The organism is Streptomyces sp. NPDC048417, from assembly GCF_040651615.1.
Classification (GTDB): domain Bacteria; phylum Actinomycetota; class Actinomycetes; order Streptomycetales; family Streptomycetaceae; genus Streptomyces.
The window spans coordinates 283,604-328,733 of sequence record NZ_JBEZKI010000008.1; the positions used below are offsets into that span (position 1 = coordinate 283,604).

Below are 45,130 nucleotides of genomic sequence, written 5' to 3' on the forward strand. Positions count from 1 at the left end.
GCTGGCTCAGCCGGAACTGCATGCACAGCATGTCGGTGATGTCCGCGAGCATCCGGGAGAGCCGGTACTGGATGAGCTGGAACGCGGCCAGCGGCATCCCGAACTGCTTGCGCTGCTTTGCGTAGGCCAGTGCCGTCTCGTAGCCGGCGACAGCGGCGCCGATCGACTCCCAGGCGACGCAGAAGCGCGAGGCCAGCAGGACCTTCTCGGTGTCACGGAAGGTGTTGACGTTCGCCAGCCGGTTCGCGGCCGGCACCCGGACGTCGGTGAGGGAGATCTGCGCGTTCTGGACACAGCGCAACGCCGTCTTGCCCTTGATGACCTGGGCGTCGAACCCGGGCGTGCCCTTCTCGACCACATAGCCGCCCACATGCCCGTCGTCGCCGCGGGCCCAGATGATCGAGTAGTCGGCGAAGGTCGCGTTGCCGATCCACCTCTTGTGGCCGTTGATGACATAGGAGTCGCCGTCCTGGTGTGCGGTCGTCTCCAGCTTGACCACGTCCGAGCCGTGCGTGGGCTCGGTCAGGCCGAAGGCGCCGAGCTTCTCCATGCGGGCCATCGGCGGCAGGAAGCGCTGCTTCTGCTCCTCGGAGCCCAGCAGTGCGATCGACATCATCGCCAGGGCCGAGTGGACGCCCATCATGGTCGACATGCTCAGATCGCCCCGGGCCAGTTCGAGGATCACCAGGCCGGCCGTCACGTTGCTCATCCCCGGGCAGCCGTAACCGGAGATCTGGAAGCCCGCGATGTCCAGCTGCCCCAGCTTGGGGACCAGCTCGAAGGGGAACTCCGCACGTTCCCAGTAGGGGTTGATGACCGGGATGACCTCCTGGTCCATGAACTCGCGGACCTTCTTCTTGAGAGCCCGCTGTTCGTCCGTGAGCAGGTTGTCGAGAAGGAAGTAGTCGGAGTACTCCGGTCCGCCCAACACCGGCGGCTCGACCCCGGACGAGTTTCCGTTGGGGCTCGGGAGAGCCTGGCCCTGGCCGACCGGTGCGCCGTGTGTCGCCTTCATCTGCCGTTCCTTCCGATCGGGGGTCCGATGGAGTCAGTGCGAACGACGCTAGGAGGGAACGCGGGCACAGCCACTGGGCGCGGAACACCACGTTGCCCGCCGATTTGGTGTCCGGGTACCAACGCGGAACACGCCCTGTGCCGCGGTACCAAGGAAGCGTCGGAATCCTGGGCGCGCGGCCCGATGTGCCGGCCCTCCCGGCGGCCGAGGGTTGCCCCATGCACACCGCACCCTCCTCGGACCGTCAGGAGCAGTGATCACTCATGGCAACGCACAGGCCCGTCCACCGTGTGGCGATCGTCGGGACCGGGACGATAGGCGCCAGCTGGGCGACGCACTATCTCGTCCGCGGTTTCGACGTCACGGCGACCGACCCGGCCCCGACCGCTGAGGCGGCCCTGCGGTCGTACGTGGAAGGCGCGTGGGACACGGCCGCCTCGATCGGACTCGCGCCCGGCGCCTCGCCCGAACGCCTCGGTTTCACCACTGACATGCGCCAGGCCGTCGCGGACGCCGACTTCGTGCAGGAGAACGCCCCCGAACGCCCGGAGCTCAAGGTCAAGCTGTTCGCGGATATCGACGATGCCGCACCGTCGGACGCCGTCATCGCGTCGAGTTCGTCGACGATCACGATGAGCGTCATGCAGGCCGAGTGCCGGCATCCGGAACGGACCGTCATCGGTCACCCCTTCAACCCCCCGCACGTCGTGCCGCTGGTCGAGGTCGTCGGCGGCACGAGGACCGCTCCGGAGACGGTCCGGGACGCCATGGAGTTCTACGCCTCGATCGGCAAGAAACCGATCCATCTGAAGAAGGAGTTGCCCGGGCACGTCGCCAACCGCATCCAGGCCGCGCTGTACCGCGAGGTCGTGTACCTGGTCCAGGAGGGTGTGCTCGATGTGGCGGACTCCGACGACGCGGTGTCCTGGGGGCCGGGGCTGCGCTGGGGTGTCATGGGTCCCCATCTGCTGTGGCACCTCGGCGGTGGAGAGGGCGGCATCCAGCACTTCATGGACACCCTCATGCCGGTCATGGTCGAGTCCTGGAAGAAGTTGGGCACCCCCGAGTTCACGCCCGAACTCGAGGAGGCCGTCGTGAGCGGTGTCCTCAAGGAGGCTGACGGCCACTCGGTCGACGACCTGGCCGCCCGGCGTGACGCCATGCTCTCGGCGCTGCTGGCCGTGCGCGCGCAGCACGACCCGTCCGGCCCGACCGGCACGGCGACCGCTCCGGACGCGAAGGAGGGAAAGTGATGGGCGGGAACGTGACAGGCGCGAACGTGAGGGGCGACCGGGAAAGGCTGTTCGTGCTGGAGGCGAGCGGCGGCGGCCGGCTGTTCTCCGTGAACCCCGACGGCTCCGACAAGGAGGTTCTCGTCACCGGGTGCCGGATCCCCGACGGTGTGGCCGTCGACATGTCGGCCGGGCACATCTACTGGACGAACATGGGTGTGCCGTCGGAGAACGACGGCTCGATCGAGCGCGTGGACCTGGACGGCGGCAACCGGACGACGATCGTCCCCGAGGGCGCCACGCACACGCCGAAGCAGCTCCATCTGGAGGCCGCGGACCGGAAGCTGTACTGGGGTGACCGCGAGGGCATGCGGGTGATGCGCTGCGATCTCGACGGCTCGAACATCGAGACCCTCGTCCAGACCGGGCAGGGCGAGGAGGACCGCCACGACGAGACCAAGTGGTGCGTGGGCGTGGCCGTCGATCCCGCCGGCGGAAACCTCTACTGGTCCCAGAAGGGTCCCAGCGACGCGGGACTCGGCAGGATCCTGCGGGCCGGGCTCGCCGTGCCCGTCGGTGAGACGGCGGCCCGGCGCACCGACATCGAGGTGCTGTTCGAGGAGCTGCCCGAACCGATCGACCTCGAAGTCGACCTCAATGAGCGGACGTTGTACTGGACGGACCGCGGGGACCCGCCGAAGGGCAACACCGTCAACCGTTCCCCGCTCGATCCGCCGGACGGTCGGTGGACGTCCGAGATCCTTCTGACCCACCTCATGGAAGGCATCGGCATCGCCCTCGACCCGGACGGTGACCACATGTATGTGACCGACCTGGCCGGGAGCGTCTACGCGGCCGGTCTCGACGGATCGGACCGGAAGGAGATCCTCGCCGCACAGGGCAACCTCACGGGCATCGCCCGCGCCGTGCTGCACACGTAGCGCCGGGGACCGTCAGGACGCGAACGGCACCTGCGCCGACGGGGCGTCGCTCCTCCCGAAAGGATGCCGCCACAGGCCCTCCGCGGCCAGGCGGGGCAGCACGCCTTCCCCGAACCAGTACGCCTCCTCCAGGTGCGGATACCCGGACAGCACGAACTCCTCGATCCCGAGGGCCGCGTACTCCTTGATGCGCGCGGCGACCTCCTCGTGCGAGCCGACCAGGGCGGTGCCCGCGCCGCCGCGCACCAGCCCGATGCCCGCCCAGAGATTGGGATGGATCTCCAGCGCGTCCCGTCGGCCGCCGTGCAGCGCCAACATCCGCTGCTGCCCCGCGGACTCGCTGCGGGCGAGTCCGGTCTGCACCGACCGCACGGTCTCCGGGTCGAACCCGTCGAGCAGCCGGTTCGCCTCGGCCCAGGCCTGCTCCGAGGTGTCCCGGGTGATGACGTGCAGCCGGATCCCGAACCGCAGGGTGCGCCCCTGCTCGGCCGCCAGCTTGCGGATCCAGGCGACCTTCTCGGCGACCTGCGCCGGCGGCTCCCCCCAGGTCAGGTACACGTCCACGTACCGGGCCGCGACCTCTCCGGCGACCGGCGAGGACCCCCCGAAGTACACCTCGGGAACCGGATCCGGCACCCGGGCCAGCTTCGCGTCCTCGACCCGAAGGTGCTCGCCTGCCAGATCGACGGTCTTGCCCTCCCACAACTGCCGTACCACGTCGAGGAACTCGCCGGTACGGCGGTACCGCGCGTCCTTGTCGAGGAAGTCGCCGTAGGCCCGCTGCTCGTGGCTCTCGCCCCCGGTCACCACATTGAGCAGCAGCCGTCCCCCGGTCTGCCGCTGGAACGTGGACGCCATCTGCGCGGCGAGCGTGGGCGAGACGAACCCCGGCCGGAAGGCGACCAGGAACTTCAGCCGTTCGGTGTGCTGGCTGACCATGGCCGTGGTCAGCCAGGCGTCCTCGCACCAGGCGCCGGTGGGGGTGAGCGCCCCCACGAAGCCGAGGTCCTCCGCCGCCTTGGCGATCTGGCTCAGGTAGGCGACCGTCGGCGGCCGGTCCCGGCCGGAGGCGGTCGCCGGGGTGCCGTGGCCGCCGCCGACGACGTGGCGGCTGTCCCCGTTGGTGGGCAGGAACCAGTGAAAGGTGAGGGACACGAGGGGATTCTCCGATCGAGAGGGACCTGAGGGCGTCACAGCAGGCCGTGGCGGGGCGGCAGGGTGCCGCTGAGCACATACCGGCCGATGTGCTGGATCTTCCAGCGGGTCGGATCATGCAGGGTGTGGGTACGGGCGTCCCGCCAATACCGGTGGAGATTCAGGGAGTTGAGCGCGGAGCGGGTCCCGGACACCTCGAAGAGCGCCCCGGCGACCGCCACGGCCGCCTCGGCCGCCCGCACCTTCGCGGCGGCCACGGCGATGGACGCCTCGGCGGCCGACTCGTCGGTGAGCCGGGCGCCCGCCGCGTCGACCGTGCGGCCTCCCTCCCGCAGCAGCGCCTCGGACGCCCTTACCTGGAGGGCGAGTTCACCGAACCGCTGGATCAGCAACGGGTCCTCGGTGGCGGTCTCCGCCCCGCTCTCGAACCACGGCCGGCTCTTCGTGCGCACGAACTCCGCCGCCTCGGCCAGCGCCGCCCCGGCGATCCCCACGTCGATGGCGGCGTGCAGCAACTGTGCCACCGCGCCGTGGAGTTGCGGCCCCTGGAAGGTCAGGTGGTGGGGCAGCACCCGGTCGGCGGGCACGGACACGCCGTCCAGCCGGACCGTCCCGCTGGCCGTCGTACGCTGCCCCATGCCGTCCCAGTCGTCGACGACGGTCAGACCGGGCGCGTCCCGGGGGACGTAGGCGACGTGCAGGTTGTCGTCCTCGGCACGGGCGAGGACGGGGATCCAGTCGGCGAAGAGGGCGCCGGTGGAGTAGTGCTTGACGCCCCGCAGCACATAGGAGCCGTCCGCCGTGCGTTCCAGCCGGGTCCGGATGTCCTGGACGTGCTTGGTCCCCGCCTCGGACTGCGCGTTCCCGAGCCGGCCGCCCGCGAGCAGCTCGGCGAAGAAGAACTTCCGCTGCTCTTCGGTTCCCTGACGTCGTATCACATTGACGTACACGAAGTGGCTCTGTGGAATCTGGGCGAGGCTCGCGTCGGCCGAGCCGAGCAGCCGGAAGATCTCGGCGAGGGTCAGCGCGCCGACGTCCGCTCCCCCGTACTCGGCGGGGACGGTCGCGGCCAGCAGGCCCGAGGCCGACAGCCGGTCCAGCTCGGCGCGGGGCAGCCGGCGTTCGGCGTCCCGCTCGGCCGCCCCGGCCCGGAACTCCTCGGCCAGGGCCGCCGCCACGGCGAGGGCCTCCGCCTCGTCGGTGATGACATGTGCGGTCATCGGTTCAGCCCGCCGCGGCGAGGACGGGCCGGCGGCCGAGCGCGGCCGAGAACTGGTCCACGATCGGGTGGAGCACCTCGGTGACGGCCGGTGCGAGGGCGAGCGTGCCGTCCTCGCGTACGGTGATGTCCTTGTCGAGGGTGAACCAGCCCTGGACTATGTGGGCGGCGCCCATGGAGCTCAGCACCGGGCGGAGCGCGTAGTCGATGGCGAGGACATGCGCCGTCGACCCCCCGGTGGCCAGCGGCAGCACGGTCTTGCCGGTGAGCGCGTACTGCGGGAGCAGGTCGAGCAGGGCCTTGAGCACACCGGAGTACGACGCCTTGTAGACGGGGGTGCCGACGACGACCCCGTCGGCGCGGGCGAACAGTTCGGTCGCCTCGACGATCGCCGGGTGCCGGAAGTCGGCGCCGAGCAGCGCCTCGGCGGGGACGGTACGTACGTCGAGGGGGATCACCTCGTGTCCGTGGGCGATCAGCCGCTGGTCCAGATGGCGCAGCAGCCGGGCGGTACGCGAGGAGGCGGAGGGGCTGCCGGAGACGGAGAGGACGGTGGCCATGGGTGCCTCTTTCTGGGAGCCCGGGTACCCGTGCGGGACGGGCGCCCGGCGGGGGGACGGTCAGGCGTGGGCCGGGGCGGACTCGGGCGCGCGGTCCGGGAGCCCCGCCTCCAGTTCGCGGACCAGGGGCAGCACCCGCTTGCCGAAGTACTCGACCTCCTCGTGGTAGTGCAGGAAGCCGAGCAGAAAGAGGTCGACGCCGAGCTGCTTGTAGGCGACGATGCGCTCGGCGATCTGTTCGGGGGTGCCGATCAGCCCGGTGCGGAACCCGTCGTTGTACTGGACGAGGTCCTCGAAGGTGGAGTCCTGCCACATGCCCTTGCCGTCGGCGCTGGAGGGGCCGGCCTGTTTCACGGCCGCGCCGAAGCCCTCGACGGCCTCGCTGTCGGCCTTGGCGATGATCTCACGGAGGGTGTCACGGGCCTCGGCCTCGGTGTCGCGGGCGATGAGGAAGCCGTTGAGACCGAACTTCGGCGCCGTACGGCCGGCTTCGGCGGCGGACCTGCGGACGTCGTTGATCTGCTCGATCACTCCGTCGAAGTCCTTGCCGTTGGAGAAGTACCAGTCGGAGACCCGGCCGGCCATGGCGCGCGCGGCGGTGGAGTTGCCGCCCTGGAAGATCTCGGGGTGCGGGCGCTCGGGGGTGTTGAGCGGCTTGGGCTTGAGAGAGAAGTCCCGCAACCGGTAGAAGTCGCCGGCGAGTTCGGTGTGGTCCTCGGTCCAGATCTGGCGCAGGGCGCGGATGAACTCCTCGGCCCGGCGGTAGCGTTCGTCGTGCTCCAGCCAGGGCTCGCCGAGCGCGGTGAACTCCCCCTTGAACCAGCCCGACACGACGTTCACGGCGAACCGGCCGTTCGAGAGGTGATCGGCGGTGGCACCGAACTTGGCGAGCACGCCCGGATGCCACAGACCGGGGTGGACCGCGGCGATCACCTTCAGGCGCTCGGTGGCGAGCAGCAGCGCGAGGCTGAAGCCGGTCGACTCGTGCTGGTACTCGGCGCCGTAACTGGCCATGTAGCGGACCTGGCTGAGCGCGTACTCGAAACCGTTGTTCTCGGCGAGCACGGCGAGTTCTCGGTTGTAGTCGTACCCCCAGTCGGTGCGCTGCTCGATCTTGCTGGTGACGAGTCCTCCGCTGACATTGGGGACCCAGTAGGCGAATTGCAAGGGCGCGGCGGGCATGCGGAACTCCTGTCGCGAGTCTTTTCAGGCACGCCGGAATTCAAGAGGCGCACACAATGCGATCAATACGATCGGTGCGCGGGAACAGTGAATTCAGGCGGGGAGAGAGGGCGGGCGCGGCGGATCGTGGGCCGGTGATCAGGCCGCGGCGCAACAGGAGGCGCTGGAGACGCGCGCGAGGTCGACGTGGCGTCGCCGCGTGAGGTCCAGTCGCATCTTCATGCCGTCGATGGTGGCAGCCGGCGCCGAGAGCAGTCAAGGAAAACCCGACCGGTCTCGTATCGCGGACCATTGAATTTCACGAACGTGTGACAGGGAAACCCTTGAACACCTGCCGAATGGCGACGCATTCTGCCGGGGTGCGGACCGAACAGCTGGAATACATAGCGGCCGTGACCCGGCTCGGCTCACTGCGCCGGGCGGCCGACGAACTGCGCCTGTCGCAGCCCGCGTTGAGCGAGACCGTCCGGAATCTGGAGCGGGAGCTGGGCGTCGACCTGCTGGAGCGCAAGCGCACCGGGGCGACCATGAGCGCGGCCGGGCAGGAGCTGCTGCCGCGCATCGTCGAGGTGCTGGAGGCGGTGGACCGGCTGCGGGTGGCGGCGGGCGAGCAGCACCGCATCAGCCGTATGGTGCGCGTCGGCACGGTCAACGCGGCGACCGTGCCGCTGCTCATCCCGGTGCTGCGGGACTTCCGGGCCGCGCATCCGGTCACCCAGGTCGAGGTGGTGGGCGCGCAGCAGACGGAGATCCACCGGGGCCTCGCGGAGGGCGGTTTCGACCTGGGGCTGGTGAACCACCTCGACGGCGACGACGTGCCCGCCGGCTTCGAGGCCACCGAACTGCTGCGCGGACGCCCCGTCGTGTGCGTACGGCCGGACAGCCCGCTCGCCGGCCGGACCGAGGTGTCGGTCGACGACCTGCTCACCGTGCCGCTGATCGCCATGCGCACGGGCTATGTGATGCACCGCTATGTGCACCGGCTGCTGGCGGACCGCACCCCCGTCTTCTCGTACTCGACCGACGGTGCCGAGATGGGGAAGCTGATGGTCGCGGAGGGGCTCGGGGCGACGGTGCTGCCGGACTTCAGCGTGGTCGGGGACCCGCTGGAACGCGCCGGGACGATCGTGCACCGACCCTTGGCCGGAGACGCCACCGGGGTGGTGCTGACCCTCCAGCGCCGACGGGCCGAGGCGGTGCCGCAGGCGGCGCGGGACCTACTGGAGACGTTCGTGCACCGGGCCCGCGAGTTGGGCGGGACGGTTGCGCGGCGGCCCTGACCTGCGGGTAGGCGCGCGCCTCCATACGACCTGCGGGCTTGATGACACCTACCCGCCATCGTCACTCACCTCCCCAGAGCACGTGCCGCAGCTCACCGGCCCGATCCGCATCGGCGACAGCGCCGTCCACACCGACCCCACCCTGCGCATCCCATGGGACGGCGAGGCCGGACGGAGCTGTCCTTTGCGCCCCCCTCCGGACACTGGGGCCCTCCCGGCCGGACGCTGGTGCCCTCCCGGCCGCTCCCGGAAAAGAGGTCACATCACGGCGTCGGTCTGGAGCGGGCCCGCGGTGATGCGGAGCGCCCGGACGCGCACCGGCTCTTCCTGGTCGAGGTAGAAGATGTGCATGAACGGGGCGCGCACCACCTGGTCCGGCTCGCTCTTCTTGGCCATGGTCGCCTCGCCACGAAGCAGGCGGACGCCGTCGCCGGCCGCCCAGTACTCCAGGACCTCATGGGTGATGTCCAGCGGTGCGTCGATCTTGACGAAGAACTCCTTGATGGCCTCGGCACCGTGAATGTGTGCGGTGCCGAAGTACATGTCGGTGCCCTCGGTCAGTGGCGCGAAGCCCTCGTCGAAGTCCAGGGTGTCGATGGCGTCCATGAACCTCAGGATCCAGTCGGGTACGGGGGCCGCGTGTGCGGTGTCTGTCATGGTGGTGGTCTCCTGGTCAGGCCGCGGCGGGCAGGGCGGCGAGGAACCCGTCGATTTCGGCGTTGACGGCCTCGGGATTCTCACGGGCGGCGAGGTGGGCCGTGTGCGGCAACACACGGAAGGTGCTGCCCTTGATGGCGTCGGCCATCTTCCGCACCACGTGCACGGGGAACTGGCTGTCCTCCTCGCCGGCGATGATCAGGACGGGCACGTTCTCGATGGTGTTCAGGCGGCGGTGCTCGTCCTTACGGCCGATGAGGATGCTGCGCAGCGCCCAGGCGACCGACTTCGGGTCGTCCCGCAGGACGAAGTCGGTGAAGTCGGTGAAGTCGAGGAATTCGGGGTCGGTGGCCTCGGCGGTGGGGCCGGCGAACGCGCCGCGCGCGGCCGCAGTCCCTCCCTGATAGCGTATGACTACTAGTATCGAGATGCAACCAGTTGCTGGCTCCTGCGTCACGTCGAGGTGATCAGCGAGGCCCGTCCTCGGGGGGTACCGGCCGCAGGGCAGAGGCCTCGACCGGCCGATGGCAGCTGCTGCACGCGAGGTACGGGTCGGTGGGATTCCCGCACTCCGTGTGCACCAACAGGTGGTGCGCGGTGCCGCCGTCCGCCGCGTTGGCCTCGGCCCATCGCGTGATGGTCACGATGGCGGGGACGACGAGTTCGCGGGCGCTGTCGGTGAGCTGGTACTCGTACCACGGCTTGTCCGGCCGGTAGGCGTGCTTGGTGAGCAGACCCAGCTCGGTGAGGCTGTTGAGCCTCGCGGTGAGGATGTTCGCCGAGATACCGAGGGCCCGCTTGAGTTCACCGAACCGGCCGACGCCGAAGAACACCTCCCGCAGGATCTGGTAGTTCCAGCGCTCGGAGATCGCGGCCAGGAACTCCTGCCCGTGCCGAAAGGTGACGTGACTCGTGCGTTCGGACACGGCTTCCCCTCGTCGACTACCCGGTTGTAGTATTGACTTGCAAGTAGTTCTCCAATGTTACTAGTTGGCAGCCTTCCGACAGCAGGAGAGGTCCTGGAAACCGCCGTCCCGGAACTGCGACGCTTCGACGGCTCGGCCGTCCGCCAGGCGCGGGCAGGTGTGCGCCGCGGCCGGGTCGAGGAGTGGGCGGCGGCCTGGCCAGGGGCCGACTCTCAGGTTTGCGCGGTCGGCGAGGACTGGTTCGGGCCGCCAGTGACGCGGAAGGTTCCATGACTCAGCACATGTCCACGCACTTTGCCCGCGATCACGCCCGGCAGCGGTACCAGGCGCGCTTCAACCGGCGCACCACTTGAGGTGTCGGGTCCGATGCGCCCGGCGCCGCCCCGCAGGCCACCTTCGACGGCGTCTTCCCGGCCGTCGACGCAACGCCATCCGGCGTGATCCGCCGGTCCGCGAGCAGCACGCCGGTCACGAAGCCGAACCGCTACGGGCACACCGCGCCCGCCTCACCGATCCGCGACCCGCACCATACGGATCCGTTTTCAGGAATCGCCATCGACGTTCGCGGATGCAGTCCGGGCGAGGGTGTCCGCCACCGTTGTGCAGGCGAGCCGGGCCACGGAGCGCAGCTCGGCGTCCGAGGTGCCGACCCGGCTCAGTACGGCCAGCGACTGGTTGACGGCGACGACGAACGTGGCGAGCTCGTCGAGCGTTCGACCGTCGGCCGAGGAGTCCGCCAGGGCCGCGCGTATCCGTCGGCGCTGCATGTCGAGCAGGCCACGCACCTGCACGCCGTTCTCCTCCGTCAGCGTCAGCGACTGCGCGGCCGACTGGGCGATGAGGCACCCCACGGGGACCGACGGGTCGGCGATACGGCCCAGGACGACGTCGAAGAACGCCTCGACCGCGCGCACCGGATCACCGGGATGCGCCGCGAGCGCCTGCTCGTACCGCGCGCCGTAGATCGACGAGTAGCGGTCGAGGCACTTGCCGAAGAGCGCTTCCTTGTTGCCGAAGGCGCCGTAGAGGGAGCCCCGGCCGAGGCCGGTGGCCGATCCGAGGGCATCGAGTGAGGCGTCCGCGTACCCGCGCTGCCAGAACACCCGCATGGCCTGGTCCAGCGCCGCGCTGATGTCGAACTGCTTTCGGCCGGACACGGCGTGCACCTCCTCCTTCACGTCCCTGTCACGTCTTGGCTGTGAGCCTACCCGCATCTTGGATCGATCGGTCGAATCATCTTTGACCGATCGATCCAAGATGATTAGCGTGAAGGTCCTGGTTCTCGCAATCGAAAGGCCGCACGATGATCGACGACATCGCGTCAGACGTCCGCGTACGGGCCGTTCCTCCCGCCGACGGGGGCCGGGCGCGCGCCGGGTTCTGGCTGGTGGCCGCGGTGTACACCCTGGTCATGCTGGGCGGGACGCTGCCGATTCCGCTGTATGCGCTCTGGGCGCCGCAAATGGGCTTCGGGCCCTTCACCACAACGCTGATCTTCGCCGTCTACGCCTTGGGGACCGTGCTCGCGCTGATGGTGTTCGCGTCGCTGTCCGACCGCACGGGCCGCCGACCCCTCCTGGCTGCCGCTGTACTCGCCGCGGCCACGAGCACGGCGTTGTTCCTCCTGGCCGACGATGTCGGGACCCTGCTTGCGGCACGGTTCCTGTGCGGCCTGGGTACCGGTGTCTTCACCGCCACGGCGACCGCGGCGCTGGGTGAGCTCGCAGGTGCCGAGCGCATCCGGCGGGTGTCGACCGTCTCCACGGCCGCGAACATGGGCGGGCTGGGGCTGGGTACCGTTGCCGCCGGCCTGTTCGCGCAATACGGGGCGGACCCCACGCACCTGGTGTTCTGGGTCTACCTCGGCACCCTGGTGCCGGCGTTCCTGGCCGTCATCGTCACCCCGGAGACCGTCACGGGCCGACAGCTCCCCGCGCTGTCGGTGCGCCGCCCGGCCTTTCCCGGAGCGGTGGATCTCCCGGCGCTGGCCGGCGCCGGCGTTCCTCACAGCGGGCGTCGCGGTGTTCGAGGCCGGGCTGTGGACACGGTCACTGCCGGCGTTCGCCGCCGGAACGGTGCTGGCGGGTACCGGCATCGGCCTGGCCTTCCGCCGCGGTGTCGGGGTCACCCAGCGGCTTGCCGACCCGCGGCACAGGGCGGATCTGCTCGCCACCTACTTCCTGTTCGCCTACACGGGCACGATCGGGCCCACGCTGGCCCTGGGACTCCTCGACCAGACCATCAACCAGGACGTCGCCACCCTGATCCTCGCCGTCGCCGTCGTCGCGACGACCCTCACTGGCGCACTGAGCCGCCCCGCCACCGCCATCACCTGAGCGACCGCCGCGCCGAACGGCTCCGCCCCTCTCGTGCCCGCTTCCCGAGACCCCGTCAAGTCCCGCGACAGAGGCGGGCGTACCGCAGCCACCGCGTACCCGAGCAGCCCTGCGTCCTCCACCCTCAATGGCGCACTCCGGCCGGACACCTCAGGCGAGTCCACAATGGCGCCAAACACCATAAATATGCGATTTGCCCATTTACGGTATCCGTCAACAACACGGATCTCGCGCAGCAGGCTCGCCGCTCTCGTCGTGTTCACCACGCTCACGGACCTCGCCTCGGCCGGCACACCGAACCAGCACACCCCACACCGATGAAGGAAAACCATGACTGACCCTGCGTTCACCGCCAGTGCCTCCGACAACCCTGTCCGCGACCTGCCGTCGCACGATCTGGCCGGCTTCACCCACCGTTGGGTCGACGCGGGCGGTATCCGACTTCACGCGGTTGAGGGCGGCCGGCCGAACGGCCCAGCCGTCGTGCTGCTCGCCGGATTCCCGCAGACCTGGTGGGCATGGCGAAAGGTGATGCCCCACCTGGCCGACCGATTCCACGTCATCGCGGTCGACCTGCCGGGCCAGGGCCACTCCGAACGCCCGATCGGCAGCTACGACACGCACACCGTCGCCGCGTACGTCCACGCCGCGGTGGAAGCGCTCGGAGTTTCGACGTACTGGTTGGTCGCCCACGACATCGGCGCGTGGGTCGCCTTCTCCCTCGCCCTGAAGTACGAGAGCCGGCTGCGTGGCGTCGCGCTGCTCGACGCCGGAATCCCGGGCATCACACTCCCCGACGCCATCCCGACCGACCCCGAGGTGGCGTGGAAAACCTGGCACTTCGCCTTCCATCTCGTGCCCGACCTGCCCGAGACACTGCTCTCGGGCCGCGAACGCGAGTACGTCGGCTGGTTCCTGAAGGCCAAAACCCTCTCCCCCGACACCTTCGACGACGCCGAGATCGAGCAGTACGCCGCGGCCATCGCCGCCGACGGCGGGCTCCGCGCCTCCCTGGCCTACTACCGAGACGCCGCTGAATCGGCACGGAAGAACCACGAGGCCCTTGAACAACAGCACCTGACGGTGCCGGTTCTCGGGATTTCCAGCAGCCACGGCTCCATCCCCGACATGGCGGCCTCCCTCAGGCTGTGGGCCGACAACATCACCGGGACGGTCGTGCCGGACGCAGGTCACTTCATCCCGGACGAACAGCCCGACGCCGTCGCCGCCGCCCTGGTCGGCTTCATCACTCAAGGCGACTGACGCCCGGCCGGACTCGCCTGCCAGGCGACCTGCTTGTACCGGCTCGGATGCTCCAGGGGCGGGTCGACCATCAAGGGCCTCTGCCGAAGGCGGTGGCCGAAAGGGAAACACTCATGGCAAACGCAGATCGTATCGACGTCCACACCCACGTGGTGCCACCGTTCTGGGGCGAGACGTTGCCGACCCACGGTGGAGACCCGTCGGGTTGGCACACCCCGCAATGGAGCCCCGAGGCACATCTGCAGTTCATGGACGACAACCAGATCGCCACCAGCATCCTGTCGCTCACCGCTCCCAGCGTCGTCGGCTGGCAGGGTCAGGAGCGCCGGGACATGGCCCGCAGGGTCAACGAGTACGTGGCAGACCTGGTCACCAGGCATCCGGGGAGGTTCGGCAACTTCGCCACCGTCCCCCTGCCGGATGTCGAAGGCGCCGTCTCGGAGGCCGAACACGCCCTCGACGAGATCGGCGCCGACGGCGTCGTGCTCCTGAGCAACTACGAGGGTGTCTACCTCGGAGACGCGAAGTACGCACCGCTCTGGGACGCGCTGAACAGGCGGTCCGCCATCGTGTTCATCCATCCCGGCCACCCCCTCGTCCCGCCTCTCGCGGACGTGCCCGGCCCTCTCGTCGACTATCCGTTCGACACCACCCGCAATGCTGTGCAGATGGTTTTCAGCGGCGTTCTGGACAAGTACCCCAACGTGAAGATCATCCTCGCTCACGCAGGCGGCTTCGTGCCCTACGCGGCCCTCAGGTTCTGCGAGCTGCAGCCCGCCCTGGACCCCGAAGGACCCACCACGGAGCAACTGCTCGCCAAGTTCAGGCTCTTCTACTGGGACACGGCACTGTCGTCAGGACCCGACGCGTTCCCCAGCTTCCTGGCCTTCGCGGACCACGAACGCATCCTCTTCGGCAGCGACTTTCCCTACGCCCCCGCACCGGTCGCGACGAAGTTCACCCGGATCCTCGACACCCACTCCGGTCTCACCGGCGAACAGAGGGCCGCCGTCGACAACGGCAACGCCAAGAGGATCTTCAAGCGACTCGCCTGACGACGTGCAGGGTCTTGCCCTCCCCCAGGTTCGGCACGCCGGCATCTGGTGGCTGAGGCATGGTCGGTCTGTCGCACCGGCGCTTCAGGAGAGCGACGGGTCTTCGTCGTCCCGCTGGTAGCCCTTGGCAGCCGGCGGGGCGGCGGCGTGGGCTTCTTCCTGAGCGAGCAGGGCCAGCAAGGAGGCTACGGTGAGCCCGGCTTCAGCCGGGTGCCGAAGCGCCGTTCCCGGTTCGATCCGGTAGATGTTGCCGCGCCCCTCACGGGTGTGGGAGAGGAAGCCGCTGTGCTCCAGATCAGAGATGATCTTCTGGACAGCGCGCTCCGTCAGCCTGCAGTGTGCGGCGATATCACGGACGCGGACGTTCTGATCATCCGCGATGGCGGCCAGTACACGGGCGTGATTGGTGATGAACGTCCACCCCGTGTGAGGTTCCGGTGCTTCACCCATGGATACATCATACGGCCGAAGTTTCGCGCTCAAGAACGCGCGAATTTTATTTCCTGTTTCCCTTGACGTGTACCAACGTCCGGGGCGAATCTTTACCTGGAGAGCGCAGGAATGCCGCGGGGAGCGGGACCATGCGGGAACCAGAACAGTCCGGCGCCGGGCGGACGCCCGACCGAGCCGGTGCGTGCAAGCTGCCGGGTCTCACGATCCGCAGCCGCGACGAGGGCGACCGGACCGTCGTCACGGTGTGCGGTGACCTCGACCTCACGACGGACCAGCAGCTCCAGGGCGCCTTGCGTTCGGCGCTCCTGCGTTCGCCGTACGGAATCGAGCTGGACCTCGACGGTGTCGGGTTCTGCGACTGCTCCGGCCTCAACACCTTGCTGAACATTCGGCGGCAGGCCCTCAAGGACTCCAAGAAGGTCACGATCCGCCACGTCAGCCCGGCCGTGGAACGGATGCTGGAGATCATGGGCGCCCTGCCGCTGTTCGCCCCCGACGCCGCGCCGGACGGGCAGGAACACCCCGGCGACGCCGTGCACACCCCGCCTCCTGTCGACGGTCACGGAATCGACATGCGCACCGAGGTCGTACAACTGCGGCGGGCGCTACAGACTCGGGACACCATCGATCTGGCCCGCGGCATCCTGATGGCGGCGTTCGTCCTCTCCCCCGAGGAGGCGTGGAGCGTTCTGGTGACCACTTCCCAGAACACCAACACCAAGCTCCACCTGACCGCCAGGCAACTGGTGGACTCCATCAGGGGCGGCCCGCTGCCCCCGGCCACGCAGGAGCGGTTGTCCGCCGCGGTCACTCAGGTCGCCGCCGCGCGCGAGAGCGCCGGGAACCCGAAATGAGCAGCCGGAACGCCCGGCTGCGATCCCGTGCGCGACGGGCGCGGCACCGGCCCGTGTGAGCGACGGACCGTGAGGCTACGCATGGCACATGTTCAGGCGATAGACGTGGAAGGCCGCTCCGATCACGGGCTGGGCGACGTTGCGCACCTTCACTCCGCCGCCGGTCATGCCGTGTTCGGTGCCGGCGTGCGCGTGTCCGTGGACGGCGAGGTCGGCGCCGGCCGTGTCGATCGCCTCGGCGAGCAGGTAGCTGCCGAGGAACGGGTAGATCTCCGGGGGTTCGCCGGCCAGGGTGTCCGGTACGGGGGCGAAGTGGGTCAGGGCGATCCGTACGTCGCACTCCCGCCCGTGCAGCTCTTCCAGGGCCGTGCGCAGTCCGTCCGCGCGGCGGCGTGAGTACCGCACGAACTCCTTCATGACGGGTTCGCCGAACTCGCCGGCGCACCGGCCGACGAACCCGCCGCCGAACCCCTTGGTGCCGGCCACCCCGATGCGCAGCCCCCCACTGGTCACGACCGTCGCCTCGCCCTCCAGGACGTGCGCCCCGGCCTCCCGCAGGACGGCCGCCACCTCGTCCGGACGGTTGTCGTGATGGTCGTGGTTGCCGAGGACGGCGACGACCGGGACACCGAGGTCCCTGATCTCCCGGGCGACCACCCGCGCTTCCTCGGGGGTGCCGTGCCGGGTGAGGTCCCCGGCCAGCAGGAGGATGTCGGCGCAGTCGGGCAGGGTCTCGAAGGCGGGACGGAGCGTGCCCTGGCTGCCGGGGCCCATGTGGATGTCGCCGACGGCCGCTACCCGGGTCATGTCAGCTCCTCCGGGTGGCCGGGAGGTGTGGTCTCCGCGACGACGATGTCGCAGAGCACCGGCACACCGGCCAGTCCCTCGTGGGCGGTGCGGCGGATGTCCTCGCGGCACCCGGCGGACGGGACCGTCCCCGTCAGCAGGACCGTGTCGCCCCGGATCTCGACCCGTACCCCGAGTTCGCCGCACGGCCCCTCCGCCAGCCGCTCGGCGACATGAGCCACCCGGTATTCGAGGTTCATCGCTGCTCCTGTCCGGGGTCGATGACCTTCAGCTGTTCCAGGAGGTAGAGAAACGCGCCCGGCATCGGCTCTTCGCCGCAGCGCCGTCGTACCTCGCGCCAGTCGACCTTCTCCCGCAGGGAGCGGGCCACCGGCAGGACGGCCCCGAAGTCGCAGTGGTGCTCCGAGAAGGCGGTGCTCAGGCTCACCAGCAGATCGGTCGCCGCCAGCACGGGCATGCGCACGGAGTCCACGGGGAGTTCCTCGGCACGGGCCAGCAGGTCCGGGGTGACCGGCCGGTCGGAAAGTTCGAAGATGATGTCGACGTCCTGGTCGAAGCAGACGGTCTTCACCAGCCAGTCCTCCGGCGGCACCCGCACGGTCAGGCCGGCCGACCGAAGTGACCCGGCCACCGCCTCGGCGTCCTCGGGCAGCACGCAGAAGTCGGCGTCGTGCTGAAGCGTGCCACTGCCGCCATGGGCGTAGACCGCCACGCTCCCGGCCAGGGCGAACCTGTGGCCGCCGCGTTTGAGGATGGCGGCCACCTGCTTGGCGGCCTCCAGGATGGCCTGGCTGCGATCGGGCGGGAGCTGTTCCTGCGAGGGCGGCTCCGCAGCCTGGCCGGTCACACGGAGGTCGGTCGCGCTTGCCGCTCCCTGTCCGTTTCCCATCGACCTCGTCATCGACGGCTCCCTTCGCGCGACGCGGTCCGCAGGCAGCGCCGCAGCTCTTCGGCGTACGGCACGGCGACCCCGGCCGTGATCGCCCCGGCGAGCCCGGCCAGGTATCTGGCCGGCAGCGGATGCTGCTTGGGGAGCAGGCGCCAGGCCTGCGGCCCCGGGCCGCCTCGCAGGGTGCGGCGGACCTGGTCGGCGTGCAGGCACGCGGTAAAGGCCAGCGCGGTGAGCGGCAGGACCTCCAGGAAGCTGTGGATGTGCTGCTCGATCGGCCGGACCTCGCGTTCGCCGACGGCCGGCGACACGTCGTACACGGCCGTCGCGCCGTGGGCGAGCGCGGCGCCGCCCATCACCGAGAGCACCAGCGGGTTCACCCGGGCGAGCAGACCCATGAGTACCGGCACCCCGGCCTCGGTCATCATCAACGCGTGGATCGCGGACTCCTTGGTACCGCTGGTGTGCTCGATCCGGGTGCGACGGTGCATCCACCAGTTCGCCAGGCCCGGCACCACCCACAGTGGCAGGACGCCGTACAGCAGGAACCTCCGGCCGGCGTCCTCCACCTCGGTCGAGTGGAGCGGGATCCGCAGGTCGTCGGAGCGCCGCCAGTTCCGCCAGGCCTTCCGGGGCAGCACACGCAGTCCCATGGGAAACCTCCGTGAGATCGGTCGGTCGAGGACCCGCCTCCCCGGTACCCCTCCTCGTCCGGGCGACACGCCATGCACAACCCGGTGGCCACCGGGGTACTCGGCAGCGGTCCCCAGTCACAGACGCGGTTCAGGAGAGACGATGGCGGGCTTCGGACACCTCCTGTCGTGCGAGGAGCACACCCCGGCGGAACTCGTCGACCAGGCGCGAAAGGCCGAGCAGGCAGGTTTCGAGTCGCTGTGGAGGTCGGACCACTACCGCCCCTGGCACGGCGGCCAGGGCCGGAGACCGTGCCTGTGGTCGGGGATCGGCGCCCTGTTCCAGGCGGTCTCGCCGCCCGTGGAGCCGGCGGTGACCCGCCCGCTGCCGCGCACCCGCCCCGCCGTGATCGCCCGGGCCGCGGCGATCAGCGCGGTGCAGAAGGGACAGCAGCGCTTCTTCGACTTCTACCGCACCAAGGTCCCGCCGAGGCTGCGGGACTGACCGCACGAGGTGGTGGACACCGTGTCCGAGCCGGGAGAGACCGACGGCAGCGCGCTCGTCGTCATCGACATGATCAACACCTACGAGCACGAGGACGCCGAGCTACTGCTGCCCGCGGCCGAGCGGGTCGTGCCGGTCCTGGCGGAGCTGATCGGCCGGGCCCGGGACGCGGGCGTGCCGGTGATCTTCGCGAACGACAATTTCGGCCTCTGGCGCTCCCACCACGGCGAACTGGTCGAATCGGCACTGTCCCGCCCGCACGCCGGCCTGGTCGAGCCGATCCGGCCGGACGACGACTCCCTCTTCGTGGTGAAGGCCCGGCACTCGGTCTTCTACGACACACCCATGTCGTACCTGCTGTGGCAACTGGGCGTCGGAACAGTGGTCCTGACCGGTCAGGTCACCGAGCAGTGCGTGCTGTACTCCGCCCTGGACGCGCACATCCGCCACCTGGACGTCACCGTGCCGAGGGACGCCGTCGCCTCCATCCACCCGCATCTGGAGGCAGCAGCGCTGGAAATGATGCAGCGCAACATGGGTGCCCGGATTGTCCTGGCGAAGGAAGTCGACTTCCGGGGTACCCGGTGGCCCGTACCGGAGGAAACCGCGCACCAGCCCGGAGGTCGGCCATGAGTACACGCGTCCCCGCAGACCCCCTCGACGGCCTGGTCACGGCCCTGCGCGCCGGGACCGACGCCGAGGTCCGGTTCGATCCCGGCAGCCGGGGCGCCTATTCCACGGACGGTTCCAACTACCGGCAGGTCCCACTGGGCGTGGTCGTCCCCCGCACGGTCGAGGACGGTGCCCGCGCGGTGGCGCTGTGTGCCCGCTTCGACGTCCCCGTGCTGTCGCGCGGCGGCGGCACGAGCCTCGCCGGGCAGACGACGAACGCGGCCGTGGTGATCGACTGGAGCAAGTACTGCGACGCGCTGGTCTCGGTCGACCCCGCCGCCCGCACCTGTGTGGTGGAGCCCGGCATCGTCCTGGACGAACTCAACCGGCGGCTCGCCGGCCACCGCCTCCAGTTCGGCCCGAAGCCGTCGACGCACAGTCACTGTGCGCTGGGCGGCATGATCGGCAACAACTCGTGCGGGGCGTCCGCGCAGGCATACGGGAAGACGGTCGACAACGTGCGCCGGCTCGAAGTGCTGACGTACGACGGACTGCGGATGTGGGTGGGGCCCACCTCGCGGGGCGAGCGGGCGCGGATCGCCGCCGAGGGGGGCCGCCGGGCCGAGCTGTACGACGGTCTCGACCGCATCGTCGACGAGTACCTCGCGGACATCCGGCGCGGCTACCCGAAGATCCCGCGCCGGGTCTCCGGCTACAACCTCGACTCGCTGCTCCCGGAGAACGGCCTCGACGTGGCGAAGGCCCTGGTCGGCAGCGAGGGCACCCTGGTGACCGTCCTGCACGCCGAACTCGACCTGGTCCCGGTGCCGCCGTACGAGTCACTGCTGGTGCTCGGGTACGACGACATCTGCCGGGCCGCCGACGACGTGCCGCACCTCCTGGAGCACTGCTCCCCCGGTCAACTGGAGGCCCTGGACGGGCGGATGGCGCAGCTGATGCGTGAGGAACACGCCTATCTCGACTCGCTGCGCGCGCTGCCGGAGGCGGACAGCTGGCTGCTGGTGCAGTTCACCGGGGACAGCCAGGACGACGTCGACAGCCAGGCGCACGCTCTGCTGCACGCGATCGGCCGGTCCGAGAAGGACTCCTCGGTCGCCTTCTCCGACGATCCGCGGCGCGAGCACAAGATGCTGCGGGCGAGGGAGGCCGGGCTCGGGGTGACCGCACGGCCGCCGGACGACCGGGAGACCTGGGAGGGCTGGGAGGACTCGGCCGTGCCGCCCGAGCGGCTGGGCGAGTATCTGCGCGGTCTGAAAGGGCTGTTCGAGGAGTTCGGCTACGACCACCCCTCGCTGTACGGGCACTTCGGGCAGGGGTGTGTGCACACCCGGATCCCCTTCGGGATGAAGACCGCCGACGGGGTGGCGGACTTCCGGCGGTTCCTGGAGCGGGCAGCCGACCTCGTCGCCTCCTATGGCGGATCGCTCTCCGGCGAGCACGGCGACGGGCAGGCCCGGGGCGAGCTGCTGACGCGGATGTTCGGGGAGCGACTGGTCGGCGCCTTCTGCGAGTTGAAGGCGCTGTTCGACCCGGGCGACCGGATGAACCCGGGCAAGGTCGTCGACCCGCAGCCCGTGGACGGGCAGTTGCGGCTCGGGGCCGCCTGGCAACCGACGACCCATGACACCCACTTCGGTTATCCCAAGGACGGCCACTCCTTCACCCAGGCGGTGCTGCGCTGTGTCGGCATCGGCAACTGCCGGGGCCTGCACGGTGACGTGATGTGCCCCTCGTACCGCGCCACCAGGGAGGAGGAGCACTCGACCCGCGGGCGGGCGCGGCTGCTGTTCGAGATGCTCGACGGTCATCCCGACTCGGCGGTCAAGGACAGCTGGCGGTCGACCGAGGTGCGGGACGCCCTGGACCTCTGCCTCGCCTGCAAGGGCTGCAAGTCGGACTGTCCGACGGGCGTGGACATGGCCACGTACAAGGCCGAGTTCCTCGCCCATCACTACGCGGGCCGACCGCGTCCGGCCGCCCATTACTCAATGGGCTGGCTGCCCGCATGGGCCCAACTTGCCGAACACGCACCGGGGTTGGCGAACAGCGCGCTGCACGCGCCGGTTCTCGGCCGGGTCGGAAAGCGCCTCGCCGGGGTTGATGCGGCCCGGCGGGCCCCGGTGTTCGCCGAGCGGTCCTTCGTACGGTGGTGGCGTGCCCTCGGCACCGGGCAGCCGGACCCGGCGGATCCGGCGACGGTGGTCCTGTGGCCGGACACCTTCAGCAACCACTTCCACCCCTCGGTCGCGATGTCGGCCGTGCGGGTCCTGGCGGACGCCGGCTTCCGGGTCGCCGTGCCCGACACGCCCGTGTGCTGCGGCCTGACCTGGATCTCCACAGGCCAACTGGCCACGGCGAAGAGGGTGTTGCGGCGCACCCTCCGGGTGCTGCGCCCCTACCTGGAAGCGGGCACCCCCGTCATCGGGCTGGAGCCCTCCTGCACCGCCGTCTTCCGGTCCGACGCGCCCGAACTACTCCCCGGCGACCAGGACGTACAGCGGCTGGCGCGGCAGACGCGCACCTTCGCCGAACAACTCGTCAACCACGCGCCGGCCGGCTGGCAGCCGCCCTTCCTCGCCCGGCACGCGACCGTGCAGACCCACTGCCATCAGCACGCGATCATGAAGTTCGACGCCGACCGTGAACTCATGCACCGTGCCCGGCTCAACGCGGACGTCCTCGACGAGGGCTGCTGCGGTCTGGCCGGCAACTTCGGCTTCGAACGCGGACACCACGGGGTCTCCATGGCCGTCGGCGAGTGGGGGGTGCTGCCCGCGGTCCGCACGGCCGCCCCCGGCAGCCTGGTGCTGGCCGACGGCTTCAGCTGCCGCACCCAGATCGAACAGGGCGGCACCGGACGCCGGGCCCTGCACCTGGCGGAGGCGCTGGCCCTCGCACTCGACGGCCCTCTGCCGAGCGACCACCCCGAACGGCTGGCCCGGCGGCCCGCCGAACCCTCCGGCACGGCCCGGTGGGCGAGCACCGCCGTCGCCGGGACGCTGGCGGCCACGGCCGCGCTGGGGGCCGTACGGCAGCTGCGCCGCCCGTACATCGCACGTCAACATCGGGAAAGGTTCTGAACATGTCGACGAAGGTTTCCGACTACATCCTCCAGCGGCTGCGCGAATGGGACGTGGAGCATGTCTTCGCCTACCCGGGTGACGGCATCAACGGTCTGCTCGCGGCCTGGGGACGAGCGGACAACAACCCCCGGTTCATCCAGTCCCGTCATGAGGAGATGTCCGCGTTCGAGGCCGTCGGCTACGCCAAGTTCTCCGGCCGGGTCGGGGTCTGCGCGGCCACCTCCGGGCCGGGTGCCATCCACCTCCTCAACGGCCTGTACGACGCCAAGCTGGACCATGTGCCGGTGGTGGCGATCGTCGGTCAGACCAACCGCAGCGCGATGGGCGGCTCCTACCAGCAGGAGGTCGATCTGCTGGCCCTGTACAAGGACGTCGCCTCGGACTTCTGCGAGATGGTCACCGTCCCGGAGCAGCTCCCGAACGTCCTCGACCGGGCGATGCGCACCGCCATGGCACGCCGCTCGGTGACCGCCGTGATCGTCCCGGCGGACGTCCAGGAGCTGGACTACTCGCCGCCCGGGCACGCCTTCAAGATGGTGCCCTCCAGCCTCGGCATGCCGCACTACGCCCCGGTGCCGGACGACGATGACCTGCGGCGGGCCGCCGAGGTGCTCAACTCCGGCGGCAAGACGGCCATCCTGGTCGGTCAGGGCGCGCGCGGCGCCCGGGCGGAGGTGCAGGAGGTCGCCGACCGGCTCGGCGCCGGGGTCGCCAAGGCGCTGCTGGGCAAGGACGCCCTCGACGACGACCTGCCGTACGTCACCGGCGCGATCGGGCTGCTCGGCACCCGGCCGTCGTACGAGCTGATGCGTGAGTGCGACACGCTTCTCGTCATCGGCTCGTCCTTCCCCTACACGCAGTTCCTGCCGGAGTTCGGCAAGGCGCGGGCCGTGCAGATCGACATCGACCCCCACATGGTCGGGCTGCGCTACCCCTTCGAGGTCAACCTGGTCGGCGACGCCGCCCGGACGCTGCGCCGGCTGCTGCCGCTGCTGGAGCAGATGGAGGATCCCTCCTGGCGGACGAAGATCGAGGACAACGTCAAGGAGTGGTGGGAGGTGATGCAGCGGCGGGCCGATGTCGACGCCGATCCGATCAACCCGGAGTACGTCGCCCACACCCTCAACGGGCTGCTCCCGGACGACGTCATCCTCTCCGCCGACTCGGGCTCCGCCGCCAACTGGTACGCCCGGCATCTGAAGCTGCGCGGGTCGATGCGGGGCTCACTGTCGGGGACGCTGGCCACCATGGGGCCGGGCGTGCCGTACGCCATCGGCGCCAAGTTCGCGCACGGTGACCGGCCGGCGATCGCCCTGGTCGGCGACGGGGCGATGCAGATGAACGGCATGGCCGAGCTCATCACCGTCGCCAAGTACTGGCAGGACTGGGAGGATCCGCGGCTGATCGTCGCCGTCTTCAACAACCGGGACCTCAACCAGGTGACCTGGGAGATGCGCGCGATGGAGGGCGCCCCGCAGTTCCTGCCCTCGCAGTCGATCCCGGACGTCGCGTACGCCGACTTCGCCCGCTCGCTCGGTCTGACCGGCATGCGGATCGACGAGCGGGGCGGGGTGACCGGCGCCTGGGAGGCCGCGCTCGCCGCCGACCGGCCGTGTGTGCTCGACTTCGTGACCGACCCCGCCGTACCGCCGATCCCGCCGCACGCCACCCTCGACCAGATCGAGGCCGCGGCGGCCGCCGTACTCAAGGGCGACAGCGACCGGCTGGCGATGGTCCGGCAGGGCTTCAAGGCCAAGGTGCAGGAGTTCCTGCCGCACCGGCACGAAGCAGGGCGACGGTGAGCGACCTGCCGATCGTCGAGCGGGTGGACAGCGCGGTCTACACCGTCCCGACGGACGCGCCGGAGGCGGACTCCACTCTGGCCTGGGACAGCACCACGCTCGTCCTGGCCACCGTCCGCTGCGGCGAGGTCACCGGACTCGGGTACACCTACGCCCCGCCGTCGACCGCGAAGGTCATCGACGACCTGCTCGCCTACGTCGTCACCGGCTTGCCGGCACTCCACGTGCCGCGCGCCAACGAGGCCATGCGGCGCGCGGTACGCAACGCCGGTCTGCCGGGCATCTGCGCGCAGGCGATCTCCGCCGTCGACATCGCGCTGTGGGACGCCAAGGCGCGGCTGCTCGGGCTCCCGCTCGTGGATCTGCTCGGCGCGGCCCGTGACGAGGTGCCGGTGTACGGCAGCGGCGGTTTCACGACGTACGACGAACAGCGTCAGGACCGGCAACTGCGCGGCTGGGTGACCGAGGAGGGCATTGCGCGCGTGAAGATCAAGATCGGGGAGTCCTGGGGACGGTGCGAGGCTCGCGATCTGTGGCGGGTGGCCCGGGCCCGCGAAAGCGTCGGCGACTCGGCCGAGCTGTACGTGGACGCCAACGGGGGTTACGGCGCCAAGCAGGCGATACGGGTGGCGGCCGGGCTGGACGGGCAGGGCGTGACGTGGTTCGAGGAGCCGGTCTCGTCCGACCAGTTGGAGGCGCTCGCCCTGATCCGGGGGCGGATCGCGGCGGACGTGACGGCCGGGGAGTACGGCTACACACTTCCGTACTTCCGGCAGATGCTCGGCGCCGCGGCCGTCGACTGTCTCCAGGCGGATGTCACCCGGTGCGGCGGGATCACCGTGTGGCTGCGGGTCGCGGCGCTGGCGCTGAGCCATGGCCTGGAGATCTCGGGCCACTGCGCGCCGTACGCCCATGCGCAGGCGGCGGCCTCGGTGCCGAATCTGCGGCATCTGGAGTGGTTCCACGACCACGTCCGCATCGAGCGCCTGCTCTTCGACGGCGGACCCGTACAGCACGCGGGCGCCCTGTCCGTGGCCGGTGACGAGGTGCCCGGACTGGGCCTGAGCCTCAACGCCGAGCGGGCCCGCCCCTTCCGCATCAGCTGACGATCCCGAAGGAAGGAACCATGTCGCAAGTCGTCGTCATCACCGGAGCCAGCGCCGGCATCGGCCGCGCCACAGCCCTGCTCTACGCCGAGCGCGGCGCGAGCATCGTCCTGATCGCGCGGGGCGCGGCCGGGCTCGAAGCGGCGGCGAAGGAGGTCGCGGAACGCGGCGGCCACCCGCTGATCCAGCAGGCCGACACCGCGGACCCCGGCCAGGTGGAGGCGGCCGCCGACGCCGCCGAACGGCTCCTCGGGCCCATCGACGTCTGGATCAACTGCGCCTTCACCAGCGTGTTCGCACCCTTCACCGAGATCGGCCCGGAGGAGTACGAGCGGGTCACCACCGTCGCCTACCTCGGGTTCGTCAACGGCACCAGGGCAGCGCTCGCCCGGATGCTGCCCCGCGACCGGGGCACCATCGTGCAGGTCGGCTCCGCGCTCGGTGAGCGGGCCATCCCGCTCCAGTCGGCGTACTGCGGCGCCAAGCACGCGATCAACGGCTTCACCTCCGCCGTACGCGTCGAACTCCTGCACAGGGGCAGCAACATACGCATCACCGTCGTCCAGATGCCCGCCGTGAACACCCCGCAGTTCTCCTGGGTCCGCTCCCGGCTCCCGCGGCATCCGCAGCCGGTGCCGCCGATCTACCAGCCCGAGGTCGCCGCACGAGGCGTCCTGCACGCCGCCGATCATCCCCGGCGCAAGCAGTACTACATCGGCGCCAGCACGGCCGCCACCATCTGGGCCAACCGCCTGGTACCGGCCGTCCTCGACCGCTACCTGGCCCGCACCGGCTTCTCCTCCCAGCAGACCGACGCCCCGCGCCCGCCGGGCTCGGACAACCTCTTCACTCCGGCCGACAACTCGCCGGCCACCGACCACGGCGCACACGGTTCCTTCGACGACCGGGCACACGCGCACTCCTGGCAGGCCGCGCTGGCCCGCCACCCGGCCGTCACGGTCGCCACGGCGACGGCGGTGGGAGCGGCCGCGATCGGGATCCGGCACCGCGCGGGACGCCACCCGTCCACGCCGTCGGCGACAGCACGCTGCCGGGGCTGAACCAGGTTTCACGCCGGGCCCGTTGGACACTCGGGACAAGAAGAAGAACGGGGGCGGAGAAGGATGTATCGGACCTCAACTGGCCGGACTCAGAAGGAAGATGATCCGCCGTGACTACGAAAGCCAGCAACCCGACCGCTGTTCGCTGCCCCGAAACGGGCTGGGCGAGGGCGCGCCGCCTGCGCGGGCGAGGCATACGCACCTGTATGCGCGCGAGGCTCGACCACAACGCGGGACGGCTGCGACAGAGGGACGACTGGAACGTCGTACGAGGCGAGGACTGAGCCTCGCCACACGGACGCCTGGGGGTGCTGTCAACCCGACGCCTGCTGTCGCCCCGTCCTGCGCACCGTCACGAGCCGGCTGGCTCCTCTCTCCCGGCAGGGCGGAGGCATCCGACCGGGTGGACCTCACGCGGGGCGGCTCCGGATCCAGCCGGATCGGGAACCACTGACAGCTGTGCGGGACCGACCCGGCCCGGGCATGATCAGCGAGAGGCGGACGGACGATGGGGCATGGCGGAGACGCGCTTGCGGAACTGATGACCGACCACCGGGAGGTCGAGGAGATGTTCGCCGGGATCCAGAGGATGCCGGGCGGGGGGCAGGAACTCCGTGATCTCGTGGACGAGGTCACCATCGAACTGGTACGGCACTCGATCGCCGAGGAGGAGTACCTGTACCCGGCGGTGCGCGAGCACATCGAGGGCGGCGACCGGATCGCGGACAAGGAGATCGCGGACCACGGCCGGGTCGAGAAGCTCCTGAAGGAGCTGGAGAAGACGGACACCGACGATCCCCGGATGAGCCCGCTGCTGCAGCAGCTCATGGACGAGGTCGCCGCCCACGTCCAGGACGAGGAGGACAACCTCTTCCCGATGTTGCGGCAGGCTTGTTCTCCCGAGGCGCTGAACGAGCTCGGGGACAAGATCCGCCGGGCCAAGTCCCTGGCCCCGACCCGCCCGCACCCCGCCGCCCCGAACACCCCGCCCGCGAACAAGCTCCTCGCTCCGGGCACCGGCCTGGTGGACCGGGCCCGCGACCTCATCACCGGCCGCGGCAGGTCCTGACCCCCGCTGGGGCGGGCTGTACCCGGGCCGGGACCGCGCACGTTCGGTCCCGGCCCGCGATCCGGACGCCGGGCACCCTGTGACGTGGCTCATTCCCTCCTCGGGTCCGGCTGCCTACGCTGTTGGGTCACGAAGCGGGGCAGCGTGGCTCCGCGAAACAGCTCGCGGGACCGATCTGCCGGACACAGGCGAGCACGTTCCCGAGGGACCCACCGCCGTGACCGACGATCTGACACCTGTCATAGCCGCCTCCACCCGCTGGCTCCTGGCCGCCTACCCCGCCCCCGGCGGCGCGCTCAGCCGGGCCCTGGCCGAGGCCCAGGCCCGGCAGGCCGTCACACTCGCCGCCACTCTGTGTTACCCGACGTGTGTCGACGTGCAGCTGCTCCACCTGCTCGCACCCAGTGGATCCCACCGGCTGGACCGGCTCACCGGATGCGAGCCGCGGCCCGACGACACCGCCTGGCGGACGTGGGTCGACGAAACGGTGGTCAGCTGGGCGGCCTGCCTCCTGGCCGACCCCGCCCTGGCCGCCCGCGCCACCCGCGCCGCCCGCCAGGCCGTTCCAGCGAGCGAGCACCACACCACCGGCGGTCTGCGGCGGCTCACCGATCCCGGGGAGCGGGACACCGAAGCCGCGCCTCTGCTGCGCCATCCCGACCTGCTCGAGGACATCGCCGGCCTGCACCGGCCCCAGCTCATGGGACTGCTCAGCATCGAGGGCGCCGAACTGCCCTGATCCCAGCGTTCGAGAGCCCGCCGCTCCGCCCGGGCGTCGACGAGTTGCCGACGGGCCACGGGGAGCACCTCGTCCCACCGACAGGTGCCGGTGATCACACACCGTGTGCGTGACGCTGGATAGGGTCGGGCCGTGGAGCTCAGCAGCAGTCAGCCGGAGGACGCGTTCACCGGAGAGGCTCGGGGCGAGTTGTCACTCCGTGCGGCCAGGGCATTGTGGTGGGGGTCGGCCGGCCTGGTGCTCGGTGTCCTCGGTACCTCGGTGCTCGTCGCCGGCGCGGAGCACGGCCGGCGACTGGCGGTGGCCGTGGCCCTGGTCCTCGTGCAGGTCTGCGCGTTGAGGTGGCAAGCGCGCGCCCCGGTCGCCGTACTGGCCGTGAATGCGGCGACGGGACTTGCGGTGTGGGCGCTGCTGCCCGCGGTGAGCCTGACGGGGGCGTTGCTCGCGGCGCAGGTCTCCTTGTGCGTGCTGTCGGCCCTCAGGCCGCGGCGGGTTTCGGTGCGGGCACTCGTGGCGATGTGCTTGCCGGGGCCGCTGGCGTTCGGAGCCGGCGGCGGACCCACGGGGCTTGCGGTCTATCTGCTGGCGGTGGTTCTGGCGTGGACCGCGGGGCAGTGGCGCGCGGCGCAGCGGGCGCGGACGAGGGCGGAGTTGCGCCGGGCGGTGATGGAGGAGCGGGGACGGATCGCGCGTGAGGTGCATGACGTCGTGGCGCACACTTTGTCGGTGATGGTCATTCAGGCGGGCGCCGCGGACGACGTGTTCGTGCGGCGGCCCGAACAGGCCCGCGAGGCGCTGCGGGCCATCGAGACGGGCGCCCGTTCGGCCCTCGGTGAACTGCGGCTTCTGCTACGGGCGTTCGGGCCCGACGAGGGGGCGAACGAGGCTGCGCAGCAGCGGGAGCCGGCGCCCTCGCTCGCGCGCCTGGACGAGTTGGCCGACACCGTGCGCGCGACCGGGATGACCGTGCACGTGCATCGCGAGGGCGCCACCGCCGGGCTGCCGGCCGCAGTGGACCTGGCGGTGTACCGGATCGTCCAGGAGGCCCTCACCAACACGCTGCGCCATGCGGTCGGCGCCGACGAGGTGAGCGTGCGCGTGACGGCCGAGAGGGAGTACGTGAAGGTCACGGTGGTCGACAACGGGGTTACGCCGCAGGGCCGTTCGGCCGGGGCGGGAGGGGGACGCGGTCTGCTGGGGATGAAGGAGCGGGCGCGGCTCGTGGGTGGCAGCCTGCGCGCCGGTCCACTCTCCGGAGGAGGGTTCGAGGTGGCGGCGCGGCTCCCGGTGGAAGGCGTGTAATGACGCTGCGTGTGGTGGTGGCCGACGACCAGGCCCTGGTCCGTACCGGATTCCGTATGATCATCGACGCCCGGGACGACCTGGAGGTGGTCGGTGAGGCGCCGGACGGCCGGGAGGCGGTGCGGCTGACGCGGGAACTGGCGCCCGACGTGGTGCTGATGGACGTACGTATGCCCGTGGTGGACGGCATCGAGGCGACCCGGCAGATCGCGGAGTCGGGCAGTGGGGCCCGGGTGCTCGTGCTGACCACCTGGGACGTGGACGCGAACGTGGTCGCCGCCCTGCGGGCCGGGGCCAGCGGCTTCCTGCTCAAGGACATGCGCCCCGCCGAACTCGTCGACGCGATCCGCCTCACCGCGCGCGGCGACGCACTGCTGGCGCCGACCGTTCTGAGCCGTGTCCTGGACCGGTTCCTGCGCACCACGCCCGACCCGGCGCCGCCGCCCTCCCTGCGGGACCTCTCCGGCCGCGAGCGGGAGGTGCTCACGCTGATCGGTCAGGCACTGTCGAACGCGGAGATCGCCGAGCGGTTGCGCCTGTCGGAGGCCACCGTCAAGAACCATGTCACCGCGGTACTGCGCAAACTGGGTCTGCGCGACCGCGTCCAGGCCGTCGTCGCCGCCTACGACCACGGCCTCGTGCAGCCGCGCCGACCCTGAGAACCGGTCTCCTTCTCAAGGAGGAGACCGAGCCGCGGTCCTCCTGTCTTCCCAGTGCCGGCCCGTTCCCGCGGCCGATCCGCGGCCTGAGCGTGCGGCCGTAGCGTCGAGATGTGATCGATGACCTGGCCTGCCTCATGTATCTGCTCGCCCACGACGACGCGGCCGAGGGCCCCTACGACCGCTCCCGAACGGAGCTGTTGGTCCGGGCCGCCGCCCTGATCGACCTCGCGCTGCGCGGCCGGCTGGGAGAGGACGGCGGCACGGTCACCGTGACCGGCACACGGTCGACCGGCGATCCGGTCCTGGACGACGTGCTGCGCGACGCCGCCGGGCACGGCTGGAGGCACCTGGTACGCCGGCACCGCAGGCGGACCCTGATCCAGGTGGAGGACCGGCTCGCCGCGGCGGGAGTTCTCACCGTCAAGGCGCCCCGCACCCGCTTCGGCACGCGGCGGCTGACCATGACCGACCGCGCCGTGCCCGCCGCACTCCGTGCCCGCGTGTCCGCGGCGCTGCGCGGGCCCGGGCCCGTGCAGGAGGTGCCCACCGCCGACGCCGCGCTGCTGGCCCTGGCCGCGGCGGGCCGCATCCGCTCGATCGTGTCACGCCAGGACGACAAGGCCTTCCGGGCCCGTATCGCCGCCTGCACGAGGTCGCTCGCCGTCCTCGCGCCCGGACTGGAGAAAGCTGTACGCGCGCTGCCGACGACCATGATCGCCGCACAGGGCGGCATGGGCGGCAGCTGACCGAACGGGGAGACGATGAGCATGCACCGCGTCCTGGCCACCCTGGGCTGCGCCCTGGCCGCCGTCCTCACGACGGCCGGGTCCGCAACGCCACCGACCCAGCCGGACCGGCCCGCCGCATCGACGCTGCGTACCCACGCCGGCGTGGTGCGGGGCGCCGCCCACGACGGCTACCGCACCTTCGAGGGCATCCCCTACGCGGAGCCCCCGGTCGGCAGCCTGCGCTGGGCGCCGCCCCGCCCCGCGGCCCCCTGGCCCGGGGTACGGGACGCGACCCGGCCCGCGAGTGCCTGCCCGCAGCCGGCCGGCGAGGTGCCCGGCGGCAGCACCGACGAGGACTGCCTCCACCTGAACATCACGACACCTGACGGCGCGGGACCGGCGCACCCCCGGCCGGTGATCGTATGGCTGCACGGCGGCGGGTTCACCGCCGGGGCGGGCAGTTCCTACGACGCCCACCGCATGGCCGCCCGCGGCGACGTCGTGGTCGTCACGGTCAACTACCGCCTCGGAGCCCTCGGTTTCCTCGCGCACAGCGGGCTGCCCGGCTCCGGCACCTTCGGGCTGGCCGACCAGCAGGCGGCGCTGCGCTGGGTCCGCACCGAGATCGGCGCCTTCGGCGGCGACGCGCACAACGTGACACTGGCCGGCGAGTCGGCGGGCGGCTACAGCGTCTGCGCCCAGCTCGCCTCGCCGGCCGCCGCGGCGCTCTTCGACCGGGCGATCATCGAAAGCGGGCCGTGCACCGGTCGCCCCGACCGGCCATTCGCCCCGTCCTCCGTCCCCCTCTCCACGGCGCGCGCCACAGGCGCGGACCTGGCGGCAAAGGTCGGCTGCGGCTCCGCCCGCGACGTGATGGCCTGTCTGCGGCGCGTGGATGTCTCCCGTCTGCTCGGCGCCCAGGACGCCGATCAACAGCCCGCGTTCGGCACTCCGTTGCTCCCCGGCGACCCTGCGGCGGCGATCGCCGCGGGCCGCTTCCGCCGCGTCCCCGTGCTCATCGGCAACAACCACGACGAGGGCAACGGCTGGGCCGCCGGGATCATCCAGGCCGGCAACCCCGTCACCCCCGGCACCTGGCCCGACGTCGTGTCCGCTTTCTTCCCCTCCCCAGGACAGGCCAAGGCGATCGTCCGCGCATACCCGGTGCACCGCACCGACGGGGGCCCGGTGTTCGGCGCAGTCATCGGCGACGCGAACTTCGCCTGCCCGACGGCGCGCACCGGCGGCCTGCTCGCCGCCCAAGTGCCCGTCTGGCGGTACGAGTTCGCCGACGAACACGCCCCGCCGCTCGCCCCGGGCACACCGCCGTTCCCGCTCGGCGCACCGCACGCCGCTGAACTTCCCTACCTGTTCGACCTCGGCGGCCGCCCCCGCGACCTGACCCCGGCACAGCACCGGCTCGCCGACACCATGATCGACTACTGGACCCGCTTCGCCGGCACCGCCGACCCGAACGGCCCGTCGTCCCCACCCTGGCCCCGGCAGACGGTGCTGTCCCTCGTGCCGGACCACATCGTCCCCACCCGCACGACAATGTCCCGCCACCACTGCGCCTTCTGGAACACCCTCGGATGACCACGGACACGTGACCCGGCTCGGCTCAGGCCCCAGAGTCCTTCTCGCCGGCGTCGAACCTGCGCACCTCGTTGCGAATGCGCGGGCCCCACTTGGTGAGAAGGGCCGTGATCTCCGGGGTGGCCACATGCCGGTCGAGGGCCTGCTGGGACGCCCATTGCTCGAGCACCGTGACGGTTCCGGTCGCCGCGTCCTCCACGCAGAACGAGATCATCACGTTCCCCGGGTTCGCCGCGGCAAGTGGGTACGACGTCGCCCGTGCCTCGGCGACGAACGTCTCGACGTCCTCGGCGGGCACGAAGACCCGGCCGGCGATGATGACGGCCGTGCGGGCGTCGTCCTGGAGCTTGTTCGGCGAATTCATCGTTCTTCCTCGTCCTTCGTGTCCGGTCAGGCGGTGTACTGGTTGGGGGGTAGGTGGGACAGCCGGTGTCGCCGGTGGTACGTGGCCGGCTCGGCGGGCGTAGTACACCGCCGTGGACGGCGCCGCGAGGTCCCGGACCCGGGTCATCGGGGCCGTCAGGACCCGGTGGGGCAGCCGAAGACCGCAGATGCGGTAGCGGCCCAACTGCCTGATCGTGCTGTCCTGCCGGTCGTTTCGGAACTCCTTCGTACGGGCCGAGGGACCGTGAACGGCCGCCCCGACGGGTACGCTAGAACCTCACATCAATGTGAGGTGCAAGTCCTCCGGCCCAACTCGCGCCATCTGCCCGCACGGCCGTCCCGGCGTCAGCTGGTGGTTCTGGCTCCTTGGCGCGCGGCACCGCGCATGAGTTCCTCGAGGTCGCGTTCGCCTGTCGGTGTCTGCGCCCCGTCGCGCAGCCCTCGGCCCATCAATTGCCGAACAGCGGGCAAAGCGATCTGAGTGGCCCACGCCTCGTTCTCGCGGAGGAGTCCGTCCGTGATGCGTTCGGGAGGCAATGCGCGCTTGGCTGCTTCGATGACACCATCGGGCAGGGCAGCGATATCGCGGGCGATACGGTCGACGTACTCATCGAGTTGGCCGGCCGGCAGAGCACGGTTGATCCAGCCGTAGGACGCTGCGGTCTCGGCATCGAACAGGTCCGCGGTGAGCACCACCTCCAGCGCACGGTTGCGGCCCACGCGGTCCCGGAGGTACTGCGTTCCGCCTCCACCGGGGACGATGCCCATGAGTGCTTCGATCTGGCCGATTCCGGCGGTCTCGGCAGCGGCAAATGCCATGTCCGCCGCGGCCACGAATTCCGCCCCGCCTCCGCGGGCCTTCCCGGCGAGCTTCACGATGGTCACCTGGGGCTGATGGCGGAGGAGTTCGCCCACGGCCTGGAACACGTTGACGTCCGCCGGCGCCGACGCAGCGAGCTGCTCCAGAACGTCCATCCTCTCCCCGATCCGCATGTCCACATGAGCGAGGAAGAACTCCGGGTCGGCGCTGGAGAAGACGATCACCCGGACCGATGAATCACCCCTCAAGGCGTCCAGCGCCGTGCGGAGCTCGCGCATCATCGTCGCGTCGAGCACATTCACCGGCGGATTGTCGAGGACGATCCGGGCGACGCCGTCCTCGATGCTCACGTGCAGAGTCGAGTGGACATTGGTGGTCAAGAGGCTCTCCATCGGTTACCGATAGGCATGTAGGTTTGCCATGCATACCTACCGTCGGCGAAGCCTCTGAGACCGTCAAGAACGCACTCCGGGAGAACCAAGGATCATGAGGGATACCGACCTGCACGGCGTCGACACGGGAACACACATCGTTTTCCGGGCGGACTGCCCCAGCCGGCCGATCCTCGACCAGATAGCCGACAAGTGGTCGATGATGGTCATGGCGCTTCTGGAACGGCCCATGCGGTTCAATGAGTTGAAGCGCCGCTTGGAGGGTGTGACGCAGCGTGTCCTCACTCAGACACTGCGCCGCCTCGAGCGCAACGGCATGATTCGACGGAAAGTACTGCCGACCTCACCGGTCGGCGTCGAGTACTCGCTCACGGCGCTGGGTGAATCCCTGCGCGAGCCTTTCGGGCATCTTTACGGCTGGACTGTCGAGCACAGCGAGGAGATCCAGAACCGTCAGCGGGCGTACGACAGCAGGGCTGACACATAGCCGCCCGCTCAATCATCTGTGGGCATGTCATTCGAGGCCGGCCTCCTGTCCGGTGCGGCGAGGACGAACGACCTTGACTCGACGCTGCGGCCGGCCATCGTCACGGCGCCGAAGGAAGGGCCCACCGACCCCGCACCGGTGTCAGTTCTCGTCGACGGTTCCCGGCCCCGTGATCAACAAGTGCTGCCACCTGGGCAAGTTACTGGCAACGGTGACCCTGGCGGCACCCCTCCCCCTGTACTTGCCGGTCATCCGCCTGTCCGGCTGCTCGGACCGTTCTGCTCGGACCCTGGAGCGGCCGGGACCAGCAGGGCGACCAGGCGTTCCAGATCAGCGGCATGTCGACGTCCTGATTGAGCAGCCACTGGATCTGAAGTCCGTCCATGGCGGCGAGCAGGACGCGGGTCGCCCAGTCCGGATCGATACCGTGCGCCACATGGCCGACGACACGCTTCGTCAGGTCTTGCCGGATGGTCGCGTAGCGCTCGGTCACCCACCCGTGGGCGCGACTTCGGGCGTGCTGTCATGGGCCGCCCGACGGATGCCGAGAGCGAGGCGGCGCCGCTCGCCCGCGGGCTGCTGGCCGCGGTGGGGCGGCTTCCGTCGGCGGCGCACCTGCACCGGGACGCGCCGCTGCTGAGCCGGCTGGCGGCGGTCGGCAGGAGCCTGCGCCCCGCAGAGGGCGCCGCGGTTCCCTCGTGGCCCCCGCTGCGGGCGCAGAACGGCGAGGTGGACATCGTGTGCCGGAGGGTACTGCCGTCCGGCGCTCCGCTGCCCCTGCTGCCGGCCTTCGAGCCGCTGACGGCTGCGGCCAAGCGCTACGGTGCCGTGCTCCTGCAGCGGGCGGAGGCGCGGCGCACGCGGGAGGAGTGAGCCAGGTGCGCCGCGCCGCTTTCCCGCGGTGCGGCGCCCGGCCGTTCGCCGTTCGCGAACGGCGCGGATGACATGTTCGTCACCGGCTTCGCGCATACCCTGTGGGGCGGCGGGGCGCCGGAGGACCGCGTCCCGGCCGGCTCGGTCCCGGGTACCTTCCCCTGTGGTCTCGCGGCCGCGGCGGCCCTGCGGGCGCGTGACCAACTGGAGCCCGCGATCCGCTGCCATCAGCTCGGCACGGTCCTGAGCATGACGGATCGGAAGGCGGCTTGCCTGCGCGCCGCCTCTCCGCCCGTCAACCCGTCTCCGCCGGCCTGCCGCCCTCGGCGAGACCGCGGTATCGGAGCCGGATCCCTTCAGCGACGGCGCTGGTCGGCTCGCAGCTCGAAGTCCCCGTAACTGTTGTCAGCCGGGTTGACGGTCACTCCGGGCGCCACGATCTCGTCGATGCGGTCGAGGACGTCGGCCGGGAGCGTGACGTCGGCGGCGGGCAGGAACGCCTCCAACTGCTCCATGGTGCGCGGGCCGATGATCGCCGAGGTGACGCCCGGGTGGTTGATGACGAAGGCGACGGCCAGCTCGATCAGGGTGAGCCCGGCCTTCTCGGCCAGCAACGCGAGCTGTTCGACGGCGTCGAGCTTGCGCTGGTTGGCCGGAGTGCTCATGTCGAAGCGGGCCGGGGGACGTGCCGCGGAGGCCGGGCCGGAGGAGGTGTCCGTGCGGTAGCGGCCGGAGAGCCAGCCCCCGGCGAGCGGGCTGTAGGTCAGCGTGCCCATGCCGTGGCGGCGCGCGGTGGGCAGGACGTCCTCCTCGATGCCGCGGACCAGGAGGGAGTAGGGCGGCTGCTCGGTCACGAAGCGCTCCAGGCGGCGTTCCTGGGAGACCCACTGGGCTTCGACGATCTGGGAGCCGGAGTACGACGAGGAGCCGATGTAGCGGACCTTGCCCTGGTGCACCAGGTCGGAGAGGGCGCCGAGAGTTTCGGAGACATCGGTGCCGGGGCTGGGGCGGTGGACCTGGTAGAGGTCGATGTGGTCGGTGCCGAGCCGGCGCAGGGAGTTCTCGACCTCGCGGATGATCCAGCGTCGTGATCCGCCCCGCTGGTTGGGGTCGTCCTGCCCCATCGGCATGAAGAACTTGGTCGCGAGGAACACGTCCTCGCGCCGGCCCTTCAGTGCCTTGCCGACGATCTCCTCCGAGACGCCGCTGGAGTACACGTCGGCCGTGTCGATGAAGTTGATGCCCGCATCGAGGGCGCGGTGGATGATCCGTACGGAGTCGGCCTCGTCCTCGTTGCCCCAGGGGCCGAACATCATCGCGCCCAGGCAGAGCGGGCTGACCTGGACGCCGGTGCGGCCGAGCGGTCGGTAGTACATGAAGCTGTTCTCCTTGAGTGTGGTCAGTCGTTGCCGGCGGGGACGACCGTGCCGGTGCTCGCCCAGCTGGCGAGAAGGCCGAGGGCCTCCTGCTCTCGCGAGTCCGGTTCGGGGGTGTAGAAGTTGAGGCGGAGGCCGGGGTCGGACGGCAGGTCCATCGCCTCGTAGGGCAGCGCGAGATCGCCGACCAGCGGATGGTGCAGTCTCTTCACGCCGGAACGGTGGAATTTCACGTCGTGGCGCGCCCACCTGCGAGCGAAGTCGTCGCTCTTGGTCGTCAGCTCTCCGATCAGGTCGGTCAGCGCCTTGTCATGGGGTGCGCGGCCCGACTCGGTGCGCAGGTAGGCGACCGAGTCATCGGCCCCCTTGTCCCACTCGGCCCAGTAATCCCTGGCCGCCGGGTCCAGGAACAGGAAGCGGGCGGAGTTGACCGGCCCGCGCTGGGCGAACAGCGGCGAGTCGAAGACCGGTGCGTACAGCGCCCGCCCCAGCGCGTTGGCGGCCAGGACGTCGAAGCGCGCGTTGCGTACGAACGCCGGCACATCGGTCATGGAGTCGAGCAGGCGCAGGATCGTGGGCCGCACCCGGGAAGAGGTCACCGTGGGGCGTCGGCCCGACGGAGTCGCCGCACGGGCCAGGTCGTAGAGGTGGGTACGCTCGGCCTCGTCGAGTTGCAGTGCGTGGGCGAGGGCTTCGAGCACCGAGTCGGACGCGCCGCTCAGATTCCCGCGTTCCAGGCGGACGTAGTAGTCCACGCTCATGCCCGCGAGCAGGGCGACCTCCTCGCGCCGCAGACCCGCGACGCGACGGTTTCCGCCGTAGACCGGCAGCCCGGCCCGCTCAGGGGTGATCCGTGCCCGCCGGGTGCGCAGGAACTCGCGGACCTCGGCGACCAGGTTCTTCTTCTCGCTGTCGCTCATGGCCGGATCCCGAGGGCTTGTTCCGCGACGCCGTCGAAGCGCATGACCTTGGACCGGGCCGCGCTGAACGGGGAGTGGGCAATGGCGTCGTCGGGGGTCAGGGGCACGGGGAACTCCTCTTGATCGGCGTGGATCTGTGCCGGCCACTTCACGGTAGATCCCTCGGCGAGCACCTGCGAGGTACTGCCATTACCTGGAAGAGCAGTGACTCCCACCCGCGCGCCGGAGCGCGGTTGTCTGGAGCAGGCCGAGGACTGCCAGTCCGAAACGGGCCCGAACCCGGAACCGACCTCGAGGAAACACCGTGCGCGCAGCACTCATGTACCAAGCCGGCGACGTCCGCGTCGAGAACGTCGCCGACCCGAGTCTCAAGGAACCCACCGACGCGCTGGTCCGCGTCACCACGGCCTGCATCTGCGGCAGCGACCTGCACCCCTACCACTCCCTGTCCGCCTCCGCCGGCCCGGTCCGCATGGGCCACGAGTTCATCGGCGTCGTCGAAGGCACCGGTGGCGAGGTCGGTTCGGTGAAGAAGGGCGATCTGGTCGTCGCCCCGTTCGCGTACTCGGACGGCTCTTGCGCATACTGCCGGGCCGGGCTGCAGACGTCCTGCGTGCACGGCGGTTTCTGGGCGCGGAACGGCATCGACGGCGGCCAGGGAGAGGCGGTCCGCGTACCGCTGGCCGACAGCACCCTCGTCAGGCTCCCGGTCGGCGCCGATGACGCGCTCATCCCCTCCCTGCTCACGCTGTCCGACGTGCTGGGCACCGGCCACCATGCCGCCGTCCGCGGCGGGGTGAAGCAGGGCAGTACCGTCACCGTGATCGGAGACGGCGCCGTCGGCCTGCTCGCCGTGCTCGCCGCCAAGCGGCTCGGCGCCGAACAGATCGTCCTCATGGGCCGCCACACCGCCCGCACCGACCTCGGCCGCGCGTTCGGAGCCACCGACGTGGTCGCCGAGCGCGGCGGCGAAGGCATCGAGAAGGTCCGCGAGCTCACCGGCGGCGGCAGCCCCGTCGTCATCGAAGCGGTCGGGCACCGGCCCGCCTACGAGCAGGCGTACGGGGTGGTCCGCCCCGGCGGCACCATCAGCCGTGTGGGCGCACCCCAGTACGAGGAGGCCCCGATCGGCTTCGGCAGCATCTTCGGCCACAACATCACCCTGACCGGAGGCCCCGCCCCGGCCCGCGCCTACATCGGCGAACTGCTGCCCGACGTCCTCGCGGGCCGTATCGAGCCCGGCCGGGTCTTCGACCGCACCGTCGGTCTCGACGAGGTCGCCGAGGGCTACCTGGCGATGGACGCGCGCACGGCCCTCAAGGTGCTGGTGCGGCCGTGAACAGGCAACCTGTGATCAGCGTGGTGGACGCGCCTGCGTGTCTCGGCGGCACCTCGCCCGCTGTCCGGTCGATCACCGCAGCCGGCGCCGGGAAGCCGGCGAGGGGGCCGGCCCGGGCCTGGTCCACACGGTCCATCGGATCGGCAGAGCGCCGAGCCCAAGCGTCCTGACCGCCGTGGCCGCCATCCGTCGTAACGGGGCACGCCGCCGCGGACATCGCGGCCCGCTCGGGGGCGGCTCCGCCGTCCTGCTCGCGCCGGCGGTCATGACCGCCCTCACCCTCATCGTGCCCTCGCGGGCCACCCGCGACGAAAGGTTCCTGTGATGCAGACCCTCACCCTCAACAACGGCGTCGAGATGCCCGCCCTCGGGCTCGGTGTCTTCCAGACACCGCCCGAGGAGACCCAGGCCGCCGTGAAGGCCGCGCTCGACCTCGGCTACCGGCACATCGACACCGCCGCCGCATACGGCAACGAGCGCGAGGTCGGCCAGGCCATCCGTGACTCCGGCGTGTCCCGCGACGGGATCTTCATCGAGACCAAGATCTGGATCAGCGACTACGGCTACGACCAGACTCTGCACGGCTTCGACAAGAGTGCCGCAAAACTCGGCGTCGACCGGATCGACCTGCTCATCCTGCACCAGGCCCTGCCGTCGGACTTCGACAGGACCGTCGCGGCCTACCGCGCCCTGGAGAAACTCCTGGCCGACGGCAAGGTCCGGGCCATCGGCGTCAGCAACTTCATGGTCGACCACCTGACCACGCTGCTCGACGCCACCACCGTCGTCCCCGCCGTCAACCAACTGGAGATCCACCCCTACTTCCAGCAGCGCACCGTGCTCGACTTCGACGACCGGCACGGCATCCTCAACCAGGCGTGGTCCCCCATCGGTGGGATCACCTTCTACCCGGGATACGGGGAGGACCGCAGGAGCGTCCTGCAGGACCCCGCCGTTCAGGCCATCGCCGAGGCCCACGGCAAGAGCCCGGCCCAGGTGCTGCTGCGCTGGGGACTCCAGCACGGCCGCTCGGTCATCCCCAAGTCCACCCGGCGCGAGCGGATCGCCGAGAACATCGACGTCTTCGACTTCGAACTCACCGGCGACGAGCTCACCGCACTCGACACCCTCGAAACCGGCCGACGCGGCGGCCCCGAGCCCGAGGCCGTCACGCTCGCCGCCTACGGCCGCGCCATCCCCGAGGCGTGAGGCCGTACTCGCCCCCCGCAGGCACCCCGCCCGAAGGAGAGACCATGGCGAACTGGAGCGACGCGGACCTGGCGAAGGTCGGCGCGGCCGAGGAGCTGGACCGCTGACGCAGCACCCTGCGCGTCGCGCGCCCCTCCCCGGTGCTCGGCGCGGCGAACGGTCGAACGCGCAGGGGCGTCGTCGTTTTCGCGGTGGCCGGACGGGCACCCGGCGGATGGTCGCAGTGGCCGGTCCGGCGGTCTCCGTCTCTGCCCTCCCGGCGCGCTCAACGGGCCGGGTGCGGCGCGGGTGACGGCTCGGTTTCGTGTGGTCAACGGTCGTGATGTACCAGGAGGTACGTATGAACGCGACACCGGAAGGGACTGTGCGAGTCGGCAGGCGCCGGGTGCCGCTGACCAACCCCGACAAGGAGCTGTTCCCGGACGACGGGATCACCAAAGCCGAACTCGTCGACTACTACCGGGCTGTCGCCCACGTCATGCTGCCTTTCCTGCACGACCGGCCCCTGGTCATGGAGCGGTATCCCGACGGGTACGGCGGCCGGTCCTTCTTTCACAAGGACCTCCCGGACTACTTCCCCGACTGGATCCACCACCGCGAGGTGCCCAAGAAGGGCGGCACGGTGGACATGGCCGTATGCGACGACGCCGCCACGCTCACGTACCTGGCCAACCAGGCGTGCCTGACGCCGCACCCGTGGCTCAGCCGCACCGACCGCCTCTACCAGCCCGACCGGCTGGTGTTCGACCTCGACCCGCCGACCGCCGACGACTTCGGGACCGTCCGATGGGCAGCGCGCGAGCTCGGTGACCTGCTCACCGGGCTGGGTCTGCGCCCGGCGGTGATGACCACCGGCTCACGCGGACTGCACCTGGTGGTACTCCTGAGCCGCCGCACCGACTTCGACACCGCACGCGCCTTCGCCCGCAGCGTCGCCGATCTGCTCGCCGCCCGCCACCCTGACCGGCTGACGACCGCCGCGCGCAAGGCCGACCGCGGCGACCGCCTCTACCTGGACGTCCAGCGCAACGCCTATGCCCAGACCTCCGTCGCCCCCTACGCCGTACGAGCCCGGCCGCACGCCCCGGTGGCGACACCACTGGCCTGGAACGAACTCGACGACCCCGCCCTCGGCCCCCGCCACTGGACACTGCGCACTCTCCCGAACCGCCTGGCGGAGGTCGGCGACCCCTGGAAGGGCCTGGGCCGCTGCCGCCGCTCTCTCACCATGGCCAGGCGGCGGCTCGACGCACTCGTGGCGGACGACCGCACGGGGTGAAAGGAGCGAAGCGATCATGCCGACCACAACGGAACGGGCCAGGGCCGGCGCCCTGCTCACCGGCCACGGGCAGACCTACGCGCGGGAGGCCGGCGTGAAACTGCGTGACACGCCGCAGCCGCTCTACCAACTGCTGGTGCTCGCCCACCTGCTCAGCGCACGGATCAAGGCGTCCGTGGCCACGGACGCCGCACGCGCCCTGTTCGACGACGGGATGCGCGACCCGAAGCACATGAGCGAGGCGACCTGGCAGCAGCGTGTGGACGCCCTCGGCAAGGGCCACTACCGCCGGTACGACGAGCGCACCGCCACCCAGCTTGGCGAGGCCGCCGACCTGCTGTTGGAGCGGTACGGCGGCGACCTGCGCAAGCTCCGGGAGGCCGCCGGCGGCGATGTGGAGGAATGCAAGCGCCTGCTGCGTGAACTGCCCGGCATCGGGCCCGCCGGTGCGGACATTTTCCTGCGGGAGGTCCAGGGTGTCTGGCCCGAGACCGCGCCGTATTTCGACGCCAAGGCCCTCCAGGGAGCCGCCCGGCTCGGTCTCCCGAAGTCCGCGAACGCCGTCGCCCGCCTGGTGAAACAGGAAGACTACCCAGCGTTCGCGGCCGGCTTGGTGCGCTCCGCGCTCGACAAGCGGGTCGCGGAGGACGTCACCGCCCGCGCCGACAGCTGAGGGGGCGGCAGTCATCACCCCGGACTACCGCAAGATCACGCCAACTGAAATGACGTCTTGGTCCGTACCCATCTGGGGGCCGTCTCCAGGTACGGGCGGAAGTGTGGAGACTCCGCAGCTCTGGAGAAGTTGCCTGGGAGGACGGGGAGAGCGTGCTGCTGATCCGGCCGGGCGAGGTCGTCGAGTACGACGGCGACCAGATGCGGATCGCGTCCCGGCCGGTTGAGACAGCTGGCACCGTTCCGTAGGCCCGTCGTACATGCGGCCGGCCCACTCAACCTGGTTGAAGGGGCCGGTGCGTTGGTAGCGGGGGCGGGATTTGAACCACGCGACCTCTGGGTTATGAGCCCAGCGAGCTACCGAGCTGCTCCACCCCGCGTCGGTATGCCCAGCGTACGCCACGCAGACCTGCCAGGCAGGGATTTACCCGGAGGGATCGGAAAGTGGGAGGAGTTACGCCAGGTCGAGCAGCGGATTCGAACCCCTCGGGGCACCGGACGCCGTACGCCGTCGGACCGCCGTAGGCCGGCTGCGGCATCCACGCCTCCACGAAGTTCGCCGTCGAAGGCTTCACCGAGACCCTCCACAACCGAACTGGCCCCCCTCGGCATCCACGTCACACTCGTGGAACCCGGCTTCCTCCGCACCGACTTCCTCGACCCCGCCGGCCTGCACACCGGCCCCGACACCGTCGACGACTACCCGCCCACCGTCGGCGCGATGCCCACAGCCGCCGTGAGCCTGAACCACGCCCGGCCCGGCGACCCGGTCAAAGCCGCCCGCATAGAGAGGTCAGCGGTGATGCGGGCCCTGGCGGGTTCCGGCATGCGGCCGAGGCGTTCAACCACCGTGCCTACATGGGCCGTGTGCCTGCGCATATCCGCGCATCCAGCCCGCGGTCTCTGCGTCGGTCATGGCGCGAACAGCGAATGAGCACGGCAGTGCCGTCATGGAGGTGGCTTGCCCCCGAGAGGTCGGCCGCCGGTGTGGGGCGGGGGAACACTGGAATGGCTTGGTGTCCGAACGTCTCGAGCGCGTCGGCCGCCTCGCTGCCGCCTTCCCGGCGAACAACCACGACCATCGTGCGCGGATCACGGGCGACGACCCTCGCCCCTTCCGGTCAGCCCGCGATGACCACTGCGGCGGATCACCGCGTCAGCCACCGTGGGTCCGCATGGACGACAGGCCCTGGATGGACGTCCCGCCACGCCGAACGTGCTCGGCTGACGAGCGCAGGCGTCCGGTCAGGCGCGCCTCATCCCCCTCACCAGTGGGACGAGCTCGCCCGGCACCGCCCAGCAGCTCGGCCCACCCCCCTGGCGGGGCCAGACCTCCGGACCACCGCCGTACCACTCGATGAGCCCCGACTCGGCCACGTCCACCTCATCCCGACACGCCAGCCCGGCGTGCCGCAGCAACAGAGTCAGCTCGTGCAGGGAATACGCGGTGCCCAGGTCCTGATCGTCGAGATACACACGGCGGCCTCCACATCCCCCGGGCGCCTCCACGATCGCGGAACCCTCGAACATGAATTCAGCTTCTCCCCGTGAAAGCCTGACCGCATTCCGGAGGCCCCATGCCGCGGCCCGTCTCGAAGGAGGTACGTCCCTCGTACCTGTGCAGGGCCGAGCCGCAGATATTGGTGTTGGTGATCCTGACGAGAATGTCGCAGGGGTGCTCGATCTTCGCGTCCGGCACATCCTTGACGGTCACGGTACGCGGTCCTTCGTAAACGGCAGCCTTCATGCTCGCTCCTTTCACACCGCCCTGATCCTCTCGACCGATGGGCAGTTGAGCGTGGTGTCAGCGGTCCGTTCCGGGTCCCCTCATATGATTCCGACGAAACAGGCAAAAGGGATGCGGGTGCTGGAGTGACCCCGAACATGCCGGTGTGTGTCGCCCTACCGAGACGGGAACTCGGCGGCCATGAACACCGAGCAAGGACGACTTGGGGGGTCGTACTGGATCGAGACCGCCCCGGCCGGAGAGCCCGCTCTCCCGCCGTCCGGGGATCTCGCCGTCGAGGTCGCGGTGATCGGTGGCGGTGTCGCGGGGCTCAGCACCGCCTGGGAGCTGTCCCGGCGCGGCCACGAAGTGGCCGTACTGGAGGCGGACCGGATCGCCGGCGGGGTCACCGGCCACACGACGGCCAAGCTGACCGCGCTGCACACCCTGGTCTACGACCACCTGCGCCGCACCCGCGGCCGCGAAGGCGCACGGCTGTACGCCGACTCGCAGTCGGCGGCGATCCGCCGGGCCGCCGAGACCGTCGCCGACCTCGGCATCGACTGCGACTGGGAGGAAGCGGCGGCCTGCACCTACGCTGAGGACGCGGAGCATGTCGCGCAGCTCCGGGCGGAAGCCGAGGCGGCGCGCGAAGCGGGCCTGCCGGCCGAGTTCGTCACCGACACCGAGCTGCCCTTCCCGGTGGCCGGAGCGGTCCGGGTGACCGGGCAGGCCCAGTTCCATCCCGTGAAGTACCTGCACGCCCTCACCGCCGACCTGCGCCGGCGCGGCGGCACCGTGTACGAGGGGACGCGCGTCACCGGCCTCACCGAGGGCGAACCCTGCGTCCTGTCCACCGACCTCGGCATCAAGATACGGGCGCGCGAGGTCGTGGTCGCCACGCACTACCC

At 70.5% G+C, this 45,130-nt stretch carries 49 protein-coding genes, 1 tRNA gene and 3 pseudogenes (1 of these 53 only partly in view); 29 read left to right on the forward strand and 24 right to left on the reverse strand.

What is annotated here, in order from left to right; all coding sequences use genetic code 11:
• Window positions 1-1,015, reverse strand: the 5' portion of a protein-coding gene (locus tag AB0D59_RS15355) for an acyl-CoA dehydrogenase family protein (protein WP_362565004.1). It extends 263 nt beyond the left edge of the window; 1,015 of the gene's 1,278 nt are visible here — the first part of the coding sequence; its start codon is at window positions 1,013-1,015; its stop codon lies beyond the left edge, outside the window.
• Between the two features lie 263 nt (window positions 1,016-1,278).
• Here AB0D59_RS15355 and AB0D59_RS15360 point away from each other — a divergent pair, with 263 nt between their 5' ends.
• Both AB0D59_RS15360 and AB0D59_RS15365 read left to right on the forward strand, forming a co-directional pair.
• Window positions 1,279-2,268, forward strand: coding sequence for a 3-hydroxyacyl-CoA dehydrogenase NAD-binding domain-containing protein (locus AB0D59_RS15360; protein WP_362565006.1), 990 nt, complete (start codon window positions 1,279-1,281; stop codon window positions 2,266-2,268).
• Window positions 2,268-3,188 (forward strand): 3-hydroxyacyl-CoA dehydrogenase, encoded by a 921-nt coding sequence (locus AB0D59_RS15365; RefSeq protein ID WP_362565008.1) that lies wholly within the window; start codon window positions 2,268-2,270, stop codon window positions 3,186-3,188. Before AB0D59_RS15360 ends, AB0D59_RS15365 begins: the two co-directional genes overlap by 1 nt.
• A 12-nt stretch (window positions 3,189-3,200) precedes the next feature.
• Here AB0D59_RS15365 and AB0D59_RS15370 read toward each other — a convergent pair whose 3' ends face one another.
• The 5 genes from AB0D59_RS15370 to AB0D59_RS15390 form a co-directional block, all read right to left on the reverse strand.
• Window positions 3,201-4,343 (reverse strand): LLM class flavin-dependent oxidoreductase, encoded by a 1,143-nt coding sequence (locus tag AB0D59_RS15370; protein WP_362565009.1) that lies wholly within the window; start codon window positions 4,341-4,343, stop codon window positions 3,201-3,203.
• 35 nt (window positions 4,344-4,378) lie between these two features.
• Window positions 4,379-5,563, reverse strand: a complete 1,185-nt coding sequence (locus AB0D59_RS15375; protein WP_362565011.1) for an SfnB family sulfur acquisition oxidoreductase — start codon at window positions 5,561-5,563, stop codon at window positions 4,379-4,381.
• A gap of 4 nt (window positions 5,564-5,567) precedes the next feature.
• Complete coding sequence (gene ssuE, locus AB0D59_RS15380) at window positions 5,568-6,122, reverse strand: NADPH-dependent FMN reductase (RefSeq protein WP_362565013.1); 555 nt, start codon at window positions 6,120-6,122, stop codon at window positions 5,568-5,570.
• A 60-nt stretch (window positions 6,123-6,182) separates the two neighbouring features.
• Window positions 6,183-7,304, reverse strand: a complete 1,122-nt coding sequence (gene sfnG / locus AB0D59_RS15385; protein ID WP_362565014.1) for a dimethylsulfone monooxygenase SfnG — start codon at window positions 7,302-7,304, stop codon at window positions 6,183-6,185.
• A 138-nt stretch (window positions 7,305-7,442) separates the two neighbouring features.
• Window positions 7,443-7,526, reverse strand: coding sequence for a putative leader peptide (locus AB0D59_RS15390; RefSeq protein WP_350760414.1), 84 nt, complete (start codon window positions 7,524-7,526; stop codon window positions 7,443-7,445).
• A gap of 137 nt (window positions 7,527-7,663) precedes the next feature.
• Between AB0D59_RS15390 and AB0D59_RS15395 the strand changes: the two genes are divergently transcribed.
• The gene (locus AB0D59_RS15395) at window positions 7,664-8,584 is read left to right on the forward strand and encodes a LysR family transcriptional regulator (RefSeq protein WP_362565087.1); all 921 of its coding nucleotides are present in this window, start codon (window positions 7,664-7,666) and stop codon (window positions 8,582-8,584) included.
• A 258-nt stretch (window positions 8,585-8,842) separates the two neighbouring features.
• Here AB0D59_RS15395 and AB0D59_RS15400 read toward each other — a convergent pair whose 3' ends face one another.
• From AB0D59_RS15400 to AB0D59_RS15420, 5 genes are all read right to left on the reverse strand, one after another.
• Window positions 8,843-9,241, reverse strand: a complete 399-nt coding sequence (locus AB0D59_RS15400) for a nuclear transport factor 2 family protein (RefSeq protein WP_362565015.1) — start codon at window positions 9,239-9,241, stop codon at window positions 8,843-8,845.
• A 16-nt stretch (window positions 9,242-9,257) separates the two neighbouring features.
• A complete protein-coding gene (locus AB0D59_RS15405) occupies window positions 9,258-9,698 on the reverse strand; it encodes an alpha/beta hydrolase (protein ID WP_362565016.1) in 441 nt (146 codons plus the stop codon).
• Between the two features lie 10 nt (window positions 9,699-9,708).
• Window positions 9,709-10,167 (reverse strand): helix-turn-helix domain-containing protein, encoded by a 459-nt coding sequence (locus AB0D59_RS15410; protein WP_362565017.1) that lies wholly within the window; start codon window positions 10,165-10,167, stop codon window positions 9,709-9,711.
• 304 nt (window positions 10,168-10,471) lie between these two features.
• Window positions 10,472-10,639, reverse strand: coding sequence for a hypothetical protein (locus AB0D59_RS15415; RefSeq protein ID WP_362565019.1), 168 nt, complete (start codon window positions 10,637-10,639; stop codon window positions 10,472-10,474).
• A gap of 70 nt (window positions 10,640-10,709) precedes the next feature.
• Window positions 10,710-11,324, reverse strand: coding sequence for a TetR/AcrR family transcriptional regulator (locus AB0D59_RS15420; RefSeq protein WP_362565021.1), 615 nt, complete (start codon window positions 11,322-11,324; stop codon window positions 10,710-10,712).
• A gap of 254 nt (window positions 11,325-11,578) precedes the next feature.
• Between AB0D59_RS15420 and AB0D59_RS15425 the strand changes: the two are divergent.
• From AB0D59_RS15425 to AB0D59_RS15440, 4 genes and pseudogenes are all read left to right on the forward strand, one after another.
• Window positions 11,579-12,070 (forward strand): annotated as a pseudogene (locus tag AB0D59_RS15425) (MFS transporter); the annotation flags it as partial.
• 118 nt (window positions 12,071-12,188) lie between these two features.
• Window positions 12,189-12,503 carry a hypothetical protein gene (locus tag AB0D59_RS15430; RefSeq protein ID WP_362565090.1) on the forward strand — a complete coding sequence of 105 codons (315 nt, stop codon included), beginning with the start codon at window positions 12,189-12,191 and terminating at the stop codon, window positions 12,501-12,503.
• A 330-nt stretch (window positions 12,504-12,833) separates the two neighbouring features.
• Window positions 12,834-13,766 carry an alpha/beta fold hydrolase gene (locus AB0D59_RS15435; protein ID WP_362565023.1) on the forward strand — a complete coding sequence of 311 codons (933 nt, stop codon included), beginning with the start codon at window positions 12,834-12,836 and terminating at the stop codon, window positions 13,764-13,766.
• Window positions 13,767-13,879: 113 nt separating this feature from the next.
• Window positions 13,880-14,821 carry an amidohydrolase family protein gene (locus AB0D59_RS15440; RefSeq protein ID WP_362565024.1) on the forward strand — a complete coding sequence of 314 codons (942 nt, stop codon included), beginning with the start codon at window positions 13,880-13,882 and terminating at the stop codon, window positions 14,819-14,821.
• An 84-nt stretch (window positions 14,822-14,905) separates the two neighbouring features.
• Here the strand turns inward: AB0D59_RS15440 and AB0D59_RS15445 are convergent, their stop codons facing one another.
• Window positions 14,906-15,271 (reverse strand): ArsR family transcriptional regulator, encoded by a 366-nt coding sequence (locus tag AB0D59_RS15445; RefSeq protein WP_362565025.1) that lies wholly within the window; start codon window positions 15,269-15,271, stop codon window positions 14,906-14,908.
• A 131-nt stretch (window positions 15,272-15,402) separates the two neighbouring features.
• Here AB0D59_RS15445 and AB0D59_RS15450 point away from each other — a divergent pair, with 131 nt between their 5' ends.
• Complete coding sequence (locus tag AB0D59_RS15450; protein ID WP_362565026.1) at window positions 15,403-16,128, forward strand: anti-sigma factor antagonist; 726 nt, start codon at window positions 15,403-15,405, stop codon at window positions 16,126-16,128.
• Window positions 16,129-16,203: 75 nt separating this feature from the next.
• Here the strand turns inward: AB0D59_RS15450 and AB0D59_RS15455 are convergent, their stop codons facing one another.
• Genes AB0D59_RS15455 through AB0D59_RS15470 form a run of 4 tightly spaced genes read right to left on the reverse strand, consistent with a single transcriptional unit; the run spans window position 16,204 to window position 18,477 of the window.
• Entirely contained in the window at window positions 16,204-16,935 is a 732-nt protein-coding gene (locus tag AB0D59_RS15455) for a metallophosphoesterase (RefSeq protein ID WP_362565028.1), read from the reverse strand.
• A complete protein-coding gene (locus AB0D59_RS15460) occupies window positions 16,932-17,174 on the reverse strand; it encodes a BON domain-containing protein (protein ID WP_362565029.1) in 243 nt (80 codons plus the stop codon). Before AB0D59_RS15460 ends, AB0D59_RS15455 begins: the two co-directional genes overlap by 4 nt.
• Window positions 17,171-17,836, reverse strand: a complete 666-nt coding sequence (locus AB0D59_RS15465; RefSeq protein ID WP_362565030.1) for a hypothetical protein — start codon at window positions 17,834-17,836, stop codon at window positions 17,171-17,173. The genes AB0D59_RS15460 and AB0D59_RS15465 overlap by 4 nt, the downstream gene beginning before the upstream one ends.
• Window positions 17,833-18,477: a diguanylate cyclase gene (locus AB0D59_RS15470; protein ID WP_362565031.1), complete on the reverse strand. Its 645-nt coding sequence runs from the start codon at window positions 18,475-18,477 to the stop codon at window positions 17,833-17,835. The genes AB0D59_RS15465 and AB0D59_RS15470 overlap by 4 nt, the downstream gene beginning before the upstream one ends.
• Window positions 18,478-18,619: 142 nt before the next feature.
• Here AB0D59_RS15470 and AB0D59_RS15475 point away from each other — a divergent pair.
• The 12 genes and pseudogenes from AB0D59_RS15475 to AB0D59_RS15530 all read left to right on the forward strand — a co-directional run.
• A pseudogene (locus tag AB0D59_RS15475) lies at window positions 18,620-18,895 on the forward strand (LLM class flavin-dependent oxidoreductase); the annotation flags it as partial.
• 87 nt (window positions 18,896-18,982) lie between these two features.
• Window positions 18,983-19,594: an isochorismatase family cysteine hydrolase gene (locus AB0D59_RS15480; protein ID WP_362565032.1), complete on the forward strand. Its 612-nt coding sequence runs from the start codon at window positions 18,983-18,985 to the stop codon at window positions 19,592-19,594.
• A complete protein-coding gene (locus AB0D59_RS15485) occupies window positions 19,591-22,674 on the forward strand; it encodes an FAD-linked oxidase C-terminal domain-containing protein (RefSeq protein ID WP_362565034.1) in 3,084 nt (1,027 codons plus the stop codon). Before AB0D59_RS15480 ends, AB0D59_RS15485 begins: the two co-directional genes overlap by 4 nt.
• Window positions 22,675-22,676: 2 nt before the next feature.
• On the forward strand, window positions 22,677-24,479 hold the full coding sequence (locus tag AB0D59_RS15490; protein ID WP_362565035.1) for a thiamine pyrophosphate-requiring protein: 1,803 nt from the start codon (window positions 22,677-22,679) through the stop codon (window positions 24,477-24,479).
• On the forward strand, window positions 24,476-25,585 hold the full coding sequence (locus tag AB0D59_RS15495) for an enolase C-terminal domain-like protein (RefSeq protein WP_362565037.1): 1,110 nt from the start codon (window positions 24,476-24,478) through the stop codon (window positions 25,583-25,585). Before AB0D59_RS15490 ends, AB0D59_RS15495 begins: the two co-directional genes overlap by 4 nt.
• Before the next feature lie 20 nt (window positions 25,586-25,605).
• Window positions 25,606-26,646, forward strand: coding sequence for an SDR family oxidoreductase (locus tag AB0D59_RS15500; protein ID WP_362565038.1), 1,041 nt, complete (start codon window positions 25,606-25,608; stop codon window positions 26,644-26,646).
• 508 nt (window positions 26,647-27,154) lie between these two features.
• Complete coding sequence (locus AB0D59_RS15505; protein WP_362565040.1) at window positions 27,155-27,715, forward strand: hemerythrin domain-containing protein; 561 nt, start codon at window positions 27,155-27,157, stop codon at window positions 27,713-27,715.
• A 217-nt stretch (window positions 27,716-27,932) separates the two neighbouring features.
• Entirely contained in the window at window positions 27,933-28,454 is a 522-nt protein-coding gene (locus AB0D59_RS15510) for a hypothetical protein (RefSeq protein WP_362565041.1), read from the forward strand.
• A gap of 132 nt (window positions 28,455-28,586) precedes the next feature.
• Complete coding sequence (locus AB0D59_RS15515; RefSeq protein WP_362565043.1) at window positions 28,587-29,756, forward strand: histidine kinase; 1,170 nt, start codon at window positions 28,587-28,589, stop codon at window positions 29,754-29,756.
• On the forward strand, window positions 29,756-30,415 hold the full coding sequence (locus AB0D59_RS15520; protein WP_362565044.1) for a response regulator transcription factor: 660 nt from the start codon (window positions 29,756-29,758) through the stop codon (window positions 30,413-30,415). The genes AB0D59_RS15515 and AB0D59_RS15520 overlap by 1 nt, the downstream gene beginning before the upstream one ends.
• Before the next feature lie 113 nt (window positions 30,416-30,528).
• Window positions 30,529-31,164 carry a GPP34 family phosphoprotein gene (locus AB0D59_RS15525; protein ID WP_362565045.1) on the forward strand — a complete coding sequence of 212 codons (636 nt, stop codon included), beginning with the start codon at window positions 30,529-30,531 and terminating at the stop codon, window positions 31,162-31,164.
• A 15-nt stretch (window positions 31,165-31,179) separates the two neighbouring features.
• Complete coding sequence (locus tag AB0D59_RS15530; protein ID WP_362565047.1) at window positions 31,180-32,742, forward strand: carboxylesterase family protein; 1,563 nt, start codon at window positions 31,180-31,182, stop codon at window positions 32,740-32,742.
• A 25-nt stretch (window positions 32,743-32,767) separates the two neighbouring features.
• On the opposite strand, the gene AB0D59_RS15535 is transcribed toward AB0D59_RS15530, so the two are convergent.
• Window positions 32,768-33,106, reverse strand: a complete 339-nt coding sequence (locus AB0D59_RS15535; RefSeq protein ID WP_362565049.1) for an antibiotic biosynthesis monooxygenase family protein — start codon at window positions 33,104-33,106, stop codon at window positions 32,768-32,770.
• A gap of 365 nt (window positions 33,107-33,471) precedes the next feature.
• Window positions 33,472-34,326, reverse strand: a complete 855-nt coding sequence (locus AB0D59_RS15540) for an enoyl-CoA hydratase/isomerase family protein (protein ID WP_362565050.1) — start codon at window positions 34,324-34,326, stop codon at window positions 33,472-33,474.
• 106 nt (window positions 34,327-34,432) lie between these two features.
• Between AB0D59_RS15540 and AB0D59_RS15545 the strand changes: the two genes are divergently transcribed.
• A complete protein-coding gene (locus AB0D59_RS15545; RefSeq protein WP_362565051.1) occupies window positions 34,433-34,825 on the forward strand; it encodes a helix-turn-helix domain-containing protein in 393 nt (130 codons plus the stop codon).
• A gap of 199 nt (window positions 34,826-35,024) precedes the next feature.
• Here the strand turns inward: AB0D59_RS15545 and AB0D59_RS15550 are convergent, their stop codons facing one another.
• Window positions 35,025-35,318, reverse strand: coding sequence for a hypothetical protein (locus AB0D59_RS15550; RefSeq protein WP_362565053.1), 294 nt, complete (start codon window positions 35,316-35,318; stop codon window positions 35,025-35,027).
• A gap of 32 nt (window positions 35,319-35,350) precedes the next feature.
• Here AB0D59_RS15550 and AB0D59_RS15555 point away from each other — a divergent pair, with 32 nt between their 5' ends.
• Window positions 35,351-35,698 carry a hypothetical protein gene (locus AB0D59_RS15555; protein WP_362565054.1) on the forward strand — a complete coding sequence of 116 codons (348 nt, stop codon included), beginning with the start codon at window positions 35,351-35,353 and terminating at the stop codon, window positions 35,696-35,698.
• A 356-nt stretch (window positions 35,699-36,054) separates the two neighbouring features.
• On the opposite strand, the gene AB0D59_RS15560 is transcribed toward AB0D59_RS15555, so the two are convergent.
• Genes AB0D59_RS15560 through AB0D59_RS15570 form a run of 3 tightly spaced genes read right to left on the reverse strand, consistent with a single transcriptional unit; the run spans window position 36,055 to window position 38,146 of the window.
• Window positions 36,055-37,074 carry an aldo/keto reductase gene (locus AB0D59_RS15560; RefSeq protein ID WP_362565056.1) on the reverse strand — a complete coding sequence of 340 codons (1,020 nt, stop codon included), beginning with the start codon at window positions 37,072-37,074 and terminating at the stop codon, window positions 36,055-36,057.
• Window positions 37,075-37,097: 23 nt separating this feature from the next.
• Window positions 37,098-37,994, reverse strand: coding sequence for a helix-turn-helix transcriptional regulator (locus AB0D59_RS15565; RefSeq protein WP_362565057.1), 897 nt, complete (start codon window positions 37,992-37,994; stop codon window positions 37,098-37,100).
• Window positions 37,991-38,146, reverse strand: coding sequence for a hypothetical protein (locus AB0D59_RS15570; protein WP_362565058.1), 156 nt, complete (start codon window positions 38,144-38,146; stop codon window positions 37,991-37,993). The genes AB0D59_RS15565 and AB0D59_RS15570 overlap by 4 nt, the downstream gene beginning before the upstream one ends.
• Window positions 38,147-38,298: 152 nt before the next feature.
• Between AB0D59_RS15570 and AB0D59_RS15575 the strand changes: the two genes are divergently transcribed.
• From AB0D59_RS15575 to AB0D59_RS15595, 5 genes are all read left to right on the forward strand, one after another.
• Entirely contained in the window at window positions 38,299-39,333 is a 1,035-nt protein-coding gene (locus tag AB0D59_RS15575; protein WP_362565060.1) for an alcohol dehydrogenase catalytic domain-containing protein, read from the forward strand.
• A gap of 175 nt (window positions 39,334-39,508) precedes the next feature.
• Window positions 39,509-39,658, forward strand: a complete 150-nt coding sequence (locus AB0D59_RS15580; protein WP_362565061.1) for a hypothetical protein — start codon at window positions 39,509-39,511, stop codon at window positions 39,656-39,658.
• Window positions 39,658-40,542, forward strand: coding sequence for an aldo/keto reductase (locus AB0D59_RS15585; RefSeq protein ID WP_362565063.1), 885 nt, complete (start codon window positions 39,658-39,660; stop codon window positions 40,540-40,542). The genes AB0D59_RS15580 and AB0D59_RS15585 overlap by 1 nt, the downstream gene beginning before the upstream one ends.
• Before the next feature lie 340 nt (window positions 40,543-40,882).
• Entirely contained in the window at window positions 40,883-41,821 is a 939-nt protein-coding gene (gene ligD, locus AB0D59_RS15590; protein ID WP_362565065.1) for a non-homologous end-joining DNA ligase, read from the forward strand.
• A gap of 16 nt (window positions 41,822-41,837) precedes the next feature.
• Window positions 41,838-42,494, forward strand: a complete 657-nt coding sequence (locus AB0D59_RS15595; protein ID WP_362565066.1) for an endonuclease — start codon at window positions 41,838-41,840, stop codon at window positions 42,492-42,494.
• 301 nt (window positions 42,495-42,795) lie between these two features.
• Here the strand turns inward: AB0D59_RS15595 and AB0D59_RS15600 are convergent.
• Window positions 42,796-42,873 (reverse strand) — tRNA-Met (locus AB0D59_RS15600).
• Between the two features lie 245 nt (window positions 42,874-43,118).
• On the opposite strand from AB0D59_RS15600, the gene AB0D59_RS15605 reads away from it, so the two are divergent.
• Window positions 43,119-43,427 (forward strand): hypothetical protein, encoded by a 309-nt coding sequence (locus AB0D59_RS15605; RefSeq protein WP_362565068.1) that lies wholly within the window; start codon window positions 43,119-43,121, stop codon window positions 43,425-43,427.
• A 639-nt stretch (window positions 43,428-44,066) separates the two neighbouring features.
• Here AB0D59_RS15605 and AB0D59_RS15610 read toward each other — a convergent pair.
• Window positions 44,067-44,240 (reverse strand): annotated as a pseudogene (locus tag AB0D59_RS15610) (aldehyde dehydrogenase); the annotation flags it as partial.
• 180 nt (window positions 44,241-44,420) lie between these two features.
• Between AB0D59_RS15610 and AB0D59_RS15615 the strand changes: the two are divergent.
• Window positions 44,421-45,130, forward strand: a 710-nt coding sequence (locus tag AB0D59_RS15615) for an FAD-dependent oxidoreductase (RefSeq protein WP_362565069.1), incomplete at its 3' end; no start/stop codon positions are given.

Excerpts from the sequence above, each read along its gene's own strand:
- AB0D59_RS15440 (WP_362565024.1), top strand. The coding sequence starts at position 13,880 with ATGGCAAACGCAGATCGTATCGACGTCCACACCCACGTGGTGCCACCG.
- AB0D59_RS15560 (WP_362565056.1), bottom strand. The coding sequence starts at position 37,074 with ATGTACTACCGACCGCTCGGCCGCACCGGCGTCCAGGTCAGCCCGCTC.
- AB0D59_RS15500 (WP_362565038.1), top strand. The coding sequence starts at position 25,606 with ATGTCGCAAGTCGTCGTCATCACCGGAGCCAGCGCCGGCATCGGCCGC.
- AB0D59_RS15535 (WP_362565049.1), bottom strand. The coding sequence starts at position 33,106 with ATGAATTCGCCGAACAAGCTCCAGGACGACGCCCGCACGGCCGTCATC.
- AB0D59_RS15520 (WP_362565044.1), top strand. The coding sequence starts at position 29,756 with ATGACGCTGCGTGTGGTGGTGGCCGACGACCAGGCCCTGGTCCGTACC.
- AB0D59_RS15470 (WP_362565031.1), bottom strand. The coding sequence starts at position 18,477 with ATGGGACTGCGTGTGCTGCCCCGGAAGGCCTGGCGGAACTGGCGGCGC.
- AB0D59_RS15435 (WP_362565023.1), top strand. The coding sequence starts at position 12,834 with ATGACTGACCCTGCGTTCACCGCCAGTGCCTCCGACAACCCTGTCCGC.
- sfnG (WP_362565014.1), bottom strand. The coding sequence starts at position 7,304 with ATGCCCGCCGCGCCCTTGCAATTCGCCTACTGGGTCCCCAATGTCAGC.
- AB0D59_RS15455 (WP_362565028.1), bottom strand. The coding sequence starts at position 16,935 with ATGACCCGGGTAGCGGCCGTCGGCGACATCCACATGGGCCCCGGCAGC.
- AB0D59_RS15485 (WP_362565034.1), top strand. The coding sequence starts at position 19,591 with ATGAGTACACGCGTCCCCGCAGACCCCCTCGACGGCCTGGTCACGGCC.
- AB0D59_RS15490 (WP_362565035.1), top strand. The coding sequence starts at position 22,677 with ATGTCGACGAAGGTTTCCGACTACATCCTCCAGCGGCTGCGCGAATGG.
- AB0D59_RS15565 (WP_362565057.1), bottom strand. The coding sequence starts at position 37,994 with ATGAGCGACAGCGAGAAGAAGAACCTGGTCGCCGAGGTCCGCGAGTTC.
- AB0D59_RS15390 (WP_350760414.1), bottom strand. The coding sequence starts at position 7,526 with ATGAAGATGCGACTGGACCTCACGCGGCGACGCCACGTCGACCTCGCG.
- AB0D59_RS15530 (WP_362565047.1), top strand. The coding sequence starts at position 31,180 with ATGAGCATGCACCGCGTCCTGGCCACCCTGGGCTGCGCCCTGGCCGCC.
- AB0D59_RS15450 (WP_362565026.1), top strand. The coding sequence starts at position 15,403 with ATGCGGGAACCAGAACAGTCCGGCGCCGGGCGGACGCCCGACCGAGCC.
- AB0D59_RS15555 (WP_362565054.1), top strand. The coding sequence starts at position 35,351 with ATGGGCCGCCCGACGGATGCCGAGAGCGAGGCGGCGCCGCTCGCCCGC.
- ligD (WP_362565065.1), top strand. The coding sequence starts at position 40,883 with ATGAACGCGACACCGGAAGGGACTGTGCGAGTCGGCAGGCGCCGGGTG.
- AB0D59_RS15375 (WP_362565011.1), bottom strand. The coding sequence starts at position 5,563 with ATGACCGCACATGTCATCACCGACGAGGCGGAGGCCCTCGCCGTGGCG.
- AB0D59_RS15400 (WP_362565015.1), bottom strand. The coding sequence starts at position 9,241 with ATGACAGACACCGCACACGCGGCCCCCGTACCCGACTGGATCCTGAGG.
- AB0D59_RS15365 (WP_362565008.1), top strand. The coding sequence starts at position 2,268 with ATGGGCGGGAACGTGACAGGCGCGAACGTGAGGGGCGACCGGGAAAGG.
- AB0D59_RS15465 (WP_362565030.1), bottom strand. The coding sequence starts at position 17,836 with ATGACGAGGTCGATGGGAAACGGACAGGGAGCGGCAAGCGCGACCGAC.
- AB0D59_RS15595 (WP_362565066.1), top strand. The coding sequence starts at position 41,838 with ATGCCGACCACAACGGAACGGGCCAGGGCCGGCGCCCTGCTCACCGGC.
- AB0D59_RS15460 (WP_362565029.1), bottom strand. The coding sequence starts at position 17,174 with ATGAACCTCGAATACCGGGTGGCTCATGTCGCCGAGCGGCTGGCGGAG.
- AB0D59_RS15505 (WP_362565040.1), top strand. The coding sequence starts at position 27,155 with ATGGGGCATGGCGGAGACGCGCTTGCGGAACTGATGACCGACCACCGG.
- AB0D59_RS15545 (WP_362565051.1), top strand. The coding sequence starts at position 34,433 with ATGAGGGATACCGACCTGCACGGCGTCGACACGGGAACACACATCGTT.
- ssuE (WP_362565013.1), bottom strand. The coding sequence starts at position 6,122 with ATGGCCACCGTCCTCTCCGTCTCCGGCAGCCCCTCCGCCTCCTCGCGT.
- AB0D59_RS15445 (WP_362565025.1), bottom strand. The coding sequence starts at position 15,271 with ATGGGTGAAGCACCGGAACCTCACACGGGGTGGACGTTCATCACCAAT.
- AB0D59_RS15360 (WP_362565006.1), top strand. The coding sequence starts at position 1,279 with ATGGCAACGCACAGGCCCGTCCACCGTGTGGCGATCGTCGGGACCGGG.
- AB0D59_RS15585 (WP_362565063.1), top strand. The coding sequence starts at position 39,658 with ATGCAGACCCTCACCCTCAACAACGGCGTCGAGATGCCCGCCCTCGGG.